The organism is Ferrimicrobium sp. (assembly GCF_027319265.1).
In the GTDB taxonomy this organism is placed as follows: domain Bacteria; phylum Actinomycetota; class Acidimicrobiia; order Acidimicrobiales; family Acidimicrobiaceae; genus Ferrimicrobium.
The window spans coordinates 1-57,671 of the sequence record NZ_DAHVNP010000030.1; the positions used below are offsets into that span (position 1 = coordinate 1).

Sequence of the window (57,671 nt, forward strand, 5' to 3'; positions counted from 1 at the left end):
AGACTCGATGGCAAATGCATGCGCCTGACAGCAAGTTCGACCATCTCGTAGAAGGCCTGGCCCTGGGGATCCGTATTGGGGTTGGTGCGACCGAGGAGAAACCCTTTCCCGTCAAGGAGACTAAAGAGCCGGGAGATCGGAAGCGTCCCTTGGCTAATCTTCGCAAGAGTCGGGGCATACGAGGTGTGGGGGTTATAAGCCACCACGATTGGAGAAGCGGCGAAGGAGACATACCATGACGTCTTCGACGGCTCGAGTTCGGCGATCGGAGCGGCTCCGATGCTCTCGAAGACATTCGGAGTAATCTCACCGGCAACGATCTCCTTAACCAGGCCAAATGACCCAGCACCCCTCCCAAGATAACCATATCCACTGGTCTTGGCAAAGGCAGGCCCAATAGTCCCTTCATTCAATAGTTGCAACGATCCAGCGTAGGCGACATTCGCTGTCTGATGTGAGACAGACGAGGTCCCCGTCGACGCGCCGCAGGCACCAAGCGCCAGGGCACTCATTCCCGTCGCTGCCACCATCCGAATTCGAGAATTGCTCACGCAATCTACAATAGCAGATAGCAATTCTGACTTGCACCTGCCGGGAGTTCGTCTCAGCGTCAGACAGGCGCAATACCTACCATCGTTGGGACTCTCCAGCTCCCAGACAGGGTGCACCTTCATGGCGACTGGGCTGAGAAGCGGTCGCGAATGCCTCGGCGCCCCTATCGCAGCAACGAGCAATCTCGGCCCCCACTAGAGTAAACCCGTGACACGACCGCTCGACCTGCCGACCTCCTTCGCTGACAGGGTCTGCGTGACCGACCCGGACATCATTGATCCGTACTGCAGCGACTGGACTGGTCGCGTCATCGGCACAACTGACCTACTCCTGCGCCCCGGTACCCACTATGAGGTCGCGCAATTGGTGCAGGCCGCACGTCAGCACCGTGCAACCCTTCTCGTACAGGGAGGCAATACCTCGCTTGCCGGTGGATCCGTTCCGCTAGCTCATGAGATTCTTCTCACCACCGAACGCCTCGACACGATCGCCGTCGATCCAGCGTCGATGACGGCGACGGTCGGAGCCGGCGTAACGCTCGCCCGGCTCCAGTCAGAGATCGCCCGTTACGGATTCACCTTCGGCGTCGACATCGCCTCCCGGGGCTCCGCGACGCTTGGTGGCATGACGGCAACCAACGCAGGAGGGATCCACGTCCTACGCTACGGACCAATGGCCGATAATGTCGTCAACCTTTCCTGTGTTTTTGGCGATGGATCGACAATCGAGCGCCGCGACACCCTGCTTAAAGACGCGACGGGCCCATCGTTGCAACGTCTGCTTATCGGCTCCGAGGGCATCTTTGGCGTGATCACCTCGGTAACTCTGCGTTTGCGGACAACATCACAACATCGCTCGGTCGCCATCACCCCTTTGGAGTCGATCGACGAGGGCGTGGCTATCAGCACGTTGCTCCGTGGCAAGCTAGCATCGGTAAACGCCATCGAATACCTCGGACCTGAGGCGATTGCCCTCAGCCCGTCCAATCCACCCTGGGAGCGTGGGGCTGGCGGCGCACTCCTTATTGAGGTTCTCGAAACAACCTCCTCACTGGTCGATACCCTCGACAATCTCAGCCTTGATCGAGAGTGGGTGCTCGCCGACACGACACAAGCGATTCATGGCCTCTGGTCCTGGCGCGAAGACATTGCAATGTGGGTGGCCAGGGTTGGCAAACCGCTCAAACTCGACCTCGCCGTGCCGATCAACCGCATCGGCGACCTCTACCGACAGGCGCAGATGGTAGCACAGGATGCCCACATTCAGTGCGTCTGCTTCGGTCATCTCGGCGACGGCAACCTCCATATCAACCTCGTAGGTGATGATCATTCCCTCGAAACATCCTCTCGAGCGATCTATCAGGCGGCGGTTGACCTCGGTGGCACCATCAGTGCCGAACACGGTATTGGTACCCTCAAGAAGGGGGTTCTCCCCCTAATGCGATCGGCTAGCGAACGTCATCGTCTCTCTCAGCTGATTGAACTCTTCAACCCAGGAAGGGTTGTCAATCCAAATGTTATGCTGGACCCATCACAAGGAGGCGGATATGAGCGAAGCTGACCAATGGAACGAGCGTTACCGTGAAAGCGACCGGCTCTGGATTCCAGACGCCGACGCATCCCTCAAGGAGGCAATGGCTACAATCGCGCCAACGACTGCACTCGATCTTGGCTGTGGAGAGGGTCGCAATGCTCTCTACCTTGCTCGAGAGGGCTTCCAGGTAACCGCCGTAGACTTCGCTGACGTCGCCTTAGATCGACTTCGTACCGTTGCAGCGAATGAAGGTCTGACCATCGAGACCGTCTGCGAAGACATGTACTCGTACCTCGCCCACCCGCATCGCTTTGGCCTCGTGATCCTTGCAAATATCCACCCCCCACGTCCCGCGCGCCTCGATCTCTACGCCCATCTGCGTGAAATCGTGACACCTGGTGGCCATCTCTATATCATCGGTCATCATGTCGACTCCTTCGGCGTGACCGGTCCACCCGACCGAGATCGTCTCATCGATGAGGACGAGATCCGGTCGGCCTTTGACGGGTTCACCATCGAAACACTTACAAAGGTCTCTGACATCGCCGATCACGGCCACGCGGCACCTTCCCTTGTCGCACTCCTCCAGCGCCCAAGCGACCCTACTACGGCATAACCTTCCGAGCAGGTCTCGCAGAGACGCAAAGATAGCTCTCCGCCACTCCTCACCAAGGCCCTAAGTCCCACCCCTTCTATGTCCAAGGCCACTGGGTATTGCCCCGTTCGATCCCTAGAACGAGTAGGTGAAGCCCGGGTGGGCCAGGGAGTGGAAGGAGTGATCATGACCAAGTTCATGCATCATCAGACAACGACACCAACCAAGACGGCCGATGTCACCAATATCGAGGAGCCACGAGCGGCTCGTTGGCTCTTTGCCGGCAAGGCCGCCTCATGGATCTGGTTGATCGTACGGCTCTGGTTGGGCTATGAGTGGATCGACGCAGGTGCCTCCAAGCTCTGGGGAGCAGAGTCGGCGGCGTTCTGGAGGAGTGGCCTTGGTGTCAAGGGCTTTACCCTTGGTGCTATCGCTGAGTCCAAGGGACCCCATGCACAGGTCTCCTATGGCTGGTGGGTCGCGATCCTGCGTCATGGGGTGCTCCCACACTATCTGTTGGTAGCACGCGTGGATGCGATCGCAGAGTTGGTGATCGGGATCGCCCTCGTCCTTGGTGCCTTTAGTGCAATCGCTGCCTTCTTTGGCCTTGCACTGAACTTCACCTATGTCTTTTCCGGCGCCGTCTCAACGAACCCCGTCTGTATCATCCTTGGCATCGGCATCGTACTGGCCTGGAGGAACGCTGGGTGGTTAGGACTTGACCGTTACCTGCTTCCACGGATGGGAACCCCATGGCAGCACCAACGTGCTCTCCCAACTCAAGACCCAATCAGCCGAGACTCAACCAGCCAAGACTCAACCAACTGAAGACTCACAGACCGTAATCCACATCCCCAAGGCACACACCAACTCCCCCTCATCTACGAGGGGGAGTTGGTGTTGAGCGTTCTAATAAGAACCGCAGCTGGGCAATGATTGGGGGAAGCGTTTGGTGCCAGTCCCCGACGATGGTGAGATCCACTCCTGGGTCACCGAGAGGAGGTGACTGTGTGAGGTTCACCGTTGTCCCGGCCCCACTCACGCCACTCAGATGGTTGTGGCTTCCACGCGTTCCCACTCCGATGTAGAGCCGGGGTGAGATGGAGCGTCCAGTGATGCCGATCTGGCGTGAGCGTGGCAGCAGTCCGAGGTCGGCAATCTTTCTCGTACAGCCCACCTCTGCGTCGATGGTGGCTGCCAGTTGGTAAATGTCGGTGAGTGCATCGCTCGTGACGCCCGCGCCAACGGCCAAGACGAGCGGTGCATTCGCGAATTGAGCGACGTCCTGGGTTTCGGGAGTGCCAGCGAGAGAGACACGGCCTCGTTCGGGGACCGTGAGAACGGATCGCGTGGGTTCAGTAGGAACAAGCCCATCGATGGGAGGTGCACCTCGAGGGCGCAACAGTGCGATGCCTATCGCAGTGGTCGTAGAGACCTCGGCGACAGAGGCCACTGACCCAACAGATTTCCAGCCGGTAATGGTGGGAGGTTCGGTGATCGTCAATCGGTCGAGATCGGTGAGGACGCCGGCATCCAGGGTCACACCAAGGCGGCCACCGAGTTCTCGGCCATAGGAGGTCGCCGGTGCCACAACCAGTTGTTGTGGGTGGTTTTGCAGCCACTCAGCGATGACTGGTGCGAGGTCGTCCTCCAGTCGGCTCCCGTTGAGGCAAACGAGGTGATGAGCACCGAGGAACGCGCGTGGTGTCGTCTGAGCAGTGGTGGGGAATGCGAGAACAGTGAGTTGAGCGTCGTTTGATGCGCAACCATTGAGCAGGTAGGTGACCAGCTGTTCATTGAGTGCTGGCTGATCTGGGTCACAGAGGTAGGCCACGCGTGCGAGCGAAAACGTTGTAACTGGTTGGGAAGTCGGCGCTTGATCGGTCGTAAGGAGTCGGTCACTGAGCAACGCGAGTGCCTTATCGAGTTCGGTTGCCCCATCGATGACGATATTCAATCGCTGCAGGGATGCATGCCGGATATGATTCACTCGTGTGCGTGAGCTGGGGCTTCCGTGGGTGAATCCCAGGTCGTCGGCATCGAGCCGTTGGATGGTCGTAACGGCGACTGCTTCGATTGCGTCGGGGGACGCCTTGGCTGGTACACAGATGCGTTCGGCAACGGCGACCACGGCAGGGAGGGCGACGCGTATCGACCGGACGCCATCATCGAGTTCGGTGTTCAGTAATAGGGAGTTGTCGTCGAGATCGAGCTGCTTGGCGGCTCCTGCATAGGGCAGGCCGAGGAACTCGGCCAATTGAACTCCTACGAGACCGGTGTTTGCGTCGATCGCAAAACGGCCCGTCAGAATGAGGTCCCAGGGATGTGACCGTGTTTGAATGAATCGGGCAAGTACCTCCGCTGTCGCTAGCGCGTCAGAACCGGCAAAACGTGGGTCACTGAGAAGATATGCGTGGTGTGCCCCGACGGCAAGTGCCTCTTGCAGAATCTGAGTCGCCGATGGTGGCCCCATGCTGACTACCGAGCAGGTACCTCCGTGTTGGTTGGCAAGTGTCACTCCAGTCGCGATAGCCCGCCGACAAAAAGGATTCAATCCCTGATCTTCGGGGGGTCGGACCATCCTGCCTGAGGCATCAAAGTCGGCAAAATCTGCCTGGGTCACCTGCTTGATCGCAACGAGGATACGCAGTCCATTCATCGGTACAGCTCCTTCCCGCTGGGATGTAATGTGCTCAACGTCTTGTCAGTCGATGGTGGTGAAGTTATCGTGAATGGCCGCGTCGTAGTACGAAGTTGGTCGCTATCATCGAGAGAACCGGTGACTCGCCTTCCTGACTCATCTCGATTTTGGTCTTGATAATGCCTCGATCAGACTTGGTACGCGATGGCCTGACGTCGACCACGCCACAGTGGAGCCAGAGTTGATCGCCAGCTCGTACTGGCGCAAGCCACTGCAGGCTGTCAAGACCTGGCGAACCGAGGCTTGATTCGGGTGACAGGTAGTTGGCGACGAGCTCTCTCATCGCCAGGACACAGGTGAACCAACCACTAGCGATGATTCCTCCGTAGATGCTCTGGTGTGCCGCTTGTGCATCGATATGAAATGGCTGTGGATCCCACTGGCGCGCGAACGCGATCATCTCTTCTTCGTCGACCGCAATGGGACCATAGCGAACTTCGTCACCAATGGTGTAGTCCTCAAAGAAGTATGTTGCCATGTGCTTTAGTCTAACCAGCTTGAGAAGCGAGGGTTGGCCATGGAGACGTCGCTACTCTTGCTGAGGGAGTATGACTCCAAGCTTTGCAGCGAGTTCCTGATCGGTGGGTTCAACGAGAAAACTACCATCCTCGAAGACGATCGTGGGAATGTGGGGGTCACCACCCTGAAGTTCGCGGATGTGTGCTTTGCCATCCTCATCAGCATCGGTATCGATCCAGGTGAAGGCCGTTCCCGTTCGCAACAGGAGTTCCTTCGAACGCCTGCAATCTGGACACCAGTCGGCGCCATATACCATGATGGCCATTGCTCATTACCTCCTTCGATCGGAGCGCTAGGGCTTCGTCGGTAGCTCATTGCTTACTGTCTTGGCTCGGTTGTTCGCTTAGGACGATTGCCCCGGTCGTCTCGCCTTTGCGCGTGCGGCACCCTCCAGGATGACCTTTCGTACCCGCACTTGCGTAGGTGTCACCTCGACGCACTCGTCATCGGTGATGAGTTCGAGAGCTGATTCGAGCGTGAGGGGAATGGGTGGGACGAGGCGAACGAGTTCATCCGCCGTCGAGGAACGGACGTTGGTGAGCTTCTTCTCTTTGGTGGGGTTCACGTCCATGTCCCCGGGCCTTGCGTTGATCCCGATGACCATACCCTCATAGACCTGATCCTGGGGAGAGACGAAGAGCTCTCCGCGTTCTTGCAGGTTCAAAAGGGCGTAGGTCATTGCTACGCCAGTGCGGTCTGATACCAGACTTCCCTGGCTTCTTGGCTTTATCTCGCCGACTACTGGTCCCCACTTCTCAAAGGTGTGATGGATGATTGCGCTGCCCCGGGTTGCGGAGAGGAGTTCACTACGGATACCGAGGAGCCCTCGGGACGGAATCAGGTAACTTGCACGCATCCACCCAGATGCCATTTGGTGCATCGAGTCGAGTGTCGCTCGGCGCATCGAGACGATTTGAGTGAGTGAGCCAAAGTACTCATCGGGTACGTCGACCTCAAGCAACTCGAATGGTTCAAAGATGTGGCCATCGACCAGCATGGTGAGTGCTTTTGGTTTTGAAACAGTCAGTTCGAAGCCTTCTCGACGCATGAGCTCGATCAGGACTGCGAGTGCGAGTTCCCCTCTGCCCTGCACCTCGAAGGTATCGTTGCGCTCAGTCGGAACGACTTTGATCGCGACATTTCCGATGGTCTCCTGTGCGAGTCGTGAGCTGATCAAGCGAGCGGTGAGTTTTTTGCCTTCCTTGCCCGCCAAGGGTGAGGTGTTGACGCCAATCGTCATTGAGATGGCTGGCTCTTCGATGGTGAGTGGTGGCAGTGCACTGGGTGCCTCAGAATCAGCGATTGTCTCGCCAATATTGACGTCCTCAAGCCCTGCGACGATGGCGAGCTCACCTGCGGTGACTTCATCAACGGCGATGCGTTCCAGGTAATGAGTAATGAACAACTCACCCAGTCGTATCCGCGTCTGCGTCCCGTCGATATGGATGCGCGTGACACTAGCTCCGCGCTTCAACGAACCGGCAAAGACGCGGCAGATAGCGAGCCTACCGAGATATGGAGATGCGTCAAGGTTGGTGACCTGGGCCTGTAACGGAGCGTCTGGTAGGGCAAGGGGAGCGGGAATGGTCTCGATGATGGCCCGAAACAAGGGGGTCAAGTCCTGCTCTAGTTGATCTGCTGCGAGACCGGCGACTCCTTGCTTCGCCGATGCGTAGATGACCGGGAACTCGATCTGGTCCTCATCGGCACCGAGTTCGATAAAGAGCCCCAAGATCTCGTCCAACACCTCGCTTGGACGCGAGTCCGGACGATCAACCTTGTTGATGACCACGATGACAGGGAGCTTCCGCTCAAGGGCCTTGCGGAGGACGAAACGGGTCTGCGGTAGTGGGCCCTCGGCAGCGTCCACCAACATCAGCACTCCATCGACCATGAAGAGCGCTCGCTCCACTTCGCCGCCGAAGTCAGCGTGTCCTGGCGTGTCCACGAGATTGATCTTGTAGTCCTCGAAGAATACCGAGGTATTCTTGGCAAGAATTGTGATGCCCTTTTCTCGTTCTAGATCCATCGAGTCCATAATGCGATCCTCGATGGCTTGGTTCTCTCGGAACGCTCCAGATTGGCGAAGGAGTTTGTCGACAAGGGTTGTCTTTCCGTGGTCGACGTGGGCGATGATGGCAACGTTACGTAACTCGTTGGGCACTGTGGTGAATACTCCTCTTAATCGGGCGTGTCTGTCTCGGGCATGGCGGGATGGTTCGGACGATGATCTAGGCGCCGGTGTTCTTCTGAGTTCTCTTGAACTCACGCTCGACATCGAGCCAAGTGATCGGCTCCGGGTCTGCACCCAGATCCTCTTGCTTTTGCGCCCTAACCATTATAGCGACAGCGACGGTCCAGAGAATCCCGAAGTCGATGAGCTTCGGTATTGCTCCAGCCAACTGCTGGTCCCCGACCTCTGATGCGCCGAAGATGAGATGGAGGTTGGTGGCAAAAATTGGATAGAAGGAGTGATGGGAGAAGATGAGCACAAAGGCGGGGAATGTGGGGAGAAGGCTCTGTGCAAACAGATAGATCACTCGCCCGCCGGTCGAGAGCTTGCGTGTTCCTGGGTTGAGTCTGAGGGCAGGAATCCACATGAGCGCTCCGATGACTACAAAGGCCACTTGCAGATAGACATAGACGACCAGCGAAGTGGCTTGCGCCTCGACGATGGCCGCAAGCATAGAGAGCACGAAGAGGGCGGCATAGAGAACCGTGGTAAGGATCGGCGAGGTGAGGAACTCAAGGAGGGCATCCACGAAGGGAGTCTCTGTCAGTCGGTGGAACAACCAGTGGGGAATGCCAAGGAGTAGGAGAGGAACGGCGACCAGTTCAATCAGCATGTTGTGCGTGAGGTAGGCGAGGCTCGAGACGTAGCGGGCAAGCTCGAGTGAGGGCCAACTCTCCATCAGTGCGAGTAGAACGAGGCCACTTAGGAACAGCGCGTGTTGTCGTGGAGTCACCGCGTCGCGAAGTCGAACATGGAGTGGCGAGTTGCTCAGCCGACTCGCTATTTTGGGGATCAGCCAATAGTAAAAGAGTCCTCCAAGCAAGAGGACAATAGCCCCTCCATATGGAGGGGTGATGCGAAGTACGGCTTCGCCCGTGACGGTGCCTAGCACCTCATTCCTCCCAGCGACACACATCCCTTTTGCAAGGGTCCCTTACCTAAGGGTTACCCCGTAAGTTTAGGCTGATGTTTTGACGAACGAGAACTTCGACGTTTCATCGTTGCGCCGGAGTGACGGGTAGGGAGGAGGCGCCGATGCTAGATTCCAAACGGCGGCGGGAATGTTGACGCAGAAAGGGTGGTGCCGATGGCGTCCGACCCCTTGATCAGGCTGGTCAATCTCTTTGAACTCCTGAGCACGACGCACGAACCGCTGACTCAAGAGATGATCACCGATCTCGTACCTGGGTTTCCCGAGTCGCCGAGTGCTCGTGCACGTGCTTTTGAACGAGCCAAGGCAAGCTTGCGTGAGATTGGCATCCCCCTTCGGACCATAACGTTGCCCGGTCGGTCCCAGGTTGGTTATCGGATCGACGCCGAGGATATTCAGTTTGACCTCGATCTCACTCGGGCTGAATGGGCGGCGCTTGAGGCGGCACTTGGTTGTGCCGTCTTCGTCGGCCAGCACGGTCGACACTTTGAAACCCGTCTTGGCTTGCTGTATCGGCAGGCAGCTCCAATCGTCTGGGGAATGGGAGAACTCGTTCATCTCAATCCTGATCTCGGTCGAGCTATCGCGGAGTCACGACGTGTGCGCTTCCTCTACCGTGGCCGTGAGCGTGATGTCTTTCCCTTTGGGGTGCTCATGCGTTGGGGACACGCCTATCTCGTCGCCGATGAAGGAGGACACCAAAAGAGTTTTCGCACTGACCGCATCGAACCTCCTTACCACCTTGGCCCCCTTGACGAACATCCCAGGCCCGCCGATCTTCGGTCTGCATTGCCGGAACATCCGTGGCTGCTCGAGGTTGACCAGAGGGTTGCCGTCATGTTGGTTGGATCGCCGGCGCAACTTGCGTCGCTTGGTGCCACGCTCGTTGGCGATGCTCCGATCATGACCACCGAGGGTCTGGTTCCAGATGCCCAAGCGTTGGTGTATGGGCGTGTCGAGGTCTCGAATGTTAGTGCTCTCCTCTCCGACCTACTGATGGAGCCGTATCCGGTGATTCCGGTGGCCCCTGCCGAGATTCGCGAGCGCTTTGTGCAGCAAGTGCAAGCCGTCTGGGCCTCGCTGGATGTGGGATTGGTCGCCGGTGAGGTGCAGGCCACGGCACCGCGGGCAAGCCTACGACAGGCTAGTCGCACGAACCGCACCCTGGAGGATCGCTTTCTTGCGGTCCAGGGCTTACTCTCGTACCTGCGGGTCAATGGCGGAGCGGCGACGATCGTGAACTTGGCTGATGTCTCTGGCTTGGAGCCGAGTGAGGTGGTGGAGCTCTTGGAGACTGCTTCGCTCGCAGGATTGCCGCCCTACAGCCCCGACGTGCTCTTGGACGTGGTGGTCGACGAGGAGTTTGATCTTGTCGAGGTCTCTGTTGATACTGGTCTCGGCCGAAGTCAGCGGATCGATGTGGTCGAGGCGATGACCGTCCTCGCGACACTTGAGGCGGTGACGAGCATCATGGATGGGGAGGTCCCCGAACTCCAGCGCGCTGCAGAGAAGCTCCGGTCGGCTATTCGAGGACAACTCTTGCGATCAGGAGAGGTGGCGAACTCTGATGACCCACCGGAAGCGGTGGCACTTCTCCGACGGGCTATCGCTGAACCTGAATGTGTCGAGCTCGATTACACCGATGCCGAGGGCCGTACGAGCCATCGACACCTACTTGCCATCAGTCTGTTTGTGGTAGCAGGTCGATGGTATCTCTACGGCCTCTCCGATGGTCAGCAGCGCCACTTTCGGCTGGATCGGATGCGCAATATTGTGTTGATGGAGTTTGACGGATGTCATGAGGTGGCCGCTGTTCGCCAGGCGCAACGCTCGCTCGATCGCCTCGATCCCTTGGGTCTGCGATCGTCGGGAACGCCGATTCGGCTGCATCTTGAACCAGATCAACTCGCCAAGCTTGAGGCGCTGACCCAGGGTATCTTTGACCGTGAAGGGGATAGCTGCATCGTCTACCGCTTCCGTGACGAATGGTTGGTGCGTCTCTTGTTGGCAATCGGCCCCGGAACGAGTGGTGTTATTCCGGCCTCCGTCCTGGCCAGCCTCCGTTACCGCGCATCAGCTATTCTGACGATGGTTGAGGAGTGGGTCTCTGCAACCACGGAGCGATCCGAGGTCTGACGATGCAATTCCGCTGGTTTGGTGGTGGTTTAGGAAGGCTGAGGCAGGTCATTGGAGAGAACTGAGATTGTGCAGGCGATCGCAAGCGCGCGACACGGGCTACTTGCGACGATCACTCCAAAGGGGGCAGTACATACGGTTCTTGTGAATCCCTTTTGGTCAGAAAGCCGAGAATGCATTGCGGTGTTTTCGCGACGAAGGAGCCAAAAGGTGGTCAATCTGGAGAATCGATCAACGGCGACCATCGCCTTGGTCGAGGGTGCGAAGTACTTTGCCATGCTTGGAGTCGCGACGGTCGTGGATGATGGAGATGAAGTGGAGCGCTGTTTGCCTGCGTTCTATCACAAATACCAGCGATTCCCTGTGGAGGCAGTCGATAGGGTCGTGATCTATCTGAACGTCGAACGTACACTTGGTGGTCTCTAGGGGTCGGCGATCGAAGAGCGGGTAGCGCTTTTCTGGCTGATCGCGACCTAAGAATTGACTGGAGGCTGCGGGGTGGCTGGCGGCGAGTCATGGTTCTATGCTTACCAGGTGTAAATAGTTTACGCCGATTGCTTTTACCGTGATTGCGTTGTGATAGCGGGTGATACGGCGCGCGTGACCAGAGGGATACCATGGAGCTAGTGAAGACAGGGGCAGCGGCTAGCCGCTCTTCGAGCCATGAGCAGTTGCGTGATGCGGTATCGCTTATCCTTGCCATGATGCCGGTGGTGAGGACGATCAAGGCGCGAGCTGGGAGCTGTCAGGTCCAAGGCGTGTCGATTACTCCTCGCCACATGCAAGTGTTGATGCAGATTCTGTTGGGGGGAGAGGTCACCGTTAGCGAACTGGCAGAACAGCTGAGAATGAGCCTTGCAAGCATCTCGTTGGTAGTCTCACAACTGGCCGCAATAGGTCTTTTGGAACGCCATGAGGACCCTCTTGATCACCGACGAACCGTGGTGCATGCAGGCCCTGAGTACGGCTGGTTCGTCACCGAGGTGCTAATCGACCGGTTCCAGCCGCTGATCAACGCGCTCGACACCCTTGCCCCCGAAGAGCGGGACAACCTCGAGCGCCTCGCACATCTTTTGTCGTCTCACCTTGTTGCAGCGCTCGATGGAATGACGCTCGATGGGTGAGGCGCACCCACCATCAACCGGAATATGGTTTGGGCGCTTGCGGTTGGCAAGTATCGCAACATCGTCCACTATGACAGGAGCTTCTTTTGAGTCGGTTTTTTGAGCGCCTCGGTGTTTTTGCGGTCAGGTTCAAGTACGCCATCGTGGTGGTATGGATTGCGGGCCTGATAGCTGCGCTCGCGTTTTTGCCCTCGATTGGCTCGGTGGTGCAGAACAACTTCTCTAACTTCCTGCCAACCAACTCACCGTCGATCAAAGCAGCGCAGCTAGCCGATGTGTTTCAAAAGAGTACGGACTCGACGGTTGTGGTTGTCGCGGATAACCCTCACGCCGCACTCACGACTGCTGATACCACATATCTCAATAGCCTGTCACAGACATTGAAGTCCGTGCCGAGTGTGGTCAAGTCAAATGTGGCGGCGATCTCGGCTAATGGTAAGGCAGAACAGATCGAGGTCGTTTCCTCCATCTCGCAGTTCAACGATTTGGGCATCAAGTCTCTCGTCAACGACCTGCAGGCCAAGTTGCAGAGCAACCCAGCTCCGGCCGATCTTCATATTCACCTGGCCGGGACGGTAGCGACAGCGGTCGCTCAGGCCGATCAGAATAATTCAAGTGCCAGCGCCACCCAGGGCTTTTCGGTGCTGTTCATCCTCGTGCTTCTCTTCATTGTGTTCCGCTCGGTGCTGGCGCCCTTCCTGACCCTGTTGCCTGCGCTCATCGTCACATTGTTAGCCGGACCAGTGGTGGCCCGGTTGACCTCGGTCCTGCACTATCAGGTCTCAAGCGTCACCCAGCTGCTCATGATCGTCCTCGTGTTGGGTGCAGGGACTGACTACGGACTCTTTCTTGTGTTTCGAACCCGTGAGGAGCTCAACCGTGGGCGTTCTCCTCAGGAGGCAGTTGAGTTTGCCCTCTCTCGGGTTGGGGAGTCGATCACTTTCTCGGCCCTCACCGTGATCGCAGCGGTCCTTATGCTCATTACCGCTACCTTTGGCTTCTACCGAGGGCTCGGCTATCCCCTCGCCATTGCCGTGTTCTTGATGCTCCTTGCTGGCCTGACCCTCCAGCCGGCACTACTAGCTATTTTTGGGAAGGCTGCATTCTGGCCTCGGCGTAAGTCGGAGAAGCGACAGGAGGCCAAGTATGGGCTGTGGGGCAGGATAGCGGGCCGCCTGGTCATGCGTCCGGTGGTCACACTCTTGATTGGCGTCGCCTTCTTTGGTGTCCTTGCCTTCTTTGCGCCGCTGAATCGCTCCTCAGGGTTCGCAAGCAACGCAGCAGCTCCCACTGGAACCAATGCCTACTATGGAAACCAGGATCTCACCCGTTACTTCCCGAAGGCCTCCTTTAACCCAACCGAATTGATCTTTCGTTTCTCCTCTCCGATCTGGAACCATATTGGCACGTTAGAGACCTTGGATACCGATATCTCGCACTCCTCGCTCTTTACGCAGGTCGATGGGGCACTCAACCCCGCCGGGGTTGCTCTACCGGTTGCGCAGCTCCAGCGTCTCCATGCCCTTCTTGGCTCCGCATCCACGCTTCCCCAAGTGAGCACCGGACATCTCGTTCCAGCTGGGGTGTATCAGCTATACCGTGCGACCGGTAACTACATCAGCAGCAATGGTGACGAGGTGTTGTTTGAGACGACCCTTACGGCGGGATCGCCGGGCCAAAATCCTGCGATCAATGCGGTGCCGGCGATTCGGTCTTTCACGAGTACGTTGGCCAAACAAGTCGGGGCAACGAAGTCGGGTGTTGCTGGCGAGGCACCGGCTTCCTACGACGTCTCGGCGGCCTCGAATCACGATCTTGTCCATATCGTTCCGCTCGTGATCTTGATCATCGCTATTCTGTTGGCCCTCGTTCTCCGCTCCGTCGTAGCCCCTGTGTTTCTTGTCGTGAGTGTTGGACTCTCCTTCTTTGCCGCCCTGGGGGTCGCGGTCCTGATCTTTATGAAAATCGGTAGTCACAGTGGCCTGATCTTCATTTTGCCGTTCATGCTCTTCCTCTTCCTGTTAGCACTCGGAGAGGACTACAACATATTGGTGATGACCCGAATACGGGAGGAGTCTCATCATCACACCATCCGTGAGGCAGTGGTTGCCGCAATCGGTGCGACCGGGCCGGCAGTGACCTCGGCCGGTATGGTGCTGGCGGGCACCTTCCTTGTCCTGGGTCTTGCCTCAGCAGGTCAGGCAGAGGTCGAGGAGATCGGGATTTCGCTGGCGCTGGGCATCTTGATGGATACGTTTTTGGTGAGGACGCTCTTGGTTCCGTCAGCGGTGGTGCTGCTCGGCCGTTGGAGCTGGTGGCCTTCAAAACTCAGCGACGTAGAGCCAGACCCGGATTCGTCACATCGGCACGGCCAACAAACGCCGTCGGTCTCCGCGACAGGGGAGAGCAATCGAGAGCCTGAGGGGCAGCTTACCTAGCGTGCAAGGGAACGTCTTCGCAGAGGTTGACGCCGGTACTAAGGTAGCGACGGTTTGGATCGACAACCCTGAGCGCGTGAACGCGATGTCGATTCAGATGTGGGAACGTTTGTCGGAGGTGCTTGGTGCACTTGCGCAGGACCGGGACGTCTGGGTCGTAGCGATTCGGGGGGTGAACGGCAATTTTTGCGCCGGTGCTGATCTGAGTGAGTTTGGCGATTATCGACAAGGGGCTGATACGTTGGTCTATGACCAACGTACCGAGGCCGCGCTACTCATTCCTCGCCAGATGCCTATGCCAGTCGTGGCCGTTGTGGAGGGTTACTGTTTGGGTGGGGGTGTCAGCATCGCCGCGGCCTGCGACATTGTCTACGCCGTGGACGACGCCAAATTTCAAATTCCTGCCGCTAAGGTCGGTACGGCCTATCCCGATGGGGCCCTCCATCGATTGCGCGATCGGGTCGGCTATGCCAACGCTCTGGAGCTGATCGCGACCGCGAGGAGAGTTGCTGCCGGTGATGCCGTCGCGCTTGGCCTTGTGACCCAGGCTTTTGCTTCGAGCGACGAGGTGTTGGCGCAGCTGCTGCGAATTGCTACGCTGGCACCGCGGTCGATCGCCGCGGCGAAGGCGAGCATGAATGGACGCATAACCGAGGATGAGCGGGTCGCGATCTTCTCGAGCCAGGACTATCAAGAAGGGCTTCGCGCATTCGCCGAGCGACGCAGTCCCCGATTCACTGGTCTTTGAATTTCGCGATCGTAGGTGACGTGCTACAGTAGACGTAGACCATGGCTTAGCACGTCAAAAGGGGGGGCAGATGAAAGTTGAACTCAACGTCTTGGATTTCCTGTATCGCGCCGTCGAGGTATATCCCGATCGTTTAGCGCTGGTCGATGATCCTGGTGTTCCTGGTGCGCTGGGCCGGTTGACCTATGGTGAGATAGGCCAGCGCGTGAAGGGTATGGCTTCCACGCTCGAGGCGATGGGTTATGAGGTAGGGGACCGGATTGGTATCGTGTCTCCGAACGCCGGGAAGTTCTTGATCTCGTACTTTGGTGTCTCTGGCTATGGACGGATCCTGGTGCCCATCAACTATCGATTGAACGCCGATGAGGTGCAATACATCGTCAACCATTCGGGTACACGGCTTCTCCTGATCGACCCGGAGTATGCCGATGTCTTCGGTGGTGTCAAGGTCGAGAAGTCGATCATCCTTGACGGCGTAGAGGATGCCCAGCTCTTTGCACCCCTGGCCGAGGGTGCATCGGTTCCAGTCTGGGCGGGTGACGAGGATTTTGCCTGCTCGATCAACTACACCTCTGGCACCACGTCTCGTCCTAAAGGGGTCCAGATGACCCATAGAAACGCCTGGCTGAACGCATCGACACTTGGTTGGCACACGACGGTGACGGATCGAGATGTGCTTTTGCACACGCTGCCCATGTTTCACTGCAACGGTTGGGGTATGCCCTATGCAATAACTGGCATGGGCGGTACCCATGTGATCCAACGAAAGATCGATGGGGAGAGCATCCTTGCCAACGTCGAAAACGAGGGTGTGACCATCGCCTGTGGTGCACCGGCCGTCTGGGCTGCCGCGTTGCAGGGTGCGGAGCGTCGGGCCAGTGAGGGTCGCCAGATCCCAGGGCGTGATCTCATGCGTGTGGTTGCCGCAGGCGCGCCGCCACCGTCGCGGACGATCGAGAGCATCCAGGAGGTGCTCGGCTGGGAATTCATCCAGATCTATGGCTTGACGGAGACCTCTCCGCTGCTGACGGTGAACCGTCGGCCACAGGAGTGGGATGCGTTGGAGCCGGCGGAGCTTGCGCGTCGTCTATCGATGGCTGGGACTCCGAGTATTGGTGTTCGTATCGCTGAAGATGTCGATGGTGAGGTGCTCGCTCAAGGGAATCAGGTCTTCAAAGGCTATTGGGAGCAGCCTGAAGAGACTGCGAAGGCCCTTGCTGGCGGATGGTTCCATACGGGTGACGGTGGTGTCTACCGAGATGGATTCCTCCGGATTCTCGACCGGAAGAAGGATGTCATCATCACCGGCGGAGAAAACGTCTCTTCCATCGAGGTAGAGGATGCACTCTTTCAGCATCCAGCCGTTGCAGAGGTGGCGGTGATTGGCGTGCCTGATGTCAAGTGGGGCGAGACAGTAAAGGCGTTAGTTGTGCCGAAGCAGGGCACGAATCCAACGGAGAAGGAGCTGCAGGAGTTTTGCCGGGAGCGTATGGCGCACTTCAAGTGCCCGACCTCGATCGAGTTTCGTGAGGAGCTAGCCCGAACCGCCACGGGCAAGTTGCAGAAGTTTAAATTGCGGGCACCGTATTGGGAGGGCAAGGAACGCCTCGTCAACTGAGCCCAAGAGTCATCGTGCTGCGGGTGATGCGAAGGCCCCCGCAGTTGTGTGAGGGCCCGCCGCCACTAGAGGTCGGTGATGAGCTTGAAGCGCTCGCTTAGGTGGGCGCTGTCGGGTTGAGAGGCTACCTCAATGAGATGAGGCAGGAGGTGGTCCGTTGCGTCCGCTGTCTCAGGTGCGAGGCCATAGCTCGAAGGGTACTGACTACGGTGACACGCGAGGGCTTGAGCCTTGGCCTCAAGGTGACGTTGTTCGACGGTCTCGCTATGGTCCTCGACGTCTGCCTCAAAGAGTAGAAGGGCGTCAGGCCGTGATGCTGGTAGCGATAGTTCTCGCCAGAAGCTCTGGTCGCGAGCCTGTACGAGCGCTTCGAGCACGATTTCACCGGTAACGCGGTGATCCGGGTGAAGACGATAGCGTTTCCATGGGTCATGAGTGATGACGACCGAGGGGCGGATCGATCGGAGGAGCGTTACGAGACGAAGAACGATATCAGAGGTGGCGCGGAGCTCTCCATCGATCTGTTGAAGAAAGAGGGGTGCCTGGGCACCTAATGCGAGGGCTGCCGACCGGGCCTCTGCTTGGCGCGAGACCGCTAGTGCGAGCAGGTCTTGTGTCGGATTCCAGGTACCGCGTCGCCCGTCGGTCAGAATGGCGATATGCGTGGCACATGAGCGTTCCGCCCATTTAGCGAGGGTGGCGCCGCAGCCGAACTCGATGTCATCGGGGTGCGCACCGATGGCCAGGACCGTTGCGGGGACCTCAAGATCCTTGCTGATCCTCTGAGGAGAGGTGGTAAAGTAGGTCGCGAATCCATCACGTTGTGTGTTCATAAGAGGTCCCAGAGTTCTGAATCAGGGAAGATCTCTCGAGCAAGAATGAGATCTTCTGGTGTATCGATATCGAAGGCGGAAGGGCAGGGCGTGACTTCAACAGCGAGTTCCCGAACTTTTGCACCTTGGATGTGATGGAAAAAGGAGTCTTGGCCATAGGCGAAGATGGGGTCTTGGACCGAGGTTGGGACGCGAAGAAGATTGGTCCCCGATAGGTGAGAGTCTGGGGTGACCAGAGAGATCCTCGCAGTTGGCCTCTGTCGGTACGCCTCCAGGCTTGCGAGAAACGGTAGATCATTGGGCAAGATAGTCACACAACGATAGGCCTTGAGCGCGGAGGAGGTGACGATTGCACGAATGGCAGCGTTGAGATCAACCCCCTGTTGGAGGATAGGGGTGATGGCGAGGCGAAGGCCTTCGTTCGCGGCCTGTTCGTTCTCGGCCAACAGGTAGAGGGTATCTAGCTCAGTGAGGTCGGTGATGCGTTGCAGACAGAAACGGGTGAGCACCATTCGTTGCTCTGGCGAAAGGACAGCGCTCAGCCGCGATTTCGATGTCGCAGGGTCGCCTTGAAGAACCACGAAGGCGACATCATTGGGTTCTGACACGGGCATCATCCTAGCCATGTGTCGCCACTCATTACGACACCTCTGGGGAGCGCGGACCTACGAGCCGACCAGATCGCCTGGTATCGTCGGAGTCGCAGGGGGTTCGACCCTTAGGGCGGGCTAGCCTATCCATGATGTCGGTGGGTATTGATGAGGTGGGACGGGGCGCCTGGGCTGGTCCACTGGCGGTCGGTGTCGCTGCCGGCGATGAGAGGATCGCAGGGCATATTCTTAGGCGCCGTCAGACGGAATCGTATTATGACTCGAAGGCACTGTCGCCACAACGGCGGCGCGCGCTACTTCAGCAGCTCCAACATGCAGGGCTGGATTTTGGTGTTGGGTACGCGACGGCATTGGAGATCGATACCCTCGGGTTGACAGCGGCGCTTGTCATGGCGGCCGAGCGAGGGTTGGTCGAGCTGGGAAGAAAGACGACGGCGGCCATTGATGATCACTGTTTGTTGCTCGATGGAAAGCACAACTATCTTCAACGTTCCAACGTGCAGATGATCGTGGGTGGCGATCGTGCGCATCCACTGATCGCGGCAGCCTCGATTGCAGCCAAGTTGGCCCGTGATGCGGTGATGGCGAGCCTTGACCAGGAGTTGCCTTATTGGGATTTTCTCGCGTCGAAGGGGTATGGCTCCAAACGGCACCGATTTGGTCTCCTTTGGCAAGGACCTTCAGTTGAGCACCGCCGTTCATTTCGGCCGGTGCAGGCGCTGAGTGCGCCCCTGCCCACTCGGTTTTTCTCTCCCCAAGAGGCAAAGTAGACTAAAAGATGTGGAGACTAGCAACAAGGGGGCCCGGCGTGTCGATTGGGTGTGTGGTTGGTGATCGAGCCACAGTCGCATGCAGCCTCTGGTCTGCCGCTCTGGGCCCAGCTCGCTGAGGCCCTGCGCGAGGGGATCGAAGCTGGACGATACTATCGCCATTTCCCCTCCGAACCTGAACTGGTGGAACGTTACAAGGTGTCACGGTCAACGGTGCGTGAAGCGATACGCTATCTGCGCTCCGAGGGATACCTTGAATCGAGACAGGGTAAAGGCACCTTCGTGGTTGCGCGAGAGAGTTTTGAGTCGCTACACAATCACCGATTTTCCTTAGCTGGTAAGATCGCAGAGTCTGGGCTTGAGGAGGTCGCAGAACTCCTCTGGAAGGGACTAATCTCCGAACCGGCACTGGCGCATCGACTCGGGCTAGAGTCCGGAGAGTTTTTCTTGATCGAGCGATTGCGTGGATCCCAACATGAGCGCTTGGCCCTTGAGCGGGCCTACTTGCCGCGAGCGAACGCCGATAGTTTCGAGGATGTTGACCTGACTCAGGTGGGGTCACTCTACGCCGTGCTCCAGTCAGGAACTGGTATCACGGTCACGGCTGGCGTCGACGAGGTTTCCGCTGCGATGCCCTCAGCGAGCGAGGCTGGATTACTTGGTATTGCCGAGACGGAACCGGTGTTGGTGGTCGAACGGACTGCCTACTCGCACCAGGAGCTGGTAGAGTTCCGACGAACTATCCTTGTCCCAGCCCGGGTCCGCTTCCGTAGTGAGTGGGGCCGATAGTGCCCACCGCGAAAAGCTGGCGACTAGCATAATAGTTGCAACTGCAACGGAAGATGAGGTGTACCGTGGTATCCAGTGGGCTCGAACAGGCGACCATCGTAACGAGTACCATAGGAGCGAGCGCTCGTGAGCGACTCCCGCGAAGGCTGATTAAGGCACCAAGCGGTCTGGAGGGTGAGGGCTTTCCGGTGAAGCGGGCCTTCGCTGGGGTGCCGATGTCAGAGCTTGATCCCTTTGTCCACATGGATGAGATGGGTGAGGTGGAGTATGGACCAGGCGAGCCAAAAGGCACACCATGGCATCCTCACCGTGGGTTTGAGACGGTCACGTACCTCATGGAGGGTCAGTTCGTCCATCAGGACTCAATCGGGGGTGGTGGCAGCCTTGGTCAAGGTGACACGCAGTGGATGACGGCAGGTGCTGGCATTCTCCATATTGAGCGCCCCCCGGAGGAGCTGGTGGTACAAGGAGGCCTCTTTCACGGACTGCAACTGTGGGTCAATCTACCCTCTCGACAGAAGTGGGTGGAGCCTCGCTATCAGGACATCGGGCATCGGAACGTGGCGGTGGGAACGAGTCCGTACCGTGATGTTCGCCTGCGAGTGATCGCGGGTGGACTCGGCACTGATCTGCGGGGTCCCGGCGTTACCTACACCCCGATCAACATGGTGCATGCGACGCTGCATCCGGGTGCACGCCTTTCGCTTGATTGGCCCGCAGCCTTCAATCTTCTTGTCTATGTGATGGAGGGTACCGTCCAGTTTGGATCGACGCGCGTGGATGCACAGGCGTCGCAACTAGCGGTCTTTGGTGAGGGTGACTTCTTTGAACTGGTCAACCCTGGTGTCGGTGATGCGGAGGTGGTTCTCCTGGGTGGCCAACCTATCGGCGAGCCGGTCGCTCATTATGGACCATTTGTTATGAATACCCGTGCCGAGCTTGAACAGGCGATCGCCGACTTCCAGGCAGGGAGAATGGGTCAGATCCCTGTAACGCACCTGTGATTCCTCGATAGGTTTGGCATCGAACTAGGCTGAATGGGGCGTAACCAAGCGAACGATAGCAGAGGTGGTTGGAGATTGAAGAAAGGGTGGATGGCTCAACTCGTTGGAGTGGTGCTCACACAGCGGAAGGAGCTATTCATTGCTCTGACCACTGCCATCCTTGGAACAGTAGCGACGCTCTTTGTGCCCATCTTCGAGGAGGCTTTTGTCGATTCGCTGCACGGCCATCACGAACAGGTTGGTTGGCTGGTGGGGCTGATCGTGCTGGCGGTGGCCGCCTTTGGTCTTGCCTTCTTGCGTCGTTTCTTTGGTGGACGCTTGGCCCTTGGTGTCCAACATTACCTGAGAACTCGGATCTTCAATCACCTACAGCGCATCGACTTCGCGGCTCACGATACGTTGCAGACCGGTCAGTTGGTCTCCGAGGCGAACGCCGATGTCTCCTTGATCCAAGGGTTGCTTGCGTTTCTGCCTCGGCTGTTTGGTAATGCGCTGCTCGCGCTGCTCTCCATCGTCGTGATGGCTGTGGTGTACTGGCCGCTTGCACTCTTGGTGGCGTTGTCCCTTGTGCTGATCGGGACAGCCTCGATACGGTTGCGGAAGCAGATTTTTCCGGTGAGTCTGATCGCGCAGCAGGAGAAGGGGGCGGTCAACGAGGTTGTCGAGGAGACGGTACGAGGGATCGCCGTCGTCAAGGGATCTGCTCTTGAGGATGTGCTGCTGGATCGCCTCCATACAAGGGCGCGACGCCTCTATCGGGCAAGGGTGGCTACGATCTGGCGTCAGGCGAAGCTGCAGGCTTTTCTCCAACTCGTCCCGTTACTCACTGAGGCGCTGGTGATCGGCATTGGAGGGTATGCGGCCATCAACGGCCATCTCGCGGTCGGCGCTTTTCTCCTCTTTACCACCTACATCGTTGAGTTGATTTTGCCAGTGCGTCAACTCTCGGTCTTGGTTGCCCTCTCCGAACAGGCGAGAGCCGGCGTGGAGCGCATTTTCGGACTGCTCGAGATCAACCCTGCGATCGTGCAGCCAGCGGATCCCTATCTTCCAGTGGCGGTCCACGGCGCCATCGAGTTCAGCGATGTCCACTTCGCCTATAAGCCAGGGGCGCCGGTGCTCGATGGCTTGAACCTGACCATTACACCCGGCGAAACCGTCGCTGTTGTCGGTTCATCTGGCTCTGGAAAGTCGTCGCTCGCCCTTCTCATTCCCCGTTTCTATGAGCCCCAAACGGGGGTAATCGCCATCGATGGTGTGCCAGTGAACCAGTGGGATCTTGGATCCCTGCGCCAATCGATCGGCATCGTCTTTGAGGAGAGTTTTCTGTTCTCTGATACCGTGCGAGCCAACATCGCCCTGGGTCGATCAGATATCTGCGAAGATGAGTTGATGCAGGCAGCACGGGCAGCACGGGTCCATGAGTTTGTGATGGATCTTCCGCAAGGTTACGAGACCGTGGTTGGAGAGCGGGGGGTCCGTCTATCTGGTGGGCAACGACAACGTATTGCACTTGCTCGTGCCCTCCTTGGATCGCCACCCATACTCATCCTCGACGATGCGACCTCTTCGGTTGATCCGGCAACCGAGGCGGAAATTCTTGACGCGGTTGCTTCAGCGGGTGCTGGGCGGACGATGATTCTTATTGCCCATCGGCGATCGACCTTACATCTGGCTGACCGTATCGTGCTGATGGATCACGGTCGCATCATCGCGATCGGTACCCACGAGGAACTGTTGGCAACGGAGCCGGCCTACGTCGAACTCATGAGCGGTGAGTCCGAAGCGCTCGTCGAGACCCCAAGGATCGCTCTTGTGGAGAGTGATGCTGAACCTGTCGTCAAACAAGAGGTTCCGGTGGTGGTTCCACGGCTGATCGACCGTTGGGTTGATCTTGGTTGGGTTGATGAGCGTTTCCGATTTGGGAGTCTTTTTACGCTCATCCGGGTTGGCGTGATCGTTGGTGCGATATTGGTTGCACTCGATGCGCTGTTGAGCCTTGCCTCCCCACTCGTGCTGCGTTCGGGTATCGATGTCGGCGTGTTGCGTCACGCGCGGCCACTGGTCCTGGATGCGGCCCTCGCCCTCGGTATCATCTCCGTGGTCGATCTGATCGTCGTGATCCTCGAACAGGTGATTGCAGGACTTGCGGCAGAGAAGTTCTTGCTACTGTTGCGCTCGCGGATCTTCCAAAAAATCCTTCGCCTCGACATGGACTACTATGAGTCAGAGATGTCGGGTCGTATTATGACACGCATGATCAGCGATGTCGATGCCTTCTCTAATCTTGTCCAAAATGGCTTGATCACTGCACTCGTCTCGGTGATCTCCTTCGGCCTTGTGCTGGTGGTGGTGTTGATCATCGCACCAAGTATCGCGCTCGTCTTGATCGCTAGCCTGCCGCTGACCATTGCGGCGAGCATCATCTTCCAACGGTACGCCAATCGGGCCTATACCACGGCACGAGAACGCATCGCGGCGGTCAACGCCAACTTCCAGGAACAGGTCTCTGGGGTGCGAGCCTCTCGGGCAAAGAACCGTGGCCGCGAAGCGATCAATCGCTTTGATTCTTTGAGCAGTGGGTATCGCGATGCGCGTATGGATGCGCAGAAGGCGATCTCTATCTACTTCCCGTTTTTGTTGATGCTGGCGGATGTCACCACTGCACTGACACTGCTCTATGGTGGGAGTCAGGTGTTGAGCCACACGCTGGCGGTTGGGACGCTGTTGGCGGCTACCCTCTATGTCAGTCAGTTTTTCTCTCCGATCCAACAACTTTCGCAGACCTTTGACCAGTTCCAGCAGGCGCGGGTGGCTGCCCGTCAAATTCGGCGCTTAATGGCGCGCGATATCTCTATCCATCCCAGTGACCATCCTGTTCAGCTCGAACAAGTCCAGGGTGCAATCACGTTCCGGGATGTCACCTTCCAATATCCCCAAGCAGAACACCCGTCCCTCGATGCGGTCTCCTTTGATGTCGCTCCGGGGGCACGCGTCGCATTCGTTGGCGAGACCGGAGCGGGAAAATCGACGATCGCCAAGCTGTTGGTGCGATTCTACGACGCGACGGGAGGGATGGTGATGGTCGACGGAGTCCCGTTGGTCGATCTCGATCTGCATCAGTATCGCCGCCAAGTCGCCTATCTCCCACAGGAGCCTTTTCTCTTCACTGGCAGCATCTCCGAAAACGTCTCCTTTGTCCGTCCGGATGCCTCGGCTGCCGAGATCGAACGTGCCTGTCGGATGGTTGGGTTGGGCGGCTTTCTTGACCGAAACGATGAGGGGATTAACTATGACATCGGGGATCGGGGCGTTCGACTCTCAGCTGGGCAAAAGCAGTCAGTCGTCTTGGCCCGGCTCATCATTCAGGACCCACGAATCGTCATCCTCGACGAGGTCTCTTCCTCGCTCGATCTCGTTGCAGAGGCGCAGATGCAGACGGCACTGGACGAGGTTCTGGCTGGCCGGACGACCTTGGTGATTGCGCATCGGCTCTCCACCCTGTTGAAGGCGGATCAGATCTACGTGCTATCGCATGGCGCGATCACCGAGCAGGGAACACACGCTGACCTCATTGGCCAGGGTGGCCACTACGCATCGCTCTGGGAACTCTCGGCCTAAACGATGGATCAGGACTCTCTGATCACCCGCACATGGACCTCCATCATGGAGGTGCCGCCACCACGGTAGATACCGATCAAGGGGGGGACGTCAGTGTAGTCACGACCACGACCGATCACGACGTACCGCTCGGGTTCGAAGACTTGATTGGTTGGATCGAGTGGCAGCCATGAACCGACCCATGCCTCAACCCATGCGTGGCTCTCAGCATCAATGACTTCGCCTATTGATTCCTCCTGGTCTGGGTAGTAGTAGCCAGAGACATAGCGAGCTGGTATGCCGAGACGTCTGAGAAAGGCGATGCATAGGTGGGCGAAGTCCTGACAGACGCCTTTGCGTATTGACCAAGCCTCGCTTGCCGAAGTGGAGACCGCGGTAGATCCAGCCTCATAGGTGAGCCGTTCGTGGACCAGGTCTGAGGCCCACTGTGCTGCCTCAGATGGATTCGGACGCGCGAGCAGGAGTTCGAGCGCGTTGACAACTTCATCGGAATCCTCGACCAGTGTGAGGGCGGTAGGATCCAGGAACTCCGCAAAGGTGTCATCGAAGATGGGATCGCGATAGTGTTGCCAGGGTGGCGAGGGATCTCGTGGGAGTGCGGCTGTTCCTGTCTGCACACGGGAACGAGCGATGATCGAGAGCTCTCGGTGGGGTTGGTGGATCTCCAATATATGTGCGAGCGTCCCCCAGTAGTCTTGGTAACCCAGCACATGAGCCGACGGCGTCACGACCAGACTGCGTTCGAGAACAAACTGAGTTCGATCCGACTGGGGGAGCATTCTTGCTTCGTTCAGAGATCCATCTGACGCGAGAGAATAACGATAGTGTGACGAGTGTTCGATGGAGAGAATCCAACTCATCGCCCACTCCGTGGCAGTGCGGTGGCTACTTCGCGTTGCCATGATTGTCCGCGGACGTCTCCGAAGTATTGCTGAGTGATGGCATCTGAGGCGAGAGAGCAGGCAAGACTCAAGTCTTCAAGCAGTGTCTCGATTCGTGTGGTGAGGTCCTCCCTCGTCAAGAAGGATATCGTGGCTCTTGCCTGACCGAGGATTCGTTGGGCTGGAGCGGGCGGAGCGCTCCGATGGGTGTCGGGTGCGATGTGTTCCAGGCAACGCTCGGCCGTCAGTAGGCCGAACTGGACGCTGCGCGGAAACAGACGATCGACGAGTAGAAATTCGAGCACATACTCGGGCTCTACTTGACCATGGTAGGTGCGAATATAGAACTCATACGCAGAACAGTACTTCAACGTCGTGACCCAATCTCGACTTTCTGGTGCGAAGACGAGGCGAAACTTGAGGAGGCGAAGCGTCATATCGACACGCTCGATAAAGGTCCCAAGTTGGAGGAATTGCCAACCATCATCGCGTGGGAAGCTCTCGTTGAGGAGGCCGACGGTGATGGCAACGCGCTCATGGGCAAGGCGGACGTAGCGGAAAAATTCGGAGAGGGAAGTACTTCTGCGAGGCATTTTGACGAGGAGGCGATCAGCGATGTTGATGGCTTCGTAAACTTCGCTTGGCAACAGTTCCCTTAGCCCTCCAGCGTTTCTTCTGGCAGCGACAATTGAGGATGCGATCGAGTTTGGATGGTCGAGCGAGAAGCCCAGTGTGGCAAAGAGCGTCGCTGAGTCGGCTTCGTCGCCGTCAAGCTTGTCAAAACCGAGGGTAGAGAGGAAGGAACTCTGTGGGGCTGTTGATCCAGACTCGAGCTCATGATTGAGGTGTACCTCAAGGATGCGAGCGGTATCATCGGCGCGCTCCAGGTAACGACCTAGCCAGAAAAGTGATGCTGCGATACGAACCAACATCTCATTGCTCCTGTTGTTTCGTGCTTTGCAGCGGGTGATCTGGCTCAGGAGCAGTCGCTTGATGGACGAGATGTTCGCCAGCCGCGACGCCGTTGGTGGGATGGAGATCAACCTTGTCTGCGGTGGCATCGAGTACCCAGGTGTCCTTGGAACCGCCTCCCTGGGAGGAGTTGACGATCAGGGAGCCCTTCGGTAAGGCAACCCGTGTGAGCCCTCCAGGAAGTACCCAGATGCGATCCCCTTGGTTGATGACAAACGGACGTAGGTCGATATGTCGGGGTTCGATGCCTTCAGGAACTCTGGTTGGACAGGTCGACAGCCGGACCACCTCTTGGGCGATCCAGCCACGAGGGTTCGCAAGCATCGCTGCTCTCGCCGCAAGGAGCGTTGCCTCGTCGGCATCAGGTCCGATCACAATTCCGGTACCACCCGAGGCATCGACTGGTTTGAGCACGAGTTGGTCGAGCCTCTTGACGACCCATGAACGGACCTCGGGGTCCTCAAGCCGATAGGTTGGAACGTTTGCGAGGATCGGCTCCTCACCAAGATAATAGCGAATCATGTCGGGAACATAGGTGTAGGTGAGTTTGTCGTCGGCGACGCCATTCCCGATTGCATTTGCGACGGTGAGGTTGCCCGCACGGATGCAGGTGACGAGGCCAGGTACGCCAAGCAACGAAGAGGGTTCAAAGTAGAGCGGGTCGAGGTAATCGTCACTGATTCGTCGGTAGATGACATCGACTCGCTGGTCGCCCTCGGTGGTATGGAGATAACAGATGCCGTCCCGACAGGCTAGGTCGCCTCCTTCAACGAGATCCACACCCATCTGCCGAGCAAGAAAGGTGTGTTCGAAGTAGGCAGCGTTGTGGATGCCAGGTGTGAGGAGGACCACTTTTGGATCCGAAGTCGCGCCCTGGGGGGCTGCCGCTACGAGGGCGCGGAGGAGTTCTGTCGGGTAGTTTGCTACTGGTCGCACTCGGTTACCACGAAAGAACTCTGGAAAGATGCGCGTCATACTCCGCCGATTCTCGAGTACATAGGAGACTCCAGACGGGGTTCGCAGGTTGTCCTCAAGCACCATCAGTTTCCCATCATGGCCCCGCACGATGTCCATGCCCGAGATGTGGATGCGAACACCGTTGGCTGGTGCCAGTCCGTAGGCCTGTCGAATGAAGAGTGGAGAGGAGAGAACGAGCCGGTGGGGGATGATTCGATCTCGAAAGATCCGCTGTTGGGTGAAGACGTCGTCGAGAAAGGCTTCGAGTGCGCGGACTCGTTGGATGACACCGCTCTCGAGGTAGGCCCACTCCTGTGAGGAGATGATCCTCGGGATCGGGTCGAGCGGGAAGGGTGCCTCCAATCCCGCGAAGGAGTAGGTGACACCACGGTCACGGAACGAGAGGTCTCGCTCCTGGCAGCGCTGCTCGAACTCGGTCTCGCTGAGCTCCTGGAGCGCGCTGTAGAGCTCCATGCAACCTGGGCGCGGAAGTCCCGGCGCAGTGAGCACCTCGTCGAAGGTGTCCGAGATCGCGTATGCGTCAAGGAGGGTATTCTCCATAGCGCAACCTTAGCAGATCTGGTTCGACGATTTTCCCAAGCAACATGTTGTTCATCATGGTTATGAGAGCATGTGCAGTCGAACCCACGCCAGAAAAGCGAACAAATGTACTACTATGTCGATATGGAGCTGTTGCCTACCTCATCGTTGCTCGACGCGACCCCACATCAACCACCGACAACGTTACCGCTCAAGGCCGAGTACGCGACGTTGCTCCCAAAGGGTGGATTGCTGGCAGGCGCCGTTACCAGCGTCTGTGGAGCAGGGTCTTACACCGCCATGATTGAGATGCTCAGTGTCACCTCTCAAGCGGGTTACAACATCGCCCTTGCTGGCCTCCACGATCTTGGTGTGGTGGCGTTAGCACGCGCCGGTTGGGATCTTTCTCGTGTCCTATTGGTCGATCATGAATCTGAGATGAACCAGGTCATTGCTCTGCTTGTTGCAGCCTTTGATGTTGTCGTGTTGGATGTGGCCGTTCTCGACCGTTCTTGGCACCGACTCGTCGCGCGGGCTAGGGAGCGCAGAAGCGCACTGGTCATGCTTGATCGTATGGTGACGATCGAGCATGACCAGCTCCGACGATCTCTGCCTGGGGTGACGCTCGTCGTCGAGGAACTCGGTTGGGGTGTCCCAACGCCAGAGTGCCCCTTGGGGTCTCCCATCCTGCGTATTGCGGCAGAAGAGCATGGGCTCACGGTCGGTATGGCAACAACGGTGGCACAATGATGCTGACCACTCCTCGACGTGTGGTTGCTCTCGATCTCACTGGAATTTCGGCGCTGGCGCTCGACCTTACGGTAAGTGATTGCGCTGCAGTGGTGTACCGAGGTCAGATCGTGGAGGTAGCGGAGGCAGCCAAACACCATGGTGTTGTGGTCGGCATGCGTTCGTCGGAGGCGATGGCGCGCTGTCCCATGCTGGAGGTGCGAGAGCGTGATCAGTATCGGGAAGAGCAGTGGCTTGCACGATTGTTGCGGATGTTTGACGCCGTCTCTCCTCATTTTCGTCGCTACCGACATTCGTTCATAGCCCCATTGGGCTCGATGACTCGATACTTTGGGTCCGAACCACAGGTATTTGCGGCTATCGAGTCGGTTATTGCGTCGCTGACCCAGACCTACCCCCAGGTGCGCGCCACGCTTGGGGCGGCTGATTCTGTTTTTGTTGCGTTGGTAGCAGCACGCCTTGGGTGTCGCATACGTCCGGGGGAGTCGGTGTCGTTTGTGGGCGAGCGCAGAGTCACTGAACTCCTTCCAACGCCGGTGGCAGCGGTGTTGCGCGAGGTTGGGATGGAGCGAATTGCTGATTTTCAACGACTCGACGGCGCTGTGGTGGCGGCACGTTTTGGTGGCACTGGGCTGCGCTGGCATCGTCTCTGTCGCCTTGAAGCCGACCTTGTCGTCGGGGATGATGATCTCTCCGAGATCGTGATGTGCACCACGACTGTCTTCGATGGCGACACCACCGAACGGATCTCGTTCCGCCTGATGCGACCGCTCGATCGACTTGTCCACGCCGCCGAACAGAGTGGACTGGTACTTGTGAAGGCGAATATGGTCCTCGTCACGACGACGGGTGAGCTGACCAAGGTGGTGGAGGTACTTGATGGGGCAAGTACTACGGAACTGATCGCGCGACTTCGATGGTTCGAACAGGCGACGCGGTCGCGTCGTGATCCGTTGGTTGAGGTGCGTGTCGAACCATTGGGATGGTCTCCATTGCGTCGACGTCAGTTGACACTCGATCGCCAGGAGCTCAAGGAGTCGGCGATTCTTGCAACATTGACTCGCTTGACGACACTCTATGGCGACGCTAGTGTGCGCGTGCCGGTGCTGCAGGGTGGTCGCTCCCTAGGCGAGCAGGGTGTTTGGGTTCCTTGGAATGGCCGATGGCCATCTCCGATGCCCTCAGATGATACTGGGGCTCCGTGGCCAGGTCGTCTGCGCGGTGCTGCCCCGAGCCTGGTCTATCAACACCCCCGTGAGGTCGGCCTCTTTGATGTCGCTGGCGTTCCCGTGGGGGTGTACGGGGACGGAGTCATTCTTCCTCAACCCGCGGTGCTCGTTCGTGGCCGTGAGCAGCTCGTGATTTCGGCTTTTCATGGCCCTTGGGTCGTCGTTGAGCGCTGGTGGGAACACCGCCGTCGACGGTATGTGCGGCTGATGGTGATCACCCCCAAAGGGGTCAGTCTCGTGATTCGAGAGGCACAACGTTGGTGGCTCGAGGGGGAGTTTGCCTGACGCATGCCTCGCCACCGACAGCGACCGATCTGGCGCGTTCAAGACGTCGATAGTGTACGATCGGGGTATACGGCATCCGACCCTCCGGTGTCGGGTTACGCAGAACTCCATGCGCATAGCTACTTTAGCTTCCTCGACGGTGTCGTCTCACCCGAGGATCTTGTCGCCGCGGCGAGCCATGCAGGTCTCGCTGGGATTGCGCTGACCGACCACAACGGTCTCTACGGGGTCCCTCGCTTTTTGGCGGCTGCTCACTCCGTCGGGATTCAACCGATTATCGGGGCTGAAGTAACCCTCGGTAGAGCAGAGACGCGTACCGGCGCATTCGATCCACCCGGAGAGCATCTCGTGGTCCTTGCAGCCTCGATTGAGGGGTATCAAGCACTCTCTCGAACGCTTGCTGAAGGACATCTTCGGGGAGGATCGAAGGGCGTCTTTTCGTTGTCTCTCGATCAGTTGGCCGCCAACCAACCACGGGATGGCTGGATTGTATTAACTGGATGTCGTAAAGGTCCCCTCTCGCGTGCCTTCATGGAGGAAGGTCCCAACGCGACTCGACGTCGATTGAGTGAATTGGAGGAGCGTTTCGGCCGTGATGCGTTGGTGATTGAGATCCACGATCATGGCGATCCATTGGATGCGGTCCGAGCGGATTTCTTCGCCGCACTTGCGACTGAGCGGGCGTTACCGCTCGTCGGTACGCAAAATGTGCACGCTCTCGATGGCCATGGCCAGCGATTAGCGACGGTTGCGGCTGCGATCAGGTCAAACTCTCGGCTTGCGCAACTCGATGGATACCTGCCGAGTGCGGGGGTACCGCGACTGCGCACCCCCAAGGAGCAGCGACAACATTTTGGACGTTATCCGGGTGTCGTAGCCCAGACGTTGGAGGTGATGGAACGCTGTCGTTTCCCGCTGCAGCTCATCGCTCCGGGTCTGCCTCGCTCGCTTGCTCCTGCGGGTGCGACGGATAGCTCCTGGCTCCGCAACCTCACTTTTGAGCGAGCGCCACAGCGTTATGGAGTCGCGGGTGCTGAACGGGTTCCAGGAGCCTATCGTCAGCTCGGCTACGAGCTTGATATCATCGAGGCATTGGGTTTTGCTGGCTACTTCCTTGTGGTGACCGATCTGGTCGATTTCTGCCGCAGAGAAGGGATCTACTGCCAGGGTCGGGGATCGGCAGCGAACTCCGCCGTCTGTTACGCCCTCGGGATTACCAACGCTGACCCGGTCGCCCTTGGTCTGCTCTTTGAACGTTTTCTCTCTCCTGAGCGCGATGGTCCTCCGGATATCGATATCGATATCGAGAGCGGGCGACGCGAGGAGGTGTTGCAGTATGTCTTTCGTCGCTATGGCAGGGAACACGCCGCTCAAGTCGCCAGCCTGATCACCTACCGGGCTCGTTCGGTGCTCCGCGATAGCGCACGCGTCTACGGTGTGCCTACCACGCAGATCGACCGATGGTCTCGCCAGATCGAACGGCGCGGTTCACTGCGTGCTTCACTGGAGGCGCGCGATCATCGTGGACATCCGCTGCTGGAAGTTCCTACGGATATCGCTCAGATCGCACTCGGTCTCGAAGATGCACCCCGACACCTTGGTCTTCATGTGGGGGGGATGGTGATCTGTGATCGACCGATCATTGAGGTTTGTCCCGTTGAGTGGGCGCGTAAGGCAGAACGAAGTGTGCTGCAATGGGACAAGGACGACTGCGCACGGATGGGACTCGTCAAGTTCGATCTCCTTGGCCTCGGGATGCTGGGCGCGATCCATGAGATGGTCGACCTGGTCAAGGAGGCCTGGGGTGTTACCGTCGACATTGCACTTTTGCCTCAGGAAGAGCAGGTCTACGAGATGTTGCAGCACGCTGACTCGATCGGTCTTTTTCAGGTGGAGTCGCGGGCGCAGATGGCGACATTGCCACGGTTGAAGCCGACCTGTTTTTATGATCTTGTCGTCGAGGTCGCACTCATTCGCCCGGGACCAATCCAGGGAGGGTCGGTCCATCCCTACCTCCGACGCCGGAGCGGGGAGGAGGCGGTGACGTACGCGCATCCACTGCTCGAACGATCGCTCGCCAAGACCCTCGGGGTGCCACTCTTTCAAGAACAACTCATGCAGATGGCGATGGATGTTGCTGGGTTCTCGCCAGCACAGGCTGACGAACTGCGACAGGCGATGAGTTCTCGACGGTCAACGGAGCGCATGGAGCGACTCAAAAGGCGTCTTTTTGCTGGTATGGAGGCCAACGGGGTCGATGACCGGGCAAAGGAGGAGATCTACCAGAAGCTCTCTGCCTTTGCAAACTTTGGGTTCCCGGAGAGTCATGCTGCCTCCTTTGCCTACCTTGTCTATGTCAGTGCGTGGTTTAAACTCCATTACCCGGCAGCGTTGTATGCAGGTATCTTGCGTTCGCAGCCGATGGGGTTCTGGTCTCCGCAGACCTTGCTGCGTGACGCCACTCGTCATGGGGTTGAGATTATGCCTCCTGATGTCAACCACGGGTCAGCTATCACCACCTTGGAGGCTCATGACGGTGAGATCCGGCTTCGAGTGGGACTCAACACCATCCGTGGCATTGGAGACGAGAAGGCTCACGCCATCATCGGGGCCAGACCGTACGACGCTTGGCGGGCGCTTCTCGACCGCGTCGAACTCAACGAGTCTCAGCTGGTCAATCTCGCCAAAGCAGGGGCATTCGACAGCTTTGGTGAACATCGTCATACGGTGATCTGGCAGAGTGGTGAGGTGGTGCGGGATCGGGGGGGACTCTCGGGCATTGTGGCGATGGGCACACAACCTCCTTTCCCGCCCCTCGATGAGAAGGAGCGACAGCGCATGGAGTCTCATGCTCTAGGATTCGTGACCGATGGGCATCCACTGGAGTTGCTCCGCACCTCACTAGAACGATCCGGCGTTGTGCGCTCCGACCGACTAGGAGAGTTGGGCGATGGAACCAAGGTAACGGTGGCGGGCATCATTACCCATCGACAGCGTCCGGGTACGGCAAAGGGTGTCGTCTTCCTCAATCTTGAGGATGAGGCTGGATTAGTGAATGTTCTCCTACGCCCTGGCGTCTGGGTCCGTTTTCGCGAAGCAGCTCTTGCATCTGCTGTGCTCGTGACAGGGAGGTTGCAGTGCAACGGGGAGGTGCGGTCGGTGATCGCCTCCAAAGTGACACCTCTTGACGGCACTCCCGTATATGGAGCGCGTAATTTTCAATAACGGTAGCTCCGATAGGGATCGTGGCGCAGATCACGGCTACGACCTTAAGTGAGGTGGAACCAAAGGCGGATGAAGACGTGCTAGGGTAGTGGCCGATGCGATACCAGACGATCAGTATGTCATTAGTGGTCGCCTTGGGTGGTCTCGTACTGGCGAGTTGTGGAAGTCGGACGACAAGCCTGACGACACCGCTTGCCTCGGCCCCAGGGATTACCGCTTCGAGCGTGCTGTTTGCGAGCGAGGTCGACACCGATGGGGTATCTCATCAGTATGCCTCTGATGAGGTGGCTGGCATTCGTGCAGTCCTTCGACTTTTTGATGAACACCACGGTATTTATGGCCGCCAGTTGAGCGTTGTTGTGAAAGATGACGCGGGACAGACCGCGATTGCGGCTGACGAGACACGGTATTTGAGCATGACGGTTGGCGCTTTTGCCCTGATAGGTGATAGTCCCTCTTCGGTGCTGAATCCTATCTCGGCCCAGGCCTCGAATTCGGGCATCCTTCAGCTCTATCCGATTGGACAGGCGACGGGGGCGAATACCGTCAATACCGTTCCTCCGATCACTACCTCCGCCTCGAATCTTGGGACGCTTTTGAACTATCTCGATTTAGCTAATGGGGCTATCGCCGTCCTCTCGCCAACCGGTATCCCAACGATCGCTCGTGATCTTGGCGTCAAGACGGCACCGGAACAGCTCACCTATACCACGAGTGGACAAGTGCAAGGGCTGACGCAGCTCACCAAAACGGTCCCGGACCTCGTGATAAGCTTTGCTCCAGCGCCGGTGACGATCAAACTGCTCGCAGAGCTCAGCAGCTTGAATGAGGCGCCGACGGTGATCGCCGTCGAGAACTCTACATCACGTCAACGGTTGCGTGCCGGAGCACCAACGTTTCATGGCGATCTCCTCCGCCTTGGAACTTGGGTGCCTCAAGGAGCCCTTGATGCGGCATGGAGTGGGTATCTGACCAGGGTCGATCATCTCCTCGGCCCAGAAGTCCCCCTAAACTCTGCGACTCTCAACGGTATCTACAGCGCCACGATGTCGGTAGAACTTCTCCGTTCAGTCGGACTCAATCCAAGTCGCCGTGCGATATTGACGAGCTTGGCTCAACACCGCTTCAGCCCGGCCATACCAGCCTTGGGCCCGTGGAGCGCGACTTCGGGATTTCAAGGAGGCGTGTTGACGGGAACTGCGCACCCCGTATACGTTGATGGCGCCCGAGTAACGCTGACACCGCCGAGCATGGCATCACCCCCGAGCTTCTAGGCCGGCGGTTTGCCTGATCCTCTGAGTCGACCTGAGTGGTGCTAGAGTCGGTGCAGGCGTGAGAGAAGGAGGCGATGATGGCGTGGGACTTTGCTACTGAACCCGCATTTGCAGCGCAACTGGCATGGATCGAGCAGTTGGTCCGAGACGAGATTTTCCCGCTCGAAACACTCGATCTTGCTACTCCAAGACTAAAGCAGATCATCAAACCTTTGCAGGAGCAGGTGAAGGAGCGTGGACTTTTTGCTGCTCATCTACCGCCAAGCCTTGGTGGTCAAGGTTTTGGTCAGGTCAAACTCGGACTGATGAATGAGATTCTGGGGATGTCACCAATTGCCCCGCTCGTCTTTGGCAACAACGCTCCCGACTCGGGAAATGCTGAACTTCTCGCTCTTGGTATCGAGGCAAACGGTGCCGAGTTCCAACGCGAGCGCTATCTTGAACCCCTCTTACGCGGTGAACTCGCGAGCGGGTTTTCGATGACTGAGCCCGATGCAGGTGCCGACCCGACGCGCATTAGCGCGACGGCGTTGAGGGACGGTGATGAGTGGGTCATCAACGGGCATAAGTGGTATACCACGAATGGATCGGTGGCAGATTTTCTCATTGTGATGGTCCGGACGATTCCTGATGTACCTGCTCGCCAGGGCATGTCGATGTTACTCGTCCCGAAGGGGACGCCCGGGGTACGTGTGGTGCGCGATATACCCACGATGGAAGATCCTGTCGTGCGCCCAGGCTCCTACGGCAATCACGCGGAGATTATTTACGAGGATGTTCGTGTGCCCCTTGATCATCTCATTGGACATGAAGGGATGGGATTCGCCCTCGCTCAGAGTCGGCTCGGTCCTGGTCGGATCCACCACTGCATGCGATGGCTTGGGCAGTCACGCCGGGCCTTTGCGATGATGTGTGAGCGAGCTGTCTCCAGGGAGGTTTTTGGCGAGCCACTCGCTGCCAAACAGACGGTGCAAAACTGGATCGCCGATTCGGCTGCTGAGATGTCGGCTGCTCGTTTAATGACCCTGCAGGCGGCGTGGTTAATCGATCTGAAGGGACAGAAGGCAGCCCGCAAGGAGATCTCGATGATCAAGTACTTTGGGGCCCAGGTACTCTACAACGTGATCGATCGCGCGATCCAAGTCCACGGTGGTCTAGGGTTCTCCTCCGACCTTCCGCTGGAACAGATGTACCGTGCCGCACGGGCAGCCCGCATCTATGATGGTCCCGATGAGGTGCACCGCATGACGGTCGCTCGCCAGATACTGCGTGATTACGAGCCTGTCGAAGAACCCACTGAACTCATCGCCACCCGGCGCGCGGCGGCCAAAGAACACTTTGCGGCCCAGCTTGAGCTGTTAAGCATCGACCGTTGAGCGAGTAGGGCGATCGCATTCGGTCCTGTCGTTTGCCTTTGGCAGTTAGCCTATTGAGAGCACAAGATGTGAGATCGATGGAGGAGATGTGTCGAGAGACCCGCGGACGATTGTGAGCGTTCATGCCCACCCCGATGATGAAGCATCCAAGGGTGCTGCTACCATCGCGAAGTACGCCCAGCTGGGTGTTCGTGCGGTGCTGGTCACCGCCACTGGCGGCGAGGAGGGCGAGTACCTGAATCCAGCCTTTAAGGAGCGGGACCCAGGCGAGTTGCCAGAGCTGAGGATGAAGGAGCTGGCACGGTCTGCTGAGATCATCGGCTATGAGCAGGTTGAACTGCTCGGTTTTCGTGACTCAGGCATGCCTGGTAGTGAGGCCAATGGCCATGTGAACTGCTTTGGTGCGGTCTCACTGGAGACGGCGGTGCGGCCTCTGGTCGCAATTCTTCGACGGGAGCGGCCTCAGGTGATGATCAGTTATGGAGAACGACAGGACGGGTATCCGCATCCCGATCACCTGCGTGTCTACGAGGTAGCAAAGGTCGCCCGTGATTGGGCGGGTGATCCAGACTTCGCCCCTGAACTCGGACCGGCACACCGGGTCGCAAAGTGGTATTGGTCGCTTTGGGTGCGTGCTCGTTTCGAGGCGCTGGGCAAGGCTATCGCTGCGAAGGGGATCGAGCTTCCTTTCCGTATGACAGAACGTGCGGGTGATGATGATCTTGTGACCACTCGTATCGACGTGAGAGAGACCATCGGTGTGGGTCCTCGGGCCTTGCTGGCCCATGAGACCCAGGTGGATCCGAATTCGCCATTCTGGTTTGCGCTCTCCCCTGAGGAACTCGCTGATGTCTATCCCTACGAGGAGTACCATCTTGTCGGCGCGCCGGAAGGCTATAGTGAGCAGGACCTCTTTGCTGGATTAGAGGGGGACTGAGATGGCTGCATGGCTCTCAGAGGGATGGATTGCGGATACTCTCGAGCTTGGCGCAGTGATGCCGTATCAGGCAGGGGTATCGGCGACGCTTCAGTACTTCCTGACCGATACCCACGGCACCGAGTACGCCTACTACTGGACGATTCGAGATGGCCAGCTCGCCGCCGCCGGACTCGGTGAACACGTCGCTCCTGATGTGGAACTCTCCGTCTCGCTCGAGGATGCACGTAGCATGCAGACGGGTTTGACGGATGCAACGAGCGCGTTTATGGAGGGCAAGTTACGGGTTGACGGAGATCTCGATCTGCTGATGACGTTACTCCCGATCACCGGTTCGAACGAGTATCAGGAACTCGAGCGCGAACTTGCCCGCCGTACGGATTTCGACCGCATCGGATCCTAGTTGCTCGATCCTTGGCTGGTCCTTACACTTGTCGATGCGACGATCGAAGAGACTAGCGGGATCGACTCGTCACCGTGGGAAAAATCCTCTGGCGAGTGGGTGACTGAGCGGGATGTCGCCATCGAGTCCATGATGAAGGCGCGGCTTGAGCCTCTCATCCCTGGGTGTCGAATCCTTGGGGAGGAGTGGGCAACGCGCGATCGCATGTGGCCCAGTTGGATCGGGCATGGGCCGGTATGGGTGATCGACCCAATCGATGGTACCGCGAACTATGTGACTGGTGTGGGACCAATCGCTACCATGGTGGGCCTTGTGATGGATGGGTCGCCATCTCTGAGCTGCATTCGGCTGCATAATGGCCCAGCACTCATCGCTGACTCGTCGAGCGTGATGGTTGTTGATCAACCGAGTCAATCCGCAGCGCGACGGGCACGAAGTCGAGGAATGGTCTCCTCGCGATTTCTACCCAGCGCTGTCGCCGAACGGTTCGTGGGTGCGTTGAGCGACGACTTCGATATCCTCGAGGGTTCTGGTTGTGCAGGGAGCGACTATCTCGAGCTGGTGAGCGGTACCGTCGACTTTCTCATCTATGAACGGGTTTTACCGTGGGATCACGTCCCGGGAGCTTACGCCGCGACCGTCTGGGGCGCTTCGGCACGCATGGGGGACGGCTCCCTCTATCAGGCGCAGCCGGAAGGGGTTGGCCTGGTCGTCAGCCGGGAAGAGGCCCTCACGCAGCGCTTGTTGGGGCTCCGACGAGCGGCACTCCGGGCGGAGCCATACGGGCAAGGTTGCCCGAGTCACAATGTCGTCGATGACTCCTGAGGGCGTCCTATCGACGTCGGTATCGTCATCGATGGAGCGCTATGACCGTGCCGATCATCACTGGTGAAAGTTTTTGCTCCAGGGTTCGCTTGTGATGGGTGCTCCCAACCTCTGTCATGAGGCCAGCTCAGGTGGTGTGGTGTAGGTACGGTTCTGTCTTGCGATACCCGTCTTGGGTGATAGCGAACTTGGCGAGGAGCCGGGTGAGTTTGGTGGTCTCTTGCGGTAGCTCTTCTGGGTCAATGAGAAGGATCGTCCTCGTCCCGTAGGTTTGGAGCTCGGGGGTATCGGTACCAAAAGTCACTGATACTTCCGTGACGCCGACGGTCTGGGTGCCAAGTTCACCCTCCAAGAAGTTGAGAAGTCGTGTGAACGAGGTGATCTCGTCGCGGGGGGTCACAAGGATCCTGTCGATGGTCCTAATCCCGCGCTGACGAGCCAATGTATAGGCATCATAGCCGAGATGATTTTCGTCGCACGCCGGGGTCAGGCGGAGGGGAATGCAGAACTCTTCGGCCAGACCGAAGAGGACATCAGCAAGATCGGCTCTGGGCCAGATGGAGTCCTGAAGGACCGCCAGGTGCGAGACGCTGATGCCCCAGAGGATGGCGCGCTCAAGTTGGGCGCGCAACTCATGGTAAACCTCTACTGCGTCGGCATGTTCAAGCAGGTCTTCGACGGTCGTAGGGAACGTTCCATCGCCTCCCATGAGTGTCGGTGCATAGGTGAGCGGACGATAGCCAAGGATCGGGTGAGGCGATGTCAGCACGAGCTCTACGCCAAGATCCTCACCCCGGTAACGCTTGACCACTTCGCGAGCCCAGGCGCCGACGACGTTGAGCCGTCCGCTGGTGGCAAAACCACTCTTCATTGCGAGGAACCCGGCTGAGGTCGTCGCCTCAGTCACGCCGAGACTATCGGCAACCAGAATGAGTCGTTTGGCCACCGAAGGGCTCTCCTTTAGTCGTTGGGAGTGACGGTGGAGTGGTTGGCGTTTTCAGCGATTGCAAGTCCAGCCGTTGGGCGAAAGTCCTCAAGTTTGGCGATTGAGGCGTTCTTTTTGCCCTCAGGGTGCACAGGCTTGCCAAAGGCCTTGTCAACCAATTCAGCGACGTCGGCACCGGAGATCGTTTCGCGTTCGAGGAGTGCATTTGCGACGTTGACGAGGCCCGGGAGATGGGTCTTGAGTATCTTCGAAGCTCGCTCCTCTTGCTCACGGAGGATGCGCTCCACCTCCTCATCCACCAGCCTGGCGGTTCGATCGGAGTAGTCCGATGAGTGCAGCAGGTCTTCACCTAGGAAGACGACGTTTTGCGAGCCCCAAGCCATCGGGCCGATCCGTTCGCTCATGCCCCATTCGCGCACCATCCTTCGCGCGAGTTCGGTATTTCCTTGAAGATCATTGCTCGCACCCGTGGAGAGGTCCCCGTACACCAGGAGTTCTGCAACACGTCCACCCATACGAACAACCAGCGAGTCCTCAATGTACTCTTTCGGGTACAGATGGCGCTCCTCAAGCGGTAGCTGTTGAGTTACACCCAGTGCCATGCCGGTTGGGAGGATCGTCACCTTGTGTACAGGATCCGAGTACTGGAGTACGTAGGCGAGCACTGCATGCCCACCTTCGTGAAAGGCGACACGTTCTTTCTCTTCGTCTGAGAGGATGGTCGACTCTCGCCGCTGTCCCATGAGGACGCGATCACGCGAATACTCGAAGTCTTCCATGTCGATCTCGGAAGAGCTGCGGCGGACCGCACTCAAAGCCGCCTCATTGACGAGATTGGCAAGATCAGCACCGCTCATACCTGGGGTGCCGCGCGCGACGACGGTCAGGTCGACATCGTCGGCGAGCTTCTTGGATCGGGTATGTACCTCAAGAATTGCTGTCCGCTCGTCGAGGTCGGGGAGTGGCACCACCACCTGCCGGTCGAAGCGACCAGGGCGTAACAGTGCGGGATCGAGAATATCAGGACGGTTGGTTGCCGCCATCACGACGATCCCCTCCGCTGGGTCGAAGCCGTCCATCTCGGAGAGCATCTGATTCAAGGTCTGTTCACGCTCGTCGTGCCCTCCCCCGAGGCCGGTGCCGCGCTTACGACCGATGGAGTCAATCTCATCGATGAAGATAATAGAGGGCGCTTGCTTGCGGGCGGTTTGGAAGAGGTCGCGAACGCGGCTAGCCCCGACACCTACGAACATCTCCATAAAATCTGAGCCACTGACGGACATAAACGGCACACCAGCCTCACCGGCCACGGCCCTTGCGAGCAGTGTCTTGCCAGTGCCAGGAGGTCCAACAAGCAGGATGCCCTTGGGGATACGTGCGCCGAGGTTGGTGAAACGAGTGGGGTCGCTGAGAAACTCGACGATCTCCTTCACCTCTCCCTTCACTCCTTGATAGCCAGCGATGTCATCAAAGGTCGTGCGCGGGCGTTCAGGAGAGTAGACGCGCGCCTTTGACCGTCCGATCGACATAATCCCCGACATCGAACCCTGGGTCCGGCGGCTGATGAATATCCACACGAGGGCGAAGCCGCCGATCAGGATCGCATACTCAATGATGGTGCCAAGAATGCTGGGAGTTGTTGTCTGGAAGTTGTAGCTGACACCAGCCTTCTTCAGCGCAGTGATCTCGCTCTGAAAGGCGGGGAGTGGCCCATAGAGGCTGTAACTCTTGCCGTTTGTCAAGGTACCCGTAATCTGCCCAGACGAGTTGTCAATCAGGGCAGTTTTGATGTGATGGGAACTCACATTCGAGAGAAACTGACTGTAGGTCAGTGTCTTGGCGGTCGGTCCATGATTGAAAAGAGACACGAGAAGAACGACGACCACGAGCCCGATCAGGAGCCCAAAGGTTATTCGCGCACGGCGATCGTTGCCTTGTTGTTGACCGCTGTTACCGGGTCGCATATTTTGAGGAGTGCGGCTCATTGCTACTATGCTAGGCGGTTTGGCGCCAATTGAGAAACCTAGTGCGCCAAGTCTCGTAGTGCATGTCGGTGGCTATTCCTCAGGTTGAGACACCCGAGAGTCTTTGGCGTGGCAGCTTCGGTGGAATGCGTGAGGAAGGAGCGATGCGTGGAGGTGACAAAGGGTCGACCAGCTCCACTCTGGTTTCCTCCGGTCGTCCTCGGCTTGGCGTTGGTGTCGAGCACGATTTTTCTCTCAATTGGAATCTCGGTCTCCCACTTCTCAGGACCGGCTACTCTCTCTCGCCTGACCCCATTCTTGTTGCTCATGGACGAAGTTGGGCTGTGGGTCTTCTTTGTGGGTGGCGCGGCTTTCGCCGCGCATACCTACTGGCGTGAGCCCTTTTTGGCGTTGATTGGATGGCATTTTCGACCACTCATTGACCTGCCGGTTGGGGTGGTTGCTGGTGTCGTCTCCCAGTTGGTGATCGTCCCCCTGCTCTACTTGCCCTTTGAGGCGATCAATCCCTCACTCTCACGGTCCCTATCGAAGCCTGCACAGTCCATCGTTGGCATTGGTCATGGCGATGGGCTCATCGTGATCGCCTTTGTGCTGGTGATTGGGGCACCCGTGTGTGAGGAGATTTTTTTTCGTGGACTCACCTTGGCGGTACTCCGTGACCGGTTGGGGCGATTTGGACCAGTGCTTCGGGCAACGCTGGCCATCCTGGGTAGCGCCTTACTTTTTGCACTTGCGCACTTCGAACCATTGCAGTTCGCTGGCCTCTTTGCCGTCGGCTGTGTGTTCGGAGGCCTCATGTGGCGGACGAAGCGACTCGGTACGTCGATCATCGCCCATGCAACCTTCAACCTGGTGGCACTGCTTGCGCTCGTGCACGTACATTGATGCGCTCGTGCACGAGCGCAGATGTCATGCGTCAGGTTGATCACGGTCACTGAACCTGGCCCCACGCCAGCACGAGCGTGGGAAGCGAAACAAACGAAGTTGGGTCTGGGTCAACGCCGGTCATGGCTGCGAGATAGCGTCCCGCCAGCGATTCACCCAGACCCACTGGGGTGAAAGCGGCGATGCTGGGCTCGTTGACTCCCACATTCGTGAGCAGTTCGTACAGGCGCAGGCCGATGTCTGGGTTCGCTATCTCGTCGGTACCAACGCTGAGCGGGTGACCCTCGACTCTTCCGGTTGACGTAATCGGCTCCATCAAGACGAGATGGCCACCTGGTCGCACCCAGTGTCGCATCCTCTCTACGGCTGCGAGAGGTGCTGGGAGGTTGAGGAGTAGGAAGCGGCTAAATATCACATCAACCTCGGTCGGTAGTGTGAGCTCGTTCACCTCCTGGACGAGAGTCGTGACGGTGCAGTGCACCTTTGTGTGCTCGTTAAACGGTGGGTCGAAAACGGTTGGATCATGGTCAATGGCGTAGAGGATGGTGTCGGAGGGGAGCGCTTGGGCAACGTCGAAGGTGACACCTGCATCACCGCATCCCACATCGGCGACCAGGTGCGGGTTCAAGCTCACGAGGAGATCGAGCAGATGATCGGTGGCTTGCGCGTAGGGGTCGCTACTGTCATCACCGGTATTTGTCTCCATACAATTGGATTTTGTCGGTATAAGGTGGCGATCTCCCACATTTCTACGCTAGCGTTATGGGTCGTGAATGCAACGTTAATACTCTGCGATTCTGCGCAGGTCAGTGAAGGTAAGCTCTTTCTCCTCGGCGGCGGGTGGTCGGTGACCGGCCCAGGCATGTCGCCGATGGCGATTGCGATGAAGGTTGATGTTGGGTGGAGCGAGGCTCCTGAGGCACATCACTGGGAGTTGTTTCTACAGGATAATGATGGCGGTGCCATCACGGTGGAGACACCAGAGGGTCCACAGCCGGTTGAAGTGCGGGGTGATTTTCAGATCGGAACACCGCAAGGGGTACCTCTGGGCAGTGACATACCGGTCAATCTTGCCATCAACCTTGGTCCACTGCCGCTACCACCAGGTGGTCGCTATCGCTGGGTACTGACCATCGATGGTGAATCCCAGCCGGACTGGAACGCAACCTTCTCCACGATGGCGCTTCCACAGGGCGACGTTGCTGAAGGCGGGGAGCCAAGTGAGGCCCCGCGTCCAATCTCTGAGGACTAACCCTCCATGGGCGTGAGTGACCGACCCTTTGGTCGAGCGTTCGAAGATTTCGTCGTCGGTGATGTCTATCGGCATTGGCCTGGCAAGACCATCACCGAGGCGGACGACCATCTCTTTTGTATGATCACCATGAATCATCACCCCCTGCATACCGATGCGTACTTTGCTGAGCACTCGACGGTGCACCGAAGGAATGTTGTCGTGGGGAACCTTGTCTACTCGATTGTCTTGGGAATGAGCGTTCCGGATATCTCCGGTTCTGCTATCGCGAACCTCGAAGTTGAGTCGCTAATTCATCGTAAACCCACCTTCCACGGCGATACGATCTATGCCCAGTCGCGGGTGCTCGCGGCTGAACCCTCAAAATCGAAGCCTGATCGCGGTATCGTGACGGTCGAGACCTTTGGCTATAACCAGGATGGAGACGAGGTGGTGTACTTCCGTCGCAAGGTGATGGTTTGGCGCAAGGATTCGGTGCCCGTGCGTAAATTCCCCTACTCTGAACCTCGTTAGGGCGCTGGTCGTCTCGTCGGACGGTCTTGGCTAGTCGCCATCGCTTCCGGCATTGCGCCTCCTTGAGTATGGCAGAATTCCATTATTTTCTCAAGGTTTGAGGGCGCGAGACGATGTTGTTCTGAGAGGAGATGAGCCGCTGACCTAGACCTCCCCCTCTCTGTCACGTGGCCTCTCCTCTCTCACAACGCACCGGTATTGACGAACGTGATCTTGGCCGGCAATCGTAGGGTTGCGACACTCGGGTTTTGGGATGAGACGGCTGTTGGCATGTTCCCTGCAGTTGGACCGATGCTCGTGAAGCGCGTGTACTCATGCACCTTGCAGGTCTGTCCTGAGCTTGGTGGCGATGAAGAAATTCTCGCTTGCGTGCAGCAGGTCTTTGAGGCTTAGCAAGCTCGGAACATCGTGAGCTCTTTGTGGCTCATGATCTTTGTAACCCATTAGCAAGGCATCCCATACATCTGGTCGACGCCAGGGTCGCCATTGGAAGAGGAGTCCTTCGAATTGCTCTACCTTTCGGCCCTTTGCGAGAAGGGTCCTGACGGCAGTCCACCCTCCTCTGTCGTGTATCGATGCTGTTGTTGAGAAGGGGGCTCCTTTGAAGGAAATCTTTGTGTCATTGGCGAGATGAGGGGCGGTTGGACGCCCTACGAAGCAACTCCGCACCAAACACTTGCCATACTGAACAACTCCCGGTACAGTCTTTAGCGATGATCAACCGGCAATATTGGCCTGGTGTCCGAGTGTAACCGTGTCCTTCGATGCCAGCCAGTAGACCGATAGATGGCGGGTGTCATCTCTTTGCCCCCAGAACATGACGGGGGGTGCAATATCCATCGTGGGAACGGTGTCGTGGAATGAGTGTGCCATAACCTTGTCATGTCATGTCCATCGGGATTCTCCGCAGAAGGGTGCTCACTCGGATGCGATTGCGAACGAGAGGTGATGTCGATCGAGAGGGCGGGTCGACGAGATTGGTGAGTGGTGGCAGTAACACACGGCGCCATCTGGACATAAGAGATAGAGAACCTAATGACCACGTAGGGGGTATCGATGATAGAGGAGCGGAAGGAACGTTTTGACGCGTTGTACCGCTCAACACGAGCCAAAATACTTGCCTACGCGCTGCGACGCGTCCCTTCAACTGAAGACGCCGCGGATGTCTTGGCGGAGACATTCACCGTGGCTTGGCGAAGATTGGAGCAGGCCCCTGCTGGCGACGCGGCACTCCTGTGGCTCTATGGCATAGCTCACAATGTCGTTCGCAACAACGGTCGCAGTCGTAGGCGGCGTTCGCAGCTCGTGGGGCGGATTGCGCAGCAGGTGCCTGAAACCGCATGGTGGGACGTCGCACGTGACGAAGAGCGTCTGGTCGCCCTGATGTGCTTAGCGAGACTCCCTCAGGATGACCGAGAAGTACTGATGTTGGTGGCCTGGGAAGGACTTGCACCGTCGGCGGTTGCTACGGTACTGGAGTGCTCTGCTGGGGCAGCGAGGGCGCGGATTCATCGTGCTCGTCGTCGTCTTGAACTGGCGATCCATGCGGCGGAGGCGGAGGATAACCATCGAGTCGATGTCAGTACAAATGGATTAGGAAAACCTGAAGCAGATCTATTCACCAATGATACCAGAGGAGACAAACCACAATGAAAGTGTTCTTGAGTCAGCTTGATCCGGTCGATGAATGGGCCGTCGAAGCAGCCGTTACGCACCCCGTCTTTGCGGAATTATTCGGAGCCATTATCGGGGATGAAGAGATCGAGGCGGTGGCCGAACCTCTCCAAAGCAGCCCTTCCTCCTCTGGGCGGCCGTCGCGTCGGCGCACAGTCGTGTTCGTGGTGGTTCTGATACTCGTTGGTGGCTTTGTGGGTATTCGAGGTCTTGGTGGTGCTCGTGTACTCACCCATCCCATTACCACTGGCTGGCACGAGGCCCAGGCACTCGACTCGGGGAGCTCCGGTCGTAATGGGAGTTGGCAACTTGTCGATGCGGTCATGAGTGGGACCTGGCAACAGAACGAGGATGGACCACCGCCGGGGTACCTCACCTGCGCGACTCCTGGGCGATGCTACGTGATGGCGGGTAACTACTCGTCCGCTGCTTTTGGATCGCCACTGCTCTCCGAGTCGCTTTACGTCACGATCGACCAGGGTGCGAACTGGGCAGTTCTTCCTATGCCCACAGGGTTTGCCGCTACGACGGCGCTGTCCTGTTCGGGAGCGGGCTGGTGCGCAGCCGGTGGAACCTATCACGGGCAACCGATCCTGCTCTCGACGACAGACGGAGGACATTCTTTTACGATGACACCAGTGCCGAGCGGGCTGGGCACGATCGATGTCCTCGCGTGTCCATCGCTCGGAGCCTGTGACGCACTTGTTGCGACATCAACTGGACAAAATGATGGTCCAATAGGAGCTACATTTCTTGCTATGACCGGTGGGGGAGCGAAATTTGTGGATCACCCGATCCTGGCAGGGGATTCGATGGTCGCACTTGCCTGCGTCTCCTCCACACGCTGTACGGTGGTTGGAGCGACGAGCCGAACACGCGGCTCTCTGCTCCCCACTGGGGTGGCGGCGTTGACAAACAATGGTGGTAAGACGTGGACGCCGGGGAGTATCCCTATTGGGTTTGGCATCCAAAGGATGTCTTCGCCTCTGGTCTGTACCGATGCGACCCACTGTGTTCTTGGTGGAGAGATTCCCATTCGCGATGCGAATACCTGCGCCGGGATACCCACCGTTGGACCATCGCTTACTTCGTTTTCGCTCGCACCATCGGTACGAGCAATCTCTCGTACTGAGTCACGGATCGCCGAAGACTGGGCGACCCAAAGCGGGAGCTTTCAGGGCGCAAGAACCTGTACGAATGCCAGAACCAGCGTAGTGAGCGCGTTTGCGACAAGTACGGATGGTGGCTTGACCTGGAACCCGCAGTCCTTGCCCTCCGACGTACCTAGCCCGCAAATCGATGGGCTCGCCTGCTCCTCGACGACTGCGTGCTGGGCATCGGGATCGGAGTCGGTGCCCCAAAAGATCGCTAAGGTCACTGACTTTGGCTCCTCTGTCCTCTTAGGAACGGTCAATGGGGGTCAGAGTTGGTCAAAGGTGATCTTTCATGTACCCGCAAGCGCACCGAATCCACAGGGGCAGTCGTACCAGAGTATCGGAGCCGTCAGTTGCCCAACGAGTAGTCTCTGTCTGGCCGCAGGGGTGGCGGCCCAGGGCGCCAGCGTCAGTCCAATCTATCGTTTGGTTATTCCGCACTACCAACCTCTGGGGTTGGGATGATCCGGGCGTTGCCGGCAATCGCCATGTGTACTCGATGTTTGGTCCCTAGAGCGCGGGCGGGGGAGACTGCTGGATCGGCGGAGGAGAGGAGTGCGTTGCACGACCGGATCCACAACGGCGATTCCAAGCATTCCTCACCTGGGCCAGCTGGCGCACGGCAAGAGGCGTGAATGCTGACCCGAGGCAGAGAGACTGTGCCGATTGGCCTGCGTCACGGAGGGTCTTACACCCAGCGTCGATGCATCTCTCAGCACACGAAGAAGACTCAGCACACGAAGAAGACTCAGGACGCAGAACCGGATGAAACCCAGCGGGCACCCGCTGGTGGCTAGCTCGAGGTGCCTTCCAGCGCGAACGTCGGAACGAGATGGGTAGGTACGACCCGGTGGGACCGTCCCTGACACACTTGCGGTCACTCCACCGGTAGGCTCGGGCGAGACCCAGCGATGGAGCGTGCGTTCACACGCCTCTCGGAAGGGTGCCTATCGTTAGGTTCTTGGTGTCCCTTGCGGCCGATGCTGGGGGGCGATCTCGGAGAGCCGAGGATTCGTCTGATCACGGGTTGAGACGACGGGGTCTGAGATGCGCCAAGCGTCTTGGAAGCGTGGGTCGTCCCAGCGGATGCCGAGTTCGTCGGAGGGGTTGTAGTAGCTGTCCACAAGGTACGTCAAGGTGATATCGGTGAGCGTCGCGAATCCGTGAGCAACTCCAGGAGGGATAAAGACCCCGATAGGGTTCGTCTCTCCCATCTCTAGATTCATCAGGCGGTCATAGGTTGTGGAGGAGGCACGCAGGTCGTAGAGGAGAACCTGTGCGACACCGTCGACGATGTACCAGTAGTCGGCTTGGTGGAGGTGGTAATGAAACCCCACCAGTGATCCAGCAATCTTGTCCGAACGCGAACTCTGTACCATCTCGCGACCGAGTGGGAACCATGAGCGACGGTAGGTCTCCTGGAAAGTACCACGGGCATCTGAATGGGACTCAGGTTGGATGATGATGACGTCTTGAATCGCGTCGTTGGAATCTTGCTTTGTCATTTGCAACCGCCGTTTCTTTGCGCTCTGTTGACGGTCAGGCTATCAGCCGGCGATGGCCTGGCACGCATTTGCTGAGGCCGTCGTGTTTGTGTCGATCCGACTCAGGTGGCAGTGAGACCGAGATCCTTGAGTATGAGACCGAGATCGTGACTATTGGATGCGTTGGCGAGTGCGGTCTCGGCAGTGATTTTCCCCTCGGTAACCAGCTGGGCGAGCGCCTGATCGAAGGTCATCATCCCGTAGAAGGCTCCCTCAGCAACGATGGTCTTTAGATCGGTCGCGCGGTCAGGCTCAAGGATGGCCTGCTTGACCCTCCCATTGGTGACAAGAATCTCGCAAGCAGCCACCAGCGTAGTGCCAGCGACTGCGTCGACAAGGCGTTGTGAGATGACGCCCGCCAGGATGTCCGCAAGGGAGACCCGAGCCTGTTGTTGCTGATAGGGCGGGAAGAAGTCGATGATACGAGAGATCGTCTCCGCAACACCGAGCGTATGGAGTGTTGACAGCACAAGATGCCCGGTCTCAGCCGCTTGCATGGCCGCCTCGACGGTCTCGAGATCCCGCATCTCTCCTACCAAGATCACGTCGGGATCCTGGCGCAGGGAAGCCCGCAATGCGGACGCGAAGGTGCGAGTATCAAAGCCGATCTCGCGTTGGTTGATAAAGGACAGCTGGTCGCGGTGGGTGAACTCGATTGGATCCTCAAGGGTGATGATGTGCTTGGCCTGCGTCACGTTGATAGCGTTCACGATGGCGGCGAGCGTGGATGATTTGCCCGACCCGGTCGGTCCTGTGACGAGGATGAGGCCGCGTTCGATAGCCGCAAGGTTGGCGATTGAGGCGGGGAGACCGAGATCGGTGTAGGAAGGAGCCTCTGGCTTGACGGAGCGAAAGGCAAACCCGACCGCCCGCCCGAAGACAAAGCAGTTCACACGGTAGCGACGGCCGTGGGTATCGACATAGGCAAAGTCTGTCTCACCAGTCTTCTTGAAGCTCGCTGCCGCCGTCTCGGGCAGGATCGTCTCCATCATCGCCGAGAGGTCACCTGCCGTCGGAACGGGCAGGCTAGTAAGCGTTTGGAGCCGACCACTGATACGAACGCGAACGTGGGCGTCGGCTTTGATATGCAGGTCCGATCCACCTTGTTCGCGGAGGGTGTCTAGATAGCGCTCCAAAAGAGGGTGATAGGTCATACTGGACAATCTTCGACCTATTGGACCGATTGCTGAAGGTGTACCTAAATCCGCACAACTGCGGCTATTTTCGCGACGTCTATACTGGAGGAGAAGCGTCGTCTCTCACCGTCGAGGTGTCCCATGGAAGTAGTAATCGTCTTTGTAGTTGCGTTTATCGGCTTGGCGGTTGTAGCGCGGATTGGGCTATCGAATGCGACCCGCGAGCGTCGTTCCATGTCTGGTCATCGCCAGACGCTTGCGACCATCTCAAAGGTGGCTGAAGCACCAGTTGCTGATCGAGATGTTCGCACCTTCAAGGTCGAACCTCTTCGCCCGGTGCGCCTGGATCTCTCCAAACTCGATGATCTCACCGATCCCGACCTCATTCGCATCACCTCTCCGCTCGCGAGTGATGACGAACCACCGCTTGTAGAGGACCCTGCTGCAGATGAAGACTACGACACGGCTCGTTTGCGAACTCACTCATCAAGCGAGGGCGATGCTACGGTTGTCCATGACGCCTCTCTTGAGCCCGACGATCGTGAAGACCTGACCTCCGCTCAAGAGCGTGAGACTATCGATTCAGGGCTCGTCTTTGGCGATGAAGGCCTCATCGGTGCAGCCCCCGGGGAGTCGGAGCTGACGGCTGAGCTTATTGCTGCGGGAGAGGTGGATCCATCGCTGCTCACGCAGTCCATGGCAACGGTAGAGGCACCGATAGGCCGAGACGAAGTCGATGGCAAGGGTCCGGCAGATGAGCAGGACTCGACAGGGGAGTTTGGAGCTCGAGGTCAGCACCGTGTCTATTCCAGTGGGCGTAGGGGCGTTCCGTTGTCAGCGATGGCAGTAGGCGCCGGGGCGATTGCGGTGCTGCTCGGCGTAGGCTTCTTCGTGCTTGGTAGGAATACCTCGGCTACCGTCGTTCAACCCTCGAGTACGAACCGGACGCAGACCACTACACCCTCAAAGACCTCGTCCACCGGCTCTCATCCGGCATCATCGACCAAAAAGAAGACGGGTAGTGGCGGGTCATCCTCGACGACCAAACAAGCGAAATCAACGACGGGCGGCAACGGATCCTCAGGGAATTCCTCGTCGGCGACGCCGACGAGCTACACACCGGTGAGCTCTAATGCAAGTTACGCTACCTACGACATACCTGGAGGCGCTAAGACGATCGTCGTCGGCGCAAGCCAACCGTGCTGGGTCGCGGACTCTGATTCTGCGAACGGTGCTCTCCTGTGGGACGAGACGTTGCCAGCGGGTGGATCATATACGATCTCCTCGACGGCCCCGTCGTTGTGGATTAAAGTTGGCAACGCACATGAATTCCAGATGCAGGTCAATGGTGTTCCGGTCTCATTCTCGGCACCGCCGGGGGTCTACGCTTTTAACTTAGTGGCGACCTCTGGCCAGTCGCCAGCGTAATTGGTGCCAAGACCGGGGTTCCCTGGGCGTCATGCCTGCGAAGCCGTCTGCGCGGATGGAGAGAGCGCCGGGAGAGCCAGCATGCACCGGGAAAGCCCGTAGGTGTGTGACCCCAGCGCTGTTTCGGTCGATGCTCGGTTTACGTTAGCTCAACGTTCGTGCATGCGGCGATGAGGAAGGCTTGCACCAGCGCCTCATTCTCATAGACCTCCGTGCGTTTGGAGGCGCCCATATGCCCGGCCTCCTCCTCGACTTTAAGAGCGACATTGGTCATCGGGGAGAGTTGACGGAGTTTGGCGACATATTTAGTCGGTTCCCAATAGGAGACCCGAGAGTCATTCAGGCCTGTAGTGACCAGAAGGTCCGGATACGGTTCGGCTCGCAGATTATCGTAGGGGCTATACGAGGCCATCAATGCCTCGATTGCCAGCGATTCGGTGGGGTTGCCCCACTCTTCCCATTCGGTGATGGTGAGTGGAAGATCGGGGTCTGATATGGTCGTCAAGCAGTCGACGAACGGGACTTCAAGGACCGCAGCGCGAAAGCGACGCGGATCGAGGTTGAGCACCGCCCCTACCATGAGCCCACCTGCACTGGCACCGCGAAGACAGAGCATGTTCGGGTCAGTGACTCCACGACTGATGAGCCAGTTGCTCGCAGCGAGTAGGTCATGAAAGCCTTGGGTTTTGCGCTCGAGGCGTCCCTCATCGTGCCATTTGCGACCGAGTTCACCGCCGCCTCGCACATGAGCAATCGCATAGGCAAATCCGCGATCGAGAAGGGAGAGCCGCATGGTTGAAAAACTCGGATCGATGGGTTCGCCATAGGCGCCGTAACTGTACAGCAGCGTTGGGACCGGCAGCATGACATCTCGACGGTGGATAACCGTCACAGGGATCTGGGTTCCATCGTCGCTCGGCGCGTAGCCACGATACGTCAGATAGTTGGCAAGGTCGACGTCGCCAACTACTCGCTGTTGCCACAGGGTGGTCCGCTCGAGCGAAGCGAGGTCAATCTCGTGCAAGGTCGCTGGCAGTCCAAGCGAGGTCTCTTCGATCCTGATCGTGGTGGCAGTGGGGTCGGCATTGCCAAGCAGTATCGATGTAATGGCAGCGTCGTCTACTGACAGTTCGATACCAGCGCTCTCTGGTGCTCGATCAAAGGCGACATAGGTCAGCTTTGTTCGGTCTTGTGAGCGTAGTTGCAACACTAGTCCCAGCGAGGTCGCCTCAAAGCTCTCAAGGCGGTCTTCAACCGGTAGGTCGAAGAAGGGTTGCCATGGGGTCTGTGGGGTTTGTGCTGAGAAGAGACGGTACTCTTCGCCCTCGTGAGCGGCCATGAGGTAGAACGTCCCATTGATGTGGTCTAAGTGATACTCAAGCCCCTGTTCACGAGGTCGAAAGCAGGTGGGCGCACCAAGATCGCCCGAGGCCGGCAAGAGCCAGTACTCGCTGGTGATTGCACTTGCTGATGAGATCACCAGCAGTTCTCTATCCTTAGTACGGCCGACATCGAGGTAGAAGCGTTGATCCTTTTCATGCATGAGCAGCTGATCGTTGGCCGGGCGAGAGCCAAGTGGGTGCAAGAGGACGGTGTCTGGTCGCATGGCTTCGTCAGGACGAGTGTAGAGCAACTGGGTCGCATCGTTGGTGAAGACAAAACCGTACGATGTGCCGGGAATCTCTTCATGGACGTTGATCACGCCATCGGTCAGTTGCCCAATACGCAGGGTGTAGCGCTCCTCTCCCGTGAAGTCGACACCATAGGCAATCGTGTGGTCGTCATCAGCGATGGCGATACCGCTGATGCCGAGAAAATCATGACCCTCGGCCACTGCGTTCTCGTCGAGCACCGTCTCGATATGGGTGTCGCCGATTCTGCGCCGGAGATGAATCGGGTAGTCGCGATCTGGTTCTATTCTGGTGAAGTACTCAAAGGCGCCGCGACGCATCGGGTAGCTCTCATCTGGTTCAGGGATACGGGTGCGAAACTCCCGTACCAGTTCATCTCGTGATGTGAGCAAGGTTCCGGTTAGCCGATCCATGAAGTCTCGCTCCTGCTCAAGATAGGCGGCCGTGGCTGGGTTGTCGAGGTTACGCAGTTCGTAGAACGGGTCCTCACGCAGGATGGAACGGCCTTGGAGGGTGCGTTGGAGGCCTCGCGGCGGAGTTGGAGTTGGTAAGGCGCGTGCAAAAAGCTGCTGAGACAGATATGGCATGATGCTCAGTGTAGACCGGTAGTGGCGATGCGCAGAGTTGTTACTATGGAGGTAGTGCAAATCACTCGTACGACTCGGTTGGGGGTGATGGTGCCAAACAGATGCGTGAAGGAGTAGCGATGGCCTCGGTAGAACTTGATCTGGGACGATACAAACTCGGTTGGTCTGACGTCGAGGATTATGTATTTAAGCCTAAGAAGGGACTCTCCAGAGAGATCGTGGAGGAGATGTCGAGAATCAAGGGCGAGCCTGATTGGATGCGAGCATTTCGATTGAAGGCCCTTGACCACTTCATGCGTAGGCCGATGGCTCCCTGGTTTGCGGTCAACATGCCTGATTTAGACTTTGATGACATTTACTATTACGTGAAACCCACCGACCACCAGGTAGATAACTGGGATGCGCTTCCCGAAAATATGAAGAACACATGGGATAAACTGGGTATCCCTGAGGCCGAGCGGAAGTACCTCGGCGGCGTTACCGCACAGTATGAGTCGGAGGTCGTTTACCACCGCAACCGGGATGACCTAGCCAAGCTTGGTGTCCTCTTCACCGATATGGATACCGCCTTGCGCGAGTACCCCGAGATCGTTAAGCAGTATTTCGGTACGGTGATTCCGCCCAATGACAACAAATTTGCCGCATTGAACTCTGCGGTCTGGTCAGGGGGATCCTTCATCTACGTGCCCAAGGGTGTGAAGCTTGACATGCCTCTGCAGGCGTACTTCCGGATCAACTCAGAGAATATGGGCCAGTTTGAGCGGACATTGATCATTGCCGATGAGGGCTCGCAGGTGCACTACATCGAGGGTTGTTCGGCACCGGTATATTCGACTGATTCATTGCACTCCGCGGTGGTTGAGTTGATTGCAAAGCCGGGTGCTCGTATCACCTATACGACGATCCAGAACTGGTCATCAAACGTCTATAACCTGGTGACGAAGAGAGCTCGTGCCGAAGCTGAGGCGCGAGTGGAATGGATCGATGGCAACATCGGCTCTCGCTTGACGATGAAGTATCCTTCGGTCTATCTCATGGGGCCAAAAGCATCCGGAGAGGTCCTCTCGGTGGCGTATGCCGGAGCGGGACAACACCAAGATGCAGGGGCCAAAATGATCCATGCTGCGCCGGAGACGACCTCGACGATCGTCTCTAAGTCCATCTCAAAAGATGGAGGGACTGCGACCTATCGCGGACTTGTACACATGGAAGAGGGGGCGAAGAACTCACGATCCTTTGTGCGCTGTGACGCATTGCTTCTGGATGATAACTCTATCTCCGAGACGAAGCCATATATGGAGATTGGTGAGCGTAACGCATGGATTGGTCACGAGGCGACGGTCTCGAAGGTGGGTGAGGATCAGCTCTTCTACTTGATGAGCCGAGGTCTGTCAGAGGCTCAAGCCATGAGCCTGATCGTGAACGGGTTCATCGAGCCGGTGACGCGCACACTGCCGATGGAGTATGCGGTTGAATGGTCAAGGCTGATCGAGCTGCAGATGGATGGTTCGATCGGCTGATATGCCGTTGCTCGGCCTTGGTTGAGATGACGTAATGTGCGGTGATACGATCGCATGGAGCAGATCCTTCATAGCGATCGATCACCGATCGGTTGGCGTCGCTGTTAGTCAGCGACGCTTTCTCGTCTCCATGGCACTCATGAAGGGTGGAGTGGCACACAAAAGCCTGGGTAGATTGTGCTGGGCGATGCATCAAGCGAGTTGAGGCGTGCTCGCTATTACCACAACCTGGGGTGCGTAGCGGCAGCATGACGAACTAGCCTTTGTCGACATCCCTCGAAAGAAGGATGTGTCTCCCTCGAAAGGATGGAGCTGGGCCACCTGTAACGATGGGGACGTGCGTCTAGCTCGTGCGATCTCTCGTCGAGTACTTATAGCCAAGCCAACCTCCCGCGGCAGCACCGACGACGAGGCCGATCGGTCCTGCGAGCATCGTTCCAAGAACAGCGACCACTGCCCCGGCGCCCACCGTCTTGCCTACCAAGGCTGGCCCACGATTCGAATAGCTGCTCACGGCGTCACCTTTCAAGAACTCTGTTATCGGTTATGCTACTAGTGTTGCTGGAGCGAGACAACCTTGTGGTTGCGGGCTTCTTCAGCAAAGCCGCCTGGTTCGACCCCGCGCTGTGGTGGCACCATGTGCCATGGTTCTGGCTCGATGGTTGGACGGGGTTCATTCCGCTTTAGAGTGCCGTTCTCTGCGAGAGGAGATCTTCCAGCGGGGCGTCAGTCTCGCGGTCGCCTCGTTGGTTGCCTGGCGATTCTTGAGGTCAGGGATGGTATCGGCGGCATCCATCTCGAGCATCGGAAGGTCAACTCCAAAACAACTGCCCCGACCGAGACCAGGGCTGGCGACCCAGGCGGTACCTCCGTGGGCATGAGTGATGGCGGCAACGAGGGAGAGTCCAAGTCCAGCTCCACCGCGCGCGCGAGAGCGCGATTCGTCCGATCGGTAGAACCGTTCGAAGACGCGTTCTAGTTGTTGTCCGTCGAGTCCGGGTCCAGAGTCACAGACGGTGAGCCGTACCATGGCGTCCCACTCGAGGAGTGCGATGTTTTCGTCAACACTACCGAACAGATCTGATATACCCTTCGCTGTACGGGCACCGGGGGGCGGCAAGGCACCCTTTGGAACCATCTCGACTCGCACCACAACGGTCGCTGTTGGAGGAGTGTGGGTGCGCACATTGGAGAGGAGGTTGGTGATCACCTGGGTAAGCCGATGTTGATCTCCGAGAACCAACGCTTCGTCTGGCGTTATCAGCTCGATGTTGCGACCGGGTTCGACGGCCTTCGCGTCCATGACCGCAGCCTTCGCGAGCGCTGATAGATCAATAGGGGCCAGCGAGAGCGGTCGATTCTCGTCCATCCGGGCGAGCAGGAGCAAGTCTTCGATGAGCGCTGCCATGCGACTGGCCTCGGATTGAATGCGTTCCATGGCGACCGGTGTGTCGGTTGTTGGATCGAGGGCGCCGTCGAGGTAGAGTTCAGCGTAGCCCTTGATGCTGGTGAGCGGTGTGCGGAGCTCATGACTGACGTCTGCGATGAATTGACGCAGGCGGGTCTGTGAACTTTGGGAGTCGTTGTAAGCCTCTTGGAGTCGTTCTAGCATCGTGTTGAGCGTGCCAGCAAGACTAGCGATCTCCTGGGGACCATGATCATCGACGCGAGCCATCGAGTCGCCTGCAGTGATCTCGCGAGCCTGTGTTCGCATCCGCTCAAGTGGCTTGAGACCAATGCGAATGGAGAAGGCACCAGCGAGGCCAAGTGCCAGAACAACCCCGAGCGAGACGAAGAGTTCGGCCAACTCAAGCCGGCGAAGTGTGCTTTGAACCGAGGTAAGGGGGATTGAGAGAACCATCGTTGCGCCGAGTGATGGATCGCGAGCAGCGAGGACACGGTAGGCGTAGTCGGTTCCAGTGAGTTCGATCGTGATGGGGTGTCCGACAGGTATGTCGACACGTTGGTCTCCTGCCTTGCCGGAAGCGACGTTTGGCGGGGGTTCAGAGACTGAGTTTGAGAATTGGCCAACTACTGAGGTCCCATTTGAGAAGATCAGCTCACCATAACTCCCTTGTGGCAGAGAGACTAGACCGGTAAAGCTCGAATCGCCGTAGATGCTTGAGTGCAGGAGCTCACGGGCAGCGAGAGGGATATCGTTGGTCAACTGAGAGTCCACTCGTGCTACGAGGAATGACCTGAGTGCGGTTACCGTCGTGAAGTCGATTGCCAAAGTGCCGACGATCAGGGTGGTCAGCGCGATGAGCAGCAGTCGCGCCCTCAGGGAGAGAGTGGATCGCTTCGGTGACACAGCCCCTATCTCGCGCTTCAGGAGTTTTTGATCTCTGGGGCCCGCAGACTGTAGCCGACTCCACGGATCGTTTTGATGATCGGTGGTCCAAACTGGTCCAGTTTCTTGCGAAGATAACTGATGTAGGTCTCGACAATGTTGGCGTCGCCTCCGAAGTCGTACTCCCAGACATGGTCGAGAATCTGTGTCTTTGAGACAACCTTGTTGGCATTGAGCATGAGAAAACGCAGAAGTTTGAACTCGGTGGCGGTGAGTTCGACAAGTTCACCTGCCCGAAAAACTTCGTGTGTCTCATCGTCAAGCGTAAGGTCATGAAAAGTCTGCCGGGAGGATTCGGTTGTTGTCCCACCGCTGCGTCGTAGCACCGCCTCAATGCGAGCCGTCAATTCGGCGAGCGAAAATGGTTTCGTGAGATAGTCGTCCGACCCCAAACGGAGTCCTTCAACACGATCCTCTACCGAGTCGCGAGCCGTTAAAAAGAGGATAGGTGTGTCATCACGTTCCTCGCGGAGTCGCTTGACGACCTGAAAGCCATCAAGTCCTGGCATCATGACGTCGAGCACGATGACGTCAGGGCGAAAGGTCCTGGTAAGTTCTAGGGCTTCTCGACCAGAAGCTGCGACCCCAACATCGTAGCCCTCGAAGTTGAGCGCCATCTGGAGCAGTTCGGTGATTGGCAGCTCATCGTCTACCAC

50 protein-coding genes (1 of these 50 running past the window's edge) are annotated in these 57,671 nt (G+C 57.9%); 29 read left to right on the forward strand and 21 right to left on the reverse strand.

Annotation, left to right across the window (positions count from 1 at the left end; genetic code table 11):
• On the reverse strand, positions 1-551 hold a 551-nt coding region (locus M7439_RS03965; protein WP_308464386.1), incomplete at its 3' end, for a substrate-binding domain-containing protein.
• 208 nt (positions 552-759) lie between these two features.
• Here M7439_RS03965 and M7439_RS03970 point away from each other — a divergent pair.
• The 3 genes from M7439_RS03970 (at position 760) to M7439_RS03980 (ending at position 3,508) form a co-directional block, all read left to right on the forward strand.
• Positions 760-2,112: an FAD-binding oxidoreductase gene (locus tag M7439_RS03970; protein ID WP_298348948.1), complete on the forward strand. Its 1,353-nt coding sequence runs from the start codon at positions 760-762 to the stop codon at positions 2,110-2,112.
• A complete protein-coding gene (locus M7439_RS03975) occupies positions 2,099-2,701 on the forward strand; it encodes a class I SAM-dependent methyltransferase (RefSeq protein WP_308464387.1) in 603 nt (200 codons plus the stop codon). Before M7439_RS03970 ends, M7439_RS03975 begins: the two co-directional genes overlap by 14 nt.
• Before the next feature lie 165 nt (positions 2,702-2,866).
• A complete protein-coding gene (locus tag M7439_RS03980; RefSeq protein WP_308464388.1) occupies positions 2,867-3,508 on the forward strand; it encodes a DoxX family protein in 642 nt (213 codons plus the stop codon).
• A 49-nt stretch (positions 3,509-3,557) separates the two neighbouring features.
• On the opposite strand, the gene M7439_RS03985 is transcribed toward M7439_RS03980, so the two are convergent.
• The 5 genes from M7439_RS03985 to M7439_RS04005 form a co-directional block, all read right to left on the reverse strand.
• A complete protein-coding gene (locus M7439_RS03985) occupies positions 3,558-5,339 on the reverse strand; it encodes an FAD-binding protein (RefSeq protein WP_298345341.1) in 1,782 nt (593 codons plus the stop codon).
• A gap of 64 nt (positions 5,340-5,403) precedes the next feature.
• Positions 5,404-5,859: a MaoC family dehydratase gene (locus tag M7439_RS03990; protein ID WP_298345338.1), complete on the reverse strand. Its 456-nt coding sequence runs from the start codon at positions 5,857-5,859 to the stop codon at positions 5,404-5,406.
• A 51-nt stretch (positions 5,860-5,910) separates the two neighbouring features.
• Positions 5,911-6,165 carry a glutaredoxin domain-containing protein gene (locus M7439_RS03995; RefSeq protein ID WP_298345335.1) on the reverse strand — a complete coding sequence of 85 codons (255 nt, stop codon included), beginning with the start codon at positions 6,163-6,165 and terminating at the stop codon, positions 5,911-5,913.
• 78 nt (positions 6,166-6,243) lie between these two features.
• Complete coding sequence (gene typA / locus M7439_RS04000) at positions 6,244-8,064, reverse strand: translational GTPase TypA (protein ID WP_298345332.1); 1,821 nt, start codon at positions 8,062-8,064, stop codon at positions 6,244-6,246.
• 67 nt (positions 8,065-8,131) lie between these two features.
• Positions 8,132-9,025, reverse strand: a complete 894-nt coding sequence (locus M7439_RS04005; RefSeq protein ID WP_298345330.1) for a cytochrome c oxidase assembly protein — start codon at positions 9,023-9,025, stop codon at positions 8,132-8,134.
• A gap of 195 nt (positions 9,026-9,220) precedes the next feature.
• On the opposite strand from M7439_RS04005, the gene M7439_RS04010 reads away from it, so the two are divergent.
• From M7439_RS04010 to M7439_RS04035, 6 genes are all read left to right on the forward strand, one after another.
• Positions 9,221-11,200: a YafY family protein gene (locus M7439_RS04010; protein WP_298345327.1), complete on the forward strand. Its 1,980-nt coding sequence runs from the start codon at positions 9,221-9,223 to the stop codon at positions 11,198-11,200.
• Positions 11,201-11,251: 51 nt separating this feature from the next.
• A complete protein-coding gene (locus M7439_RS04015; protein ID WP_298345324.1) occupies positions 11,252-11,626 on the forward strand; it encodes a pyridoxamine 5'-phosphate oxidase family protein in 375 nt (124 codons plus the stop codon).
• A gap of 191 nt (positions 11,627-11,817) precedes the next feature.
• The gene (locus M7439_RS04020) at positions 11,818-12,324 is read left to right on the forward strand and encodes a MarR family winged helix-turn-helix transcriptional regulator (protein ID WP_298345320.1); all 507 of its coding nucleotides are present in this window, start codon (positions 11,818-11,820) and stop codon (positions 12,322-12,324) included.
• 86 nt (positions 12,325-12,410) lie between these two features.
• A complete protein-coding gene (locus M7439_RS04025; RefSeq protein WP_298345317.1) occupies positions 12,411-14,762 on the forward strand; it encodes an MMPL family transporter in 2,352 nt (783 codons plus the stop codon).
• Between the two features lies 1 nt (position 14,763).
• Complete coding sequence (locus M7439_RS04030; protein ID WP_298345314.1) at positions 14,764-15,510, forward strand: enoyl-CoA hydratase/isomerase family protein; 747 nt, start codon at positions 14,764-14,766, stop codon at positions 15,508-15,510.
• Positions 15,511-15,580: 70 nt separating this feature from the next.
• Positions 15,581-17,128, forward strand: coding sequence for an AMP-binding protein (locus M7439_RS04035; protein ID WP_298345311.1), 1,548 nt, complete (start codon positions 15,581-15,583; stop codon positions 17,126-17,128).
• A 65-nt stretch (positions 17,129-17,193) separates the two neighbouring features.
• On the opposite strand, the gene M7439_RS04040 is transcribed toward M7439_RS04035, so the two are convergent.
• Together M7439_RS04040 and M7439_RS04045 are read right to left on the reverse strand one after the other, a co-directional pair.
• Positions 17,194-17,961: a PIG-L deacetylase family protein gene (locus M7439_RS04040; protein WP_298345308.1), complete on the reverse strand. Its 768-nt coding sequence runs from the start codon at positions 17,959-17,961 to the stop codon at positions 17,194-17,196.
• Positions 17,958-18,569 (reverse strand): hypothetical protein, encoded by a 612-nt coding sequence (locus tag M7439_RS04045; RefSeq protein WP_298345305.1) that lies wholly within the window; start codon positions 18,567-18,569, stop codon positions 17,958-17,960. The genes M7439_RS04040 and M7439_RS04045 overlap by 4 nt, the downstream gene beginning before the upstream one ends.
• 131 nt (positions 18,570-18,700) lie before the next feature.
• Between M7439_RS04045 and M7439_RS04050 the strand changes: the two genes are divergently transcribed.
• From M7439_RS04050 to M7439_RS04065, 4 genes are all read left to right on the forward strand, one after another.
• On the forward strand, positions 18,701-19,342 hold the full coding sequence (locus M7439_RS04050; protein WP_308464389.1) for a ribonuclease HII: 642 nt from the start codon (positions 18,701-18,703) through the stop codon (positions 19,340-19,342).
• A gap of 60 nt (positions 19,343-19,402) precedes the next feature.
• Complete coding sequence (locus M7439_RS04055; RefSeq protein WP_298345298.1) at positions 19,403-20,131, forward strand: GntR family transcriptional regulator; 729 nt, start codon at positions 19,403-19,405, stop codon at positions 20,129-20,131.
• Between the two features lie 65 nt (positions 20,132-20,196).
• A complete protein-coding gene (locus tag M7439_RS04060; protein WP_298345295.1) occupies positions 20,197-21,135 on the forward strand; it encodes a pirin family protein in 939 nt (312 codons plus the stop codon).
• Between the two features lie 90 nt (positions 21,136-21,225).
• The gene (locus M7439_RS04065) at positions 21,226-24,756 is read left to right on the forward strand and encodes an ABC transporter ATP-binding protein (protein WP_298345292.1); all 3,531 of its coding nucleotides are present in this window, start codon (positions 21,226-21,228) and stop codon (positions 24,754-24,756) included.
• 8 nt (positions 24,757-24,764) lie between these two features.
• Here M7439_RS04065 and M7439_RS04070 read toward each other — a convergent pair whose 3' ends face one another.
• Genes M7439_RS04070 through M7439_RS04080 form a run of 3 tightly spaced genes read right to left on the reverse strand, consistent with a single transcriptional unit; the run spans position 24,765 to position 28,127 of the window.
• On the reverse strand, positions 24,765-25,616 hold the full coding sequence (locus M7439_RS04070; RefSeq protein ID WP_298345289.1) for a transglutaminase family protein: 852 nt from the start codon (positions 25,614-25,616) through the stop codon (positions 24,765-24,767).
• A complete protein-coding gene (locus M7439_RS04075) occupies positions 25,613-26,569 on the reverse strand; it encodes an alpha-E domain-containing protein (RefSeq protein ID WP_298345287.1) in 957 nt (318 codons plus the stop codon). The genes M7439_RS04070 and M7439_RS04075 overlap by 4 nt, the downstream gene beginning before the upstream one ends.
• A 1-nt stretch (position 26,570) precedes the next feature.
• Positions 26,571-28,127, reverse strand: coding sequence for a circularly permuted type 2 ATP-grasp protein (locus M7439_RS04080; protein WP_298345284.1), 1,557 nt, complete (start codon positions 28,125-28,127; stop codon positions 26,571-26,573).
• 105 nt (positions 28,128-28,232) lie between these two features.
• On the opposite strand from M7439_RS04080, the gene M7439_RS04085 reads away from it, so the two are divergent.
• From M7439_RS04085 to M7439_RS04120, 8 genes are all read left to right on the forward strand, one after another.
• Entirely contained in the window at positions 28,233-28,856 is a 624-nt protein-coding gene (locus M7439_RS04085; protein ID WP_298345281.1) for a hypothetical protein, read from the forward strand.
• A complete protein-coding gene (locus M7439_RS04090; protein WP_298345278.1) occupies positions 28,853-30,370 on the forward strand; it encodes a hypothetical protein in 1,518 nt (505 codons plus the stop codon). Before M7439_RS04085 ends, M7439_RS04090 begins: the two co-directional genes overlap by 4 nt.
• Positions 30,371-30,373: 3 nt before the next feature.
• Complete coding sequence (locus M7439_RS04095) at positions 30,374-33,595, forward strand: error-prone DNA polymerase (protein WP_298345275.1); 3,222 nt, start codon at positions 30,374-30,376, stop codon at positions 33,593-33,595.
• Between the two features lie 116 nt (positions 33,596-33,711).
• The gene (locus tag M7439_RS04100) at positions 33,712-34,869 is read left to right on the forward strand and encodes an ABC transporter substrate-binding protein (RefSeq protein ID WP_298345273.1); all 1,158 of its coding nucleotides are present in this window, start codon (positions 33,712-33,714) and stop codon (positions 34,867-34,869) included.
• A gap of 77 nt (positions 34,870-34,946) precedes the next feature.
• A complete protein-coding gene (locus tag M7439_RS04105; RefSeq protein WP_298345270.1) occupies positions 34,947-36,245 on the forward strand; it encodes an acyl-CoA dehydrogenase family protein in 1,299 nt (432 codons plus the stop codon).
• Positions 36,246-36,333: 88 nt separating this feature from the next.
• A complete protein-coding gene (locus M7439_RS04110) occupies positions 36,334-37,182 on the forward strand; it encodes a PIG-L family deacetylase (RefSeq protein WP_298345269.1) in 849 nt (282 codons plus the stop codon).
• Between the two features lies 1 nt (position 37,183).
• Positions 37,184-37,585 carry an SCP2 sterol-binding domain-containing protein gene (locus M7439_RS04115; RefSeq protein ID WP_298345267.1) on the forward strand — a complete coding sequence of 134 codons (402 nt, stop codon included), beginning with the start codon at positions 37,184-37,186 and terminating at the stop codon, positions 37,583-37,585.
• Entirely contained in the window at positions 37,586-38,410 is an 825-nt protein-coding gene (locus M7439_RS04120) for an inositol monophosphatase family protein (protein WP_298345265.1), read from the forward strand.
• Positions 38,411-38,537: 127 nt separating this feature from the next.
• Here the strand turns inward: M7439_RS04120 and M7439_RS04125 are convergent, their stop codons facing one another.
• Positions 38,538-39,356 carry a ChbG/HpnK family deacetylase gene (locus tag M7439_RS04125; RefSeq protein WP_298345262.1) on the reverse strand — a complete coding sequence of 273 codons (819 nt, stop codon included), beginning with the start codon at positions 39,354-39,356 and terminating at the stop codon, positions 38,538-38,540.
• A gap of 14 nt (positions 39,357-39,370) precedes the next feature.
• Positions 39,371-41,341 carry an ATP-dependent zinc metalloprotease FtsH gene (gene ftsH / locus M7439_RS04130; protein ID WP_298345258.1) on the reverse strand — a complete coding sequence of 657 codons (1,971 nt, stop codon included), beginning with the start codon at positions 41,339-41,341 and terminating at the stop codon, positions 39,371-39,373.
• 147 nt (positions 41,342-41,488) lie between these two features.
• Between ftsH and M7439_RS04135 the strand changes: the two genes are divergently transcribed.
• Entirely contained in the window at positions 41,489-42,226 is a 738-nt protein-coding gene (locus tag M7439_RS04135) for a CPBP family intramembrane glutamic endopeptidase (RefSeq protein WP_298345255.1), read from the forward strand.
• A 46-nt stretch (positions 42,227-42,272) separates the two neighbouring features.
• Here M7439_RS04135 and M7439_RS04140 read toward each other — a convergent pair whose 3' ends face one another.
• On the reverse strand, positions 42,273-42,932 hold the full coding sequence (locus M7439_RS04140; RefSeq protein WP_298345252.1) for a class I SAM-dependent methyltransferase: 660 nt from the start codon (positions 42,930-42,932) through the stop codon (positions 42,273-42,275).
• A 63-nt stretch (positions 42,933-42,995) separates the two neighbouring features.
• Between M7439_RS04140 and M7439_RS04145 the strand changes: the two genes are divergently transcribed.
• From M7439_RS04145 to M7439_RS04155, 3 genes are all read left to right on the forward strand, one after another.
• Positions 42,996-43,478, forward strand: coding sequence for a hypothetical protein (locus M7439_RS04145; protein WP_298345249.1), 483 nt, complete (start codon positions 42,996-42,998; stop codon positions 43,476-43,478).
• Between the two features lie 6 nt (positions 43,479-43,484).
• Positions 43,485-43,991 (forward strand): MaoC family dehydratase, encoded by a 507-nt coding sequence (locus tag M7439_RS04150; RefSeq protein ID WP_298345247.1) that lies wholly within the window; start codon positions 43,485-43,487, stop codon positions 43,989-43,991.
• A 198-nt stretch (positions 43,992-44,189) separates the two neighbouring features.
• Entirely contained in the window at positions 44,190-44,384 is a 195-nt protein-coding gene (locus tag M7439_RS04155) for a hypothetical protein (RefSeq protein WP_298345245.1), read from the forward strand.
• A 324-nt stretch (positions 44,385-44,708) separates the two neighbouring features.
• On the opposite strand, the gene M7439_RS04160 is transcribed toward M7439_RS04155, so the two are convergent.
• Positions 44,709-44,864 (reverse strand): hypothetical protein, encoded by a 156-nt coding sequence (locus M7439_RS04160; RefSeq protein ID WP_298345242.1) that lies wholly within the window; start codon positions 44,862-44,864, stop codon positions 44,709-44,711.
• Positions 44,865-45,047: 183 nt separating this feature from the next.
• Here M7439_RS04160 and M7439_RS04165 point away from each other — a divergent pair, with 183 nt between their 5' ends.
• Positions 45,048-45,644 carry an RNA polymerase sigma factor gene (locus M7439_RS04165; protein WP_298345239.1) on the forward strand — a complete coding sequence of 199 codons (597 nt, stop codon included), beginning with the start codon at positions 45,048-45,050 and terminating at the stop codon, positions 45,642-45,644.
• Complete coding sequence (locus tag M7439_RS04170) at positions 45,641-47,284, forward strand: hypothetical protein (RefSeq protein ID WP_298345236.1); 1,644 nt, start codon at positions 45,641-45,643, stop codon at positions 47,282-47,284. The genes M7439_RS04165 and M7439_RS04170 overlap by 4 nt, the downstream gene beginning before the upstream one ends.
• 488 nt (positions 47,285-47,772) lie before the next feature.
• Here the strand turns inward: M7439_RS04170 and M7439_RS04175 are convergent, their stop codons facing one another.
• Together M7439_RS04175 and M7439_RS04180 are read right to left on the reverse strand one after the other, a co-directional pair.
• Positions 47,773-48,324, reverse strand: coding sequence for a dTDP-4-dehydrorhamnose 3,5-epimerase family protein (locus tag M7439_RS04175; RefSeq protein ID WP_298345233.1), 552 nt, complete (start codon positions 48,322-48,324; stop codon positions 47,773-47,775).
• Between the two features lie 101 nt (positions 48,325-48,425).
• Entirely contained in the window at positions 48,426-49,517 is a 1,092-nt protein-coding gene (locus M7439_RS04180; RefSeq protein WP_298345230.1) for a type IV pilus twitching motility protein PilT, read from the reverse strand.
• 123 nt (positions 49,518-49,640) lie between these two features.
• On the opposite strand from M7439_RS04180, the gene M7439_RS04185 reads away from it, so the two are divergent.
• Complete coding sequence (locus M7439_RS04185) at positions 49,641-50,927, forward strand: DUF4115 domain-containing protein (RefSeq protein WP_298345227.1); 1,287 nt, start codon at positions 49,641-49,643, stop codon at positions 50,925-50,927.
• 139 nt (positions 50,928-51,066) lie between these two features.
• On the opposite strand, the gene M7439_RS04190 is transcribed toward M7439_RS04185, so the two are convergent.
• A complete protein-coding gene (locus tag M7439_RS04190; RefSeq protein ID WP_298345224.1) occupies positions 51,067-53,145 on the reverse strand; it encodes a S9 family peptidase in 2,079 nt (692 codons plus the stop codon).
• A gap of 119 nt (positions 53,146-53,264) precedes the next feature.
• On the opposite strand from M7439_RS04190, the gene sufB reads away from it, so the two are divergent.
• Positions 53,265-54,665, forward strand: coding sequence for a Fe-S cluster assembly protein SufB (gene sufB, locus M7439_RS04195; protein ID WP_298345220.1), 1,401 nt, complete (start codon positions 53,265-53,267; stop codon positions 54,663-54,665).
• Between the two features lie 343 nt (positions 54,666-55,008).
• Here sufB and M7439_RS04200 read toward each other — a convergent pair whose 3' ends face one another.
• From M7439_RS04200 to M7439_RS04210, 3 genes are all read right to left on the reverse strand, one after another.
• Entirely contained in the window at positions 55,009-55,179 is a 171-nt protein-coding gene (locus M7439_RS04200) for a hypothetical protein (RefSeq protein WP_298345218.1), read from the reverse strand.
• 159 nt (positions 55,180-55,338) lie between these two features.
• Positions 55,339-56,976, reverse strand: coding sequence for a cell wall metabolism sensor histidine kinase WalK (locus M7439_RS04205; RefSeq protein WP_298345215.1), 1,638 nt, complete (start codon positions 56,974-56,976; stop codon positions 55,339-55,341).
• A gap of 17 nt (positions 56,977-56,993) precedes the next feature.
• Positions 56,994-57,671, reverse strand: partial view of a response regulator transcription factor gene (locus M7439_RS04210; protein ID WP_298345213.1) — the 3' portion only. It continues 45 nt past the right edge of the window; 678 of the gene's 723 nt are visible here — the last part of the coding sequence; its start codon lies off the right edge, out of view — the gene reads right to left on this strand; the stop codon is at positions 56,994-56,996.

What these genes read in the sequence shown, in the direction of transcription:
- M7439_RS04170 (WP_298345236.1), top strand. Translation starts at nt 45,641, where the DNA reads ATGAAAGTGTTCTTGAGTCAGCTTGATCCGGTCGATGAATGGGCCGTC.
- M7439_RS04020 (WP_298345320.1), top strand. Translation starts at nt 11,818, where the DNA reads ATGGAGCTAGTGAAGACAGGGGCAGCGGCTAGCCGCTCTTCGAGCCAT.
- sufB (WP_298345220.1), top strand. Translation starts at nt 53,265, where the DNA reads ATGGCCTCGGTAGAACTTGATCTGGGACGATACAAACTCGGTTGGTCT.
- M7439_RS04160 (WP_298345242.1), bottom strand. Translation starts at nt 44,864, where the DNA reads ATGGCACACTCATTCCACGACACCGTTCCCACGATGGATATTGCACCC.
- M7439_RS04080 (WP_298345284.1), bottom strand. Translation starts at nt 28,127, where the DNA reads ATGGAGAATACCCTCCTTGACGCATACGCGATCTCGGACACCTTCGAC.
- M7439_RS04175 (WP_298345233.1), bottom strand. Translation starts at nt 48,324, where the DNA reads ATGACAAAGCAAGATTCCAACGACGCGATTCAAGACGTCATCATCATC.
- M7439_RS04180 (WP_298345230.1), bottom strand. Translation starts at nt 49,517, where the DNA reads ATGACCTATCACCCTCTTTTGGAGCGCTATCTAGACACCCTCCGCGAA.
- M7439_RS04105 (WP_298345270.1), top strand. Translation starts at nt 34,947, where the DNA reads ATGGCGTGGGACTTTGCTACTGAACCCGCATTTGCAGCGCAACTGGCA.
- M7439_RS04150 (WP_298345247.1), top strand. Translation starts at nt 43,485, where the DNA reads ATGGGCGTGAGTGACCGACCCTTTGGTCGAGCGTTCGAAGATTTCGTC.
- M7439_RS03990 (WP_298345338.1), bottom strand. Translation starts at nt 5,859, where the DNA reads ATGGCAACATACTTCTTTGAGGACTACACCATTGGTGACGAAGTTCGC.
- M7439_RS04010 (WP_298345327.1), top strand. Translation starts at nt 9,221, where the DNA reads ATGGCGTCCGACCCCTTGATCAGGCTGGTCAATCTCTTTGAACTCCTG.
- M7439_RS04050 (WP_308464389.1), top strand. Translation starts at nt 18,701, where the DNA reads ATGATGTCGGTGGGTATTGATGAGGTGGGACGGGGCGCCTGGGCTGGT.
- M7439_RS04115 (WP_298345267.1), top strand. Translation starts at nt 37,184, where the DNA reads ATGGCTGCATGGCTCTCAGAGGGATGGATTGCGGATACTCTCGAGCTT.
- M7439_RS04040 (WP_298345308.1), bottom strand. Translation starts at nt 17,961, where the DNA reads ATGAACACACAACGTGATGGATTCGCGACCTACTTTACCACCTCTCCT.
- M7439_RS04165 (WP_298345239.1), top strand. Translation starts at nt 45,048, where the DNA reads ATGATAGAGGAGCGGAAGGAACGTTTTGACGCGTTGTACCGCTCAACA.
- M7439_RS04100 (WP_298345273.1), top strand. Translation starts at nt 33,712, where the DNA reads ATGTCATTAGTGGTCGCCTTGGGTGGTCTCGTACTGGCGAGTTGTGGA.
- M7439_RS03980 (WP_308464388.1), top strand. Translation starts at nt 2,867, where the DNA reads ATGACCAAGTTCATGCATCATCAGACAACGACACCAACCAAGACGGCC.
- M7439_RS04035 (WP_298345311.1), top strand. Translation starts at nt 15,581, where the DNA reads ATGAAAGTTGAACTCAACGTCTTGGATTTCCTGTATCGCGCCGTCGAG.
- M7439_RS03985 (WP_298345341.1), bottom strand. Translation starts at nt 5,339, where the DNA reads ATGAATGGACTGCGTATCCTCGTTGCGATCAAGCAGGTGACCCAGGCA.
- ftsH (WP_298345258.1), bottom strand. Translation starts at nt 41,341, where the DNA reads ATGAGCCGCACTCCTCAAAATATGCGACCCGGTAACAGCGGTCAACAA.
- M7439_RS04090 (WP_298345278.1), top strand. Translation starts at nt 28,853, where the DNA reads ATGATGCTGACCACTCCTCGACGTGTGGTTGCTCTCGATCTCACTGGA.
- M7439_RS03995 (WP_298345335.1), bottom strand. Translation starts at nt 6,165, where the DNA reads ATGGCCATCATGGTATATGGCGCCGACTGGTGTCCAGATTGCAGGCGT.
- M7439_RS03975 (WP_308464387.1), top strand. Translation starts at nt 2,099, where the DNA reads ATGAGCGAAGCTGACCAATGGAACGAGCGTTACCGTGAAAGCGACCGG.
- M7439_RS04075 (WP_298345287.1), bottom strand. Translation starts at nt 26,569, where the DNA reads ATGTTGGTTCGTATCGCAGCATCACTTTTCTGGCTAGGTCGTTACCTG.
- M7439_RS04140 (WP_298345252.1), bottom strand. Translation starts at nt 42,932, where the DNA reads ATGGAGACAAATACCGGTGATGACAGTAGCGACCCCTACGCGCAAGCC.
- M7439_RS04190 (WP_298345224.1), bottom strand. Translation starts at nt 53,145, where the DNA reads ATGCCATATCTGTCTCAGCAGCTTTTTGCACGCGCCTTACCAACTCCA.
- M7439_RS04065 (WP_298345292.1), top strand. Translation starts at nt 21,226, where the DNA reads ATGGCTCAACTCGTTGGAGTGGTGCTCACACAGCGGAAGGAGCTATTC.
- M7439_RS04070 (WP_298345289.1), bottom strand. Translation starts at nt 25,616, where the DNA reads ATGAGTTGGATTCTCTCCATCGAACACTCGTCACACTATCGTTATTCT.
- M7439_RS04185 (WP_298345227.1), top strand. Translation starts at nt 49,641, where the DNA reads ATGGAAGTAGTAATCGTCTTTGTAGTTGCGTTTATCGGCTTGGCGGTT.
- M7439_RS04085 (WP_298345281.1), top strand. Translation starts at nt 28,233, where the DNA reads ATGTACTACTATGTCGATATGGAGCTGTTGCCTACCTCATCGTTGCTC.
- M7439_RS04095 (WP_298345275.1), top strand. Translation starts at nt 30,374, where the DNA reads ATGCCTCGCCACCGACAGCGACCGATCTGGCGCGTTCAAGACGTCGAT.